The following is a 56,673-nucleotide window of genomic DNA, read 5'->3' as shown; positions in this document are numbered from 1 at the left end:
CCGCAGATGCCAAGGCGTTTTTCACGGCGCAGCCGGTGGCAGCACCTGCCGTGCAGTCGAATTAGTCGTGCTGCAGCTGAAACAGATGCCTGATACGGGAGGTCAAGGAACCGATCGGAGCGCCATTGACCAATATATCGCTGGTGCCGAAGAGATGGCGTTCGGCTTCGATGCGCTTCGACATGATGGTCCCCAGCTCGTCGGCCATGGACGGTCGGTCGTGCAAAAGCGGTGCCAGGCAAGCCTCGCCAATCTCGTAGGTTACGACAAAGGTGAGCGCCTGGACCGTGCCGACTTCCACGGCTCCCATCAGCAGACCGCCTTCGCCGAAATAGTCGCCGGGAGCAAGCCGCGTCAGTTCGATCTGCCGCTGTGCCTCCCTGCGGGTGATGCTGACGACACCTGAGCGTACGATGGTCAGTGCGCGCAACCGCGAATCCTGTTCGACGATGATAGCATCCTTGGGATAGGTGCGGCGCTGCATATGCGATGCCAGATGTTCCTTCTCGTCCTCGGTCAGTGACGAGAACAGAGGGACATTGTTGAGCAGCCGCCACGCTGTACCGGGATGTTGGGCGGCGGTTACCGTCTCTGTTTGCGTATCCGGCGGCGCTATGATCGCCTCGGGTGGACTTGCGAGTTTCAGCCCACCCGCTTTCGTGTGACGGTAGATGAGATCGTAGATCTCATTCTTGGCCGCCATCGTCTGCGATATGTCGGGGACGCGGAAGTATAGTTGCAATTCGACCGCCTGTCCGTCGATCGAATCGATCATCACGCTGGGCTCGGGCGTCTTCTGGATCGTGTTGCAACTGATCAGCACATCGCGCATCACCCCGACGATGACGTTCGGCTGCGTGGTCGGCTGGACGCGAACGGTGATGGTGACGCCGTGGCTTTCGTCCGGGCTTGACAGATTAGTGATCCGGGTCTTGGCAAGAGCGCTGTTCGGGATGACGACGAGGTCGTTTGTGCCGCTCAGCAGATGCGTGGCGCGCCAGTTGGTTTCGACGACACGGCCCTGGACGTCATTGTCGAGCACCACCCAATCGCCCACGGAATAGGGTCTGCCAAGGTTCAGCGCGATGCCGGAGAAGACATCGCTAAGCGTGCTTTGCAACGCGAGACCGAGGATGATCGCGAAGACGCCTGAGGTCGCAATCAGCGTGCCTATGGGTACGCTGAAGACATCGGCGACGACGGAGAGAGCCGCTCCTAGGTAGATGATGCCGACGACCAGATCTTGCAGCAGGCGGGCTTCGCGCGGCTTGCGCTCGAAGATCAGGAACAGGCGCACGAAGGCGATCAGCACCCAGGCGCCGTTGACCCACCAGACGATCTTGGCGAAACCGATGAAGATACGCAGCTGCACCGTGTCCTGTGGCTGCGACGGACTGGGCTCATAAGGCACGATGCCGTGATACAGCAACAGCGCGGTCAGGCTGATGAAAAAGGTAATCTGTCCAATCAATCGCCCGGCGCGCCGATGGCGAAGCACGAATCGGCTGATGAAAGTGCCTACCACCACCAGGATGCAGAACTGGACGATCGGATCGGCGAGGAGCGTAATGGACATAAGAACTTGGCCGCGTTCAGTCTTTCGGATGGGCGGTAAATTGGCATGAACTCGGCCGCAATACCATATGGCTAGGTTCGGGCTTTCTTGAGCGCATCCGAAATCTCGTCGCGGGCAACGCCGATCAGGCGCTCCATGGCACTGCGGGCCTCATCGGGGCGGCGCATGCGGATCGCTTCCAGCACGTCCTGGTGCATCGCGATCGCCTGTTCATGTGATTGGCTGGCGCGGTTGGTCAGTCGGAAGCTGGCGAGCAGCGCCGCGCGGATGGCGGTGGCGAATTGCAGATAGACCCAATTGCCACTGGCGCGGATGATCGCGGTGTGGAATTCGAGATCGGCACGGCTCCAGGCCTCGTTGTCGCGGGCATTGGCCTCTACCATCTCCTCGAAGGCCTTCGATATGCGGAAGAGATGATGAGCATTGGCGTTGGCGGCGGCCTGGGCAGCGGCGGCCGGCTCCAGCAATTGACGGGCCTCAATCAGCGAGGCGTGAAAGCGGTCGTCGTTGCCGAGCCGTAGGGTGGCGTCGAGAACGAGCGGATCGAGATAGTTCCAGTTTTCCCGCGGCAGCACTGTAGTGCCGGCCCGGGTGCGCGAACGGATCATGCCGAGCGCCGCCAGATATTGCATGGCCTCGCGCAGGCTGGTGCGGCTGACGCCGAATTGCTCCGTCAGTTCCGCCTCGTTTGGTAGCGTCGACCCTTCGACTATTTCGCCGGAGATGATCTTGTCGATGAGGCGTTGCAGCAGTGCTTCGCGGACGCTGCGCTTGCCCCTCTCCGTAAGCCCGGGCATCGCCGTGGTCAACTTATCCCCCGTATTGCCGCTGGCCATGCCGTCTCCCCGATCCATCGCGCGCCTCCTGCAATCGCCAAAGCGATCACCAGCGTAGCCATCCCCAAGCGACTGTATATAAATCCTACCTATATTGACAATAAATATGATGAAATCTACCGTCCCCCGCTCGGTTGGCCAATGTGAACGGAGGACAATGGCTGGTGACGGTGGTGGAGCTCAAGAGCAGCAGCCTGACCGCTAGGCTTTCCACGCGTGGCGGTATCGTGCTCGGCCTCTGGTGGGAGAGGGACGGCATGCGCGCACCATTGTTGCGAGAAGCACCCTCGGATGACGCCGACGCGCATTCCTGCGGTTGCTATCCGCTCGTTCCATTCGGCAACAGGGTCAAGGGCAATCGCTTTACCTTCCGCGGCAAGGACTATGCATTCGAGCCCAATACGCCTTGGGATCCTCATTATGTGCATGGCGAGGGCTGGCAATCGGAATGGGCTGTTCTGAGCCAATACGGCAACGAGGCGGAATTCAGCTTCTCGCATGAAGGCCGCGGCACACCTTACGCCTATGAAGCGCGGCAGCGCTTCATCATTTATGATGATCGTTTTGACATTAATCTCCAAGTCAGAAACCTTGGGCCGGAGGCACTTCCTTTCGGCTTGGGTTGGCATCCCTACTTTCCGATGACACCGACCACGACGCTCAACGCGCCGGCGAAGAGATACTGGACGGAAGTGGAGGGCTGGCTGGCGGGGGAGGCCGCGGACATCCCCAGCGACCTGGATTTCGCAACGGCACGCGTGTTGCCGCACCGCTGGATCAACAACGGCTTCGAAGGGTGGAACGGCTTTGCGGAAATCGCCTGGCCCGAACATCGGATGCGCCTTCGTCTGACGGCGGACGAGCGGCTCAGGCACTATTTCATCTTCGTCTCAGATAACGGTTTCGATCCGGATTTTCGGCGCGACTATTTCTGTTTCGAACCGATGTCGCATCTGGCTAACGGCCATAACCTGCCTGATCTCGGCAATCTCACTATACTGGAGCCAGGCGAGCGGATGACAGTCAGCCTGCAATTGCATCCGGAAGCGATCGCCTAGCGGCTCTTAAATTCAAGAAAGGACTCTCATGGCCGACCGTCTCTCCGGCAAGCGCATCCTGATCACCGGCGCGGCACAGGGCATCGGCCTGGCAATCGCCAAGGCCTGCGTCGCGGAAGGGGCGCGACTATTCCTTATCGACATGGATGGCCCGTTGTTGGCGCGGGAGGCCGAAGCGCTGAAGGCCGCGGGCGCGGTGCTCGGCTATACGGCTGCGGACATCGCCGATGCCGCAAAGATCGAGGCTGTCGTGGCGCAGGCAGGCGCCGAAATCGGCCGGCTCAATGCGCTGATCAATAATGCCGGGGTCAATGTTTTCTCCGAGCCGCTGGCAACGACCGACGAAGAGTGGCAGCGCTGTTTCGATATCAATCTCAAGGGCGCGTGGAATTGCAGCAAGGCGGTGCTACCGGGCATCGTCTCCGAGGGCGGCGGTGCGATCCTCAATATTGCCTCCACCCATGCTTTCACCATCATCCCGCATACTTTTCCCTATCCGCTTGCCAAACATGCGCTGCTCGGCATGACGAAATCGCTGGGGCTCGAATATGCGGCCAAGGGTGTCAGGGTGAATGCGTTGGCGCCGGGCTATGTCTCGACGCAGAAGGTGATCGATTATTGGAACAGCTTTGCCGATCCGGAAGCCGCCAAGGCCGAGACGATGAGGTTGCATCCGGGCCGCCGCATCGCGACGCCGGAAGAGATCGCGCTCGCCGCCGTCTTCATGATTTCCGATGAGTGCCCCTTTATGAATGCCGCCACCCTGACCATCGACGGAGGCTTAAGCGTTCAGCAGCATCCTTGATTTCGGAACGTTTCGGTGCAAAAGTTCGCAGCCGTCTTATCTCCCCGGATAAGCCTTGATATTTAGATGACGATTATCATCTTACATTTGTCATTCCATCTTGCTATCTGCTCCTGATGGGCGCACCTCCCAGCGTCCTGGCATCATCAAGGAATACTCATGACACAGTCTTTTGTGATTAGCGGCGATTTGCTGATCGGCGCGGATTCGGCCGGCGACAACAAATCTGTGCGCGCCATCAACCCGGCGACCGGCGCGAACCTGGAACCAGCCTTCGCCATCGCCAGCGAGGCGGACGTTGCCCGCGCTTGCGAGCTCGCGGGCCAGGCATTCGATACCTATCGCGCCACCAGCCCGGAAGCCCGCGCGACCTTCCTGGAGACGATCGCGACCAACATCCTGGGGATAGGCGATGCGCTGATCGAACGTGCGAGCGAAGAGACCGGCCTGCCGGCTGCCCGCCTGCAGGGCGAGCGCGCCCGCACCGTCGGCCAGCTCCGGTTGTTCGCGCAAGTCGTTCGCTCCGGCGAATGGCTCGACCTGCGTGTCGACCCGGCCTTGCCGGACCGCAAGCCGCTGCCGCGTCCGGATCTGCGCCTGCGCCAGATTCCGCTTGGCCCCGTCGCCGTCTTCGGCGCCAGCAACTTCCCACTCGCCTTCTCGGTTGCCGGTGGTGATACCGCCTCGGCATTGGCGGCCGGTTGCCCTGTTGTCGTCAAGGGTCATCTTGCGCATCCGGGTACTGGTGAACTGGTCGGGCGCGCCATTCGCGCCGCCGTCGTGGCCTGCGGCCTGCCGGAAGGAGCTTTCTCGCTCCTGACCGGCGCGAACGAGACCGGCGCCGCTCTGGTGCGCAATCCGCATATCAAGGCGGTCGGCTTCACCGGCTCGCGTGGCGGCGGCCTGGCGCTCGGCGCGATCGCGGCGGCCCGGCCGGAGCCGATTCCGGTCTATGCCGAAATGAGCAGCGTCAACCCAGTCTTCCTGTTCCCGGCAGCCCTTGAGGCCCGCGCGGAAGCAATCGGTACCGGTTTTGTCGGTTCGCTGACGATGGGTGCCGGTCAGTTCTGCACCAACCCCGGGCTGCTTTTTGCCATCGATAGTCCCGATCTCGATCGTTTCGTGGCTACGGCCAGTGCCGCGCTTACCGGCAGCGTGCCGGCGCCGATGCTGACGCCCGGCATCCATGCGGCCTTCGACAATGGCGTTGCAGCCCTTGCCGGCCATGATGCGGTGAAGACGATCGCACGCGGCGCTCCGGCTGAAGGCGTCAACCGCAGCCCCGGCGCCTTCTTCGAGACCGATGTCGAGGAATTCCTTGCCGACGAGCGGCTCGGCCATGAGGTTTTTGGTGCCAGCGGTCTGCTCGTGCGCTGCAAGGACATCGACCAGATGATTGCGGTTGCCGAAAAGCTCGAGGGCCAGCTCACCGCAACTCTGCAGGTCGATGCGGGCGATTATGCAATTGCCGCGAAGCTGCTGCCGGTGTTGGAGCGCAAAGTCGGCCGCATCCTTGCCAATGGTTGGCCGACCGGTGTTGAGGTCAGCCACGCCATGGTGCATGGCGGCCCGTTCCCGGCGACCTCGGACAGCCGCACCACGTCGGTCGGCACGCTCGCCATCCGCCGCTTCCTGCGTCCAGTGTCCTATCAGGACTTGCCCGAAGGCCTGCTGCCCGTGGAATTGCAGGACGAGGGTGTTAGGTCGCTGCCACATTTGATGGATGGTGTGCGCAAGGGCAATTGAGGGCTGAGAAGCCCCTCATCCGGCCTCCTGAGTTTTTATCGAACGGCGGCCCCCCTCTCCCCGCTCGCGGGAGAGGGGGTTAGTTAGACGCACCCACAGCCTTCCCTTCAATTGCGCAATTGGGAGTGAGCGCAGAATTCGTTCCCCCTCCCCGGCAAAAACGGGGAGAGGGCTAGGGTGGGGGGCAACCCTCGGCTAAAAACTCAAACCACCGCGTAGACGATTCCCGTAAACGAGCCGGCATGGTGCAGCAGCTCGCGCGCGCCGGCGCCGTCGAGGCTTGCCGAATAGAGATTGCCGCCGATGTCGGTGAAGAACATGCGGTTGTTTGGCAGGTCGAGCGAAAGGCCGATGCCTTCGTCGAGACCATCAAGGACGACCTCGGAGCTCGCGGCGATATTGTCCATGCTGGCGCGGTTGACGGTATTGCCGCGCGGAAGATTGCCGCGGTCCGTCCAGTAGATTGTGCGAGCGGCAAGATCGAGTTCGAGGTCGATCGGTTCCGGTAGCTTGTCGAGCAGGGTCTCGATATCACTGCGCTTCGTTGCCGTCTCGCCCGCGGGAATATTGATGCCGGCACGGAAGATGCGTCCAAGACCGGCATCCGGCGGCCCCTTCTGCGTCCAATAGACCTGCTTGCGCGGCAGGTCGAGTGCGATGCCGACGCACCAGCGTTCGATATCGGCGCTGTCGGCCGGGCTGTCGCCGTTCTGGACGAGGGTTTCGATGTCTGAGCCGTCGATATTGGCGCGCATTACGCGCATGCCTTCGCGGTCGCACCAGTAGAGCTTGCCACCATCGCTGTCGATCTGGATCTGCTTCGGCGTCACCAGCGTGCTGCCGGGCGCAATCAACGTCACATGATTGCTGCCATCGAGATCGATGCGCTCAATTGAACCGTCATGGGCATTGTAGTCGGTTCCCATTTCCGTCCAGTAAAGCCAGCCATTGTCGCTGTCGACGAGGATGCCGTCCGGACTGCGGTTCGGGCGCTGGATGATCAGCTTAAGGTCGCTTCCGTCGATGGCGGAAGAGATAATTCGCCCATCGTTGATATCGAGGAAAAAAAGCCGTTCGGTCTTTCCAGGAGAGGCGGCAGGCGTCCGTACTTCTGCTTCTGACATGAGAGCACCCTTTCAAAGGTCGGATCTGCGGGGTCGTCGCGGGAAGATGATGACATCGCTTGATGACAGCATCTTTCGTCATTCCTGCTGAGGATCTGCTGCAGTGCAGCAAAGAATCAAGAGCAAGACCTGTTCTTGCTGCGGTTCGGTCAAGGCCGAACTGGCGCTGTCGCAGCGAACATTCCATTGCAAGTCGTGGACTTGCGCGGGAAGCAGGAACCAGACAACAAGGCGGCTGCGTAGCTTTAATCAGCTATGCACTGGTTTGTTTAGGTTCTGGAGAGCGGTGAGTTGCGCCGAATCCACATGCAAGCTGTTGAAGGCGACGGACTCGGAACCAGCGAGTGTGGAGATCAGCGTCGGCGGATTGTTGATGCCATAACGCCGATCAAGCAAGGGCTCCTTGACGGTGGTCAGCATGGGTCCGCCTCTCCCATCGCGATCGGTTCGACATCGAAGGCGGCTGACATCTGCCAATCCCGCCATCGTCCCGGCGTGAGGCCGACGGATTGCGAGAAAACGCGTGTCAGGTGGCTTTGGTCGGAGAAACCACACATCAGCGCGATCTCGGCAAGAGGCGTCCCCTGCAGCATCAACTCTTTGGCGCGGTCGACGCGGCGCTGCGTCACCCAGCGATGCGGCGGGATGCCCATGCTGCGGGCGAAGGCCCGGGCGAAATGGCTGGTGGAAAGGCCGCAATTGCTAGCAAGCTGCGCGAGGGATAGATCCTGATCCAGCCGGGCATTGATCGTGTCGCGAGCACGGCGCAACTGCCAGGGCGTCAGGCCGCCAATCACAGCGGGTCGCGCCATCTGCATTCGGCCGTAGCGCTGAGCGATATGGGCATTGAAGGCTTTGCCGACGTGATCGATGAACAATGCACTCGTCTGGTCCGGTTGTTCGATGGCCGGGATCAGGCAGGAAAACAGGTTTTCGATGACGGTGTCGCCGGTGGCGATACCGGGCGCGAGCGGAAGGTCGGCGATGCGGTCGGTGCCGAGCGTATCGGCGATCTGGTCGAAGGTCCGGCGTGACAGATAAATGCTGGTCGTTTCCTCGCGATGCGCCTGACTGGGCGGATCGAGGATAAGGCTGGCGAGCCCGATCGTACCATGCGGGAAGGGAATGACGGGAACAAAGTATTCGCCGAGTTTCACCCGGTCCAAGGCTGGTTCCTGACGCTGCAGGCCGAGCACAAAACCGGCCTCGCGCGTGGGGCCCGTAACTGTCTCGGGACAGTCCAGGTTAATTCCGTTTTTGGAAAGGACGGCTTCGAACGCACACACCGGCGCGCTCAGCCTGAAATAGTCTTCGGACCCCACACCATGATGCATCGTTGCTACGCCCCAAGCCTCACAACAGCCGGCCCCCTCCAGAGACCGATGCCAGCGACGATTATCAATTTTTGGAACACTATCCTAGATAGTGTAGCGCGAAAACAGCGATTTGAATCCAGATATGATGTAAATACCCTATTGCTTATAGAAAGCATCTGCCAGCGCCTCACGCAAGGAAACGCTGACACATCTCATTTCATAAAGCGCGCTTTTTCAGCGCCTTAGGCGACTTTATAGCGTTCCGCTGGCTTGGTGCGCGACAGGTTGGGCATCATGGCCTGGCGGGCGCCTTCGTAAGCATTCCACTGAGCAATATCGGCAAGGGCAGGCACGGTCGCAAATTCGCCCTGGTCAAAACCGGCAAGCGCGGAGTCGACCAGATCTTCCGCCGACATGACGATTTCGTTCGGCAAATGCTCAACCGGCGTGCCGGCGATGCCCCAGAAGTCTGTGGCGGTGGCGCCCGGCAGTACGACCTGGACCTTGACGTTCTTGTCGGCCAGCTCGTGCTTCAGCGATTGGCTGAAGGCGAGGACGAAGGCCTTGCTGCCACCATAGACGCCGTTCAGAACTTCAGGCGCTACGGCAACGATTGAGGCGATGTTGATGATCGCGCCGCTGCCGCGGGCGACGAAGCCGGGAACGGCCGCATAGGTCAGCCGCGTCAGTGCCGTGACGTTGAGGTTGATCATCTGTTCCATCTTGTCGATGTCGGAGGCGAGCAGCGGGGCCGTGCCACCAACGCCGGCATTGTTGACCAGCAGAGTAATGCTGGCATCGCTGCGCAGGGTTTGTTCGATGCGAGCGAGATCGGCCCTTTCGTTGAGATCGGCCGCAATGATTTCGACCGTGCGGCCGGTTTCGGCGGCAAGGCGCTGGGCAAGCGTCGTCAGGCGATCGCGATTGCGGGCGACCAGGATCAGGTCATAGCCACGCTTGGCAAGACGGTGCGCGTAGAGTGCGCCGATGCCGGTGGATGCGCCGGTGACGAGTGCGGTGCCTTTGTCTTCGCTAAACATTGTCTGTCTCCATCGTTTCGGTTCGGAGCGTCGGCATCCGCCGTTCGCTTGAGGAGATTTATAGCCCGGCTTGTTCTCGTCTTAAATGTCATATATACCACCTTTTAGGACACTGTGGAGATTTCGGCTATGCAACGCGTCGCCTTTCTTTTGTTTCCCGGCTTTCAGGTCATGAGCCTGGCCGCGGCCTCGGTGTTTGAATTCGCCAATCTCGAAGTCAAGGAGCCGATCTACGAGACGCTCTATATCTCCGAGACCGGCGGAAAAATCATGAGTTCGCTCGGCTTGGCGGTGGAAACTCAGGCGTTTAATGATCCGACGTTCGACACGCTGATTGTCAGCGGCGCGCCTGGGGAAACTGTGCCGACCGCAGGGGAACGGCTGTTCATGAAAGAGGCATCGACGCGCTCGCGTCGCCTCGCCTCCATCTGTACCGGCGCCTATTTCCTCGCCCATGCCGGCCTACTCGATGGGCGGCGGGCGACGACTCATTGGATCGTGGCCCGCGATATCCAGAAGCGGTTTCCCAAGATCAAGATGGAGGAGGATCGCATATTCATCATCGACGGTTCGATCTGGACCTCTGCCGGCATGACGGCCGGCGTCGATCTGGCCTTGGCCATGGTTGAAAAGGATCATGGCATCGATCTGGCGCGTGCGGTGGCGAAGAAACTTGTCGTTTATCACCGCCGCGCCGGCGGCCAGTCGCAGTTTTCAGCACTTCTGGAGATGGACCCGAAATCCGACCGGATACAGAGTGCGCTCGGCTATGCCAAACGCAATCTGCGCACGCCGCTATCGGTGGAACAGCTCGCCGAAGCCGCACATTTGAGCCCTCGGCAGTTCAGCCGGGCTTTCCGTTCGGAGACGGGCCAGTCACCGGCCAAGGCGGTGGAAAACCTGCGCGTCGAGGCGGCGCGGCTGATGATGGAGGAGGGGCGGCACTCGATCGACGTTGTGGCGCGGGAAACTGGCTTCGCCGACCGCGAGCGCATGCGGCGGGCCTTTCTACGGGCTTTCGGACAGCCGCCACAGGCGATACGACGGAATGCGCAGCCTGTAGAGTTCTAGGATCGGTTAGTATTGGTGCTGATGGGTCGGCAGTGTGGAGGCTACCGCGCCCCTCAATCCCTGCCGACCTCCTCTCTTTGCAAATTGTAACACTTCGCTAAAGCTAAGATGCTGATTTTGCTTTCTCCCCCGCAAGGGGAGAGATTGATGCCAGCGCAAACAGCTCGATCTCTTCGTCAAATCCCTTGATGAACCGGCTGCCGATCGAAAAGCTCTCTTGACGGCTGAGCATCGTTGCAAAATCCCGCGACATCAGCAGCGGCTCGCCGCTATCGCTGCAAACACCCTGTATCCGGCTCACAAGATTGACGTCGGGGCCGATGACGGTAAAATCCAGGCGACGGCCGGAGCCGATATTGCCGTAACTGACCTCGCCGTAGTGCAGCGCGATGCCGGCCTGCAGCCGGGCATCGGAGAAATGCAGCTTCTCGAGGCGGGTGAGGATGGCTTTGGCGGAGGTGAGTGCGGCAGCGCTTGAGCGGGTTGCGTCATAGCTGGGAAAGACGGCGAGAACGGCATCGCCCATGAATTTGAGCACTTCGCCGCCTTCGCGAGCAATAGCCGGCACGACGGCGTCGAAATAGACGTTGAGCAGCTCTAGCACCCGCTCTCCGGGCAGGCGATTGGAAAGCTCGGTGAAGCGACGGAGGTCACAGAGCATGAGCGCGGCCTCCATGGTCTCGATCTCGCCCTTGCGGATCTGGCCGGCGAGGATGCGTTGCGCCGTCATCGGACCGATATAGGTGTCGAGCAGGCTGAGCTCGACCTGCCGCAGTGTCCGGATCTCGCAGGCATTGCGCAGCGACGGCATGATCCGTTCGATCACCTGCCGCTCCGAGACTGTGAAGCCACCCGGACGTTTGGTGCCGAAAGAAGCGGCGCTGACCGGCCCGTCGGCATTGCAGAGCGGGACGATCATCAGTTCCACCAGATCACGGCCGGCAAATACATCGAGCTGTTCCCATTGGTCGCCGACGTCGCCCCGGCCGGCGATGACGATATCGCGGATATTCATGGCCTTCCAAAGCGCGCTGTGAAGGAATGTCTGGGTAATGGTCCCGTGCTCGCGGTCCCGGATTTGTATTGGTTCGTTCGGCGACCAAGCGACGGAGCGGCCGACAATCTCCGGATGCAGGGTCATGAGATGCAAGGTCAGCTGGTCGACTGGAAGGCCGAGGCTTCTTAAACGGCGGCCCAGGCCGAAGGTCAGGCTGGCCTCATCCAGCGCGTGGGCCTCGTCGCCCGAGAGCCATTCGATGAGAGCGAGGATGGCCGCCGGGCTGATGGCCCCCGGTTCGGGGACGCGATGCTCGATATCGAGAAGATCTGACAATGAAGTTGCAGGCTGGCGGGTTTTGGCGATGGTCATGGTCATCTCCTGAGACGAGGGAGGGAGCGGCGCTTAGTGAGCGCCGCCGCCTTCGATATGGCCGGGTTTCTTGAGCAAGAGGCTGGCGATGAGCGCGGCGACGAGAGCGACGCCGAGGAGATAGAAGGTGTCGCTATAGGCCATGATATTGGCCTGTTGCCGCAAGCGCAGCGCGACGGCGACGATGGCCTTATGCTTGGCGGTCGCCATGTCGGAAACTCCATGGTTCATGAAGTAGGTTGTCAGTTGCGCGATCCGGATGCGGGTAGCTTCACCGAAGACCGAGACGGAATCTGTCAGGATGTTCGAATGGAACTGCTCACGCTTCTGGGCGAAAGTCTGCAGCATGGCGATGCCGACGGCGCCGCCGAGGTTGCGCATCATGTTGAAGAGCGACGAGGCGGAACCGGCGTTTTCCTTTTCGATGCCCGAGGTGGCGATGGCCGACAGCGGTGTGAAGACAAGGGCCTGGCCGATGGCGCGGACGATGTTCGGCCAGAACAGCTGGTCGCTAGCATAGTCTGCCGTCATGTAGATGTTCATGAAGTTCGAGGCGGCGAAGAGGGCGAAGCCGCCCATGATCATGACGCGAAGGTCGATGCGCTTCATCAGGCGTGGAACCAGCGGGATCAACAGTAGCTGCGGGATGCCGGTCCAAGCGAGCACCATGCCGATTTGCTCGGAATTATAGCCCTGAATGCGAGTGAGATAGATCGGCAGGATGAAGACCGAACCGTAGAGCGCGATGCCGAGCAGGAAATTGGCGACAATACCGAAGCCGAAGTTGCGGCGCGCTAGCAGGCGCAGGTTCAGGAGCGGATGGGCGGCGCGCAGCTCGATGATCAGAAACAGGGTCAGCGAAACGGCGGCGATGATCGACAGGCGGGTAATGAAGGGCGAGCCGAACCAATCGTCCTTATTGCCTTCTTCCAACACAGTCTGTAGCGAAGCGAGGCCGATCGCCATTGTAATGATGCCAGGCCAGTCGCCCTTGGCCAGTAAGCCGAGGTTCATTGGCGCGCGGTCGAGCGAAGCCCAGAGCATGCCGACCATAACCACGCCGGGTACGAGGTTGACGTAGAAGATATATTCCCAGCCCCAATTTTCGGTGAGATAGCCGCCGATCGTCGGGCCGATCGCCGGCGCGAAGGTGGCCGACAGTGCGAAGAGGGCGAGCCCGATCGGCTGCTTGGCCTTGGGCAATAGCGTGATGATGATGGTAAAGGCCATCGGGATCAGCACGCCGCCGGAGAAGCCTTGGATGGCGCGCAGGATGATCATCTGCTGCAGGTTCGCCGCGAAAGCGCAGGCAACCGAGAAGATGAGGAACAGGATGGCGTTGACCAGGAGATAGGTGCGCACCGAGAAGACGCGGGCGAGCCAGCCGGTTAGAGGAATGACGACGATCTCTGCGATCAGGTAGGAGGTGGAAATCCAGCCGCCATCGTCTGTGCCGGCACCGATCGCTCCCTGAATGTCGGCAAGGGAGGCGTTGACGATCTGGATGTTCAGGACCGCCATGAAGGCGCCAAGCGTGGAGCCGATGACGGCCGTCCACATCCTAAGCGGGCTCATGCTGACCGCGCCGCCGGCAGCGGCTGCGGGCTTTGCGGAGGAGTTGCTGTTTGCGGCGATCTGAAGCGTGGCCATGACGTTTCTCCTCTGGCTCTCTGGAAGAGACAGTCTCATGTGTAGGACCGAGTGATAATCGAGGAAGGAAGGGAAGGATCATCCAGTCTGGCTGGATAATCCTTCATGTCTTGATCTGATCCGAAAAGTGGATCAGATCATGCTTCAATGCTGGCCGTAAACGGCGGCCTTGGTGTCGATGTCGGGTTCGACCGACATGCCCGAGCGTAGCAGGCCGGCAAGGCTTGCATCATCGAGCGTGATCTTGACTGGAATGCGCTGGACGATCTTGGTGAAGTTGCCGGTTGCGTTGTCCGGGGGCAGCAAAGAGAATTCCAGGCCGCTCGCCGGCGATACGCTATTGACGTGGCCCTTGATCTCGGCGTCCGGGAAACTGTCGACCTTGATATCGACCGGTTGGCCGGGCCGAACATAAGTGAGTTGCGTTTCCTTGAAATTGGCGAGAACGTAGACTGCATTGAGCGGAACGACGGCCATAAGCTGCGTGCCTGCGGTGACGAATTGGCCGACGCGCAGCGTACGGGCGCCGACCGTGCCGTCGATCGGGGCGACAATCTCGGTGTAGGAAAGGTTCAACTCAGCCTGATGGGCGGCGGCGGCGCTGCGATCGCGCTGGGCGACGGCTTGGTCGTACTGGGTCTGAAGGACCGTGATCTTCTTCTGTTCGGCGATGAGAGCTGCCTGATTGCGCTGAAGGTTGGCTGCGGCCTGGTCTCGGGCGGACTGGCTCTGCTCGGCGCGCTGCGTCGTGCCGGCGCCATTGCGGATCAGGTTCTGCGAGCGCTGAGAGTCTTCTTCGGCGAAGGTCAGCGAAGCCTGTGAGGCAACGATGGTCGCCTTGGCCTGGTCGATGACGGATTGTTGCAGGGCGATCTGCGCATCGAGGTTGGTTATGGCGGCCCCGGCGGCTTTGACGTCGGCTTGGGCCTGGGTCAGCGCCGAGCGATAATCGCGGTCGTCGATGCGGGCAAGTGGCTGGCCCGCCTTGACGTGATCGTTATCGTTGACCAGCACCTCGGCGATGTAGCCCGAAACCTTCGGAGCAATGGTGGTGTAGTCGGCCTTCACATAGGCATCGTCGGTCGATTCGATGAAGCGGCCGGTCGTCCAGTAGTGATAGCCATAGTCGCCGATGAAGGCGGCGCCGGCGAGCATCGCTGCGGCGATGATCGTGCGCTTGACGATCTTGCGGCCCGACTTAGACTTCGGGGCTTCAGCGCTAGAGGTTCCCGTAGCAGGCGCCTCGGCGACGGCAGGGGTTTTCACGTCTGCTTCCAAGACGGTCTGAAACTGCTCCTTGCGCGGCAACTCAACCATTGTCTGTCTCCATGATCTCGACCTCTGTCCGGAGGTCCGTGTTTCGTTGGCTGGAGAATGCGCCGAGACGCGCCGCGTGATAATGTGCTTAAATTGGGAAGGATCATCAACTCAGAGCGGATAATCGAGGGACAATATGGACAGGCTGACGAGCCTCCAGGTGTTTGGGCGCGTGGTGGAATGCGGTGGGTTTTCGGCAGCCGCTAGACGTCTCAACATGTCGGTCACCATGGTCGGCAACCATATACAATCATTGGAGGATCGGCTCGGCGTCCGGCTGCTGAACCGCACCACGCGCAAGGTGAGCCTCACCGAAACCGGTAAGCTTTATTATGAGCGCTCGAGCCAGATTCTCGCCGATCTAGAGGAGGCCGACAGCGCCGCGGGTGCGGCGACCTCGACGCCGCGAGGTACGCTGAAATTCTATACCAGCACGCATATTACCCGCTTCCTGTCACCTGTTATCAGCGAGTATTTGAGCCTCTATCCGTCCGTGAGCGTTGACTTGAGCATCGGCGAGCGGATGATCGATCTAATCGAGGAGGGCTTCGATCTCGCCATCCGCACGACGATGCCGGCCGATTCGAGCCTCGTGGCGCGACGGCTGACGCCCTGGCGGCACGTGCTCGTCTGCTCGCCGAACTATATCCGGACACATCCGGCCGTGACGACGCCTGCCGATCTCGCAAGCCACAATTGCCTGCGCTACTCATACTATCCCTATGGCGACGACTGGCGCTTTTTCAACGAGGCAGGGGAACAGGTGAGCGTCAAGGTCGGAGGCAATATCGTCACGACGAGTGCCGACACCTTGCGCTATTTGGCGCAGAACGGTCAGGGGATTTTCCTCGCGCCTAGCTTTGTAATCATGGACGATGTGGTTTCCGGCGCTTTGGCGCGCCTGTTGCCGGACTATAAGCCTGCGGAATTCTCCATCAACGCGATCTATCCCAACCGCACCTATTTGCCGACGAAAACACGGATATTCATCGATCTGGTCGCGGAGCGCTTTGTCGAACATCGGAAATGGATGAGCTGAGGCGACAAGGTTCCTTCAAATAACTGTCACGGACCTCGGATAAATAGCCGGCTACCCTGGTGCTCGATCTGTTTTCGTTGCTGCCGGACCTGAAGCCGGAGGTGCGTGAGATCATGTCGACGCTCCAGCAAGTCGCCTTTCGTGCCGGCTGCTCGGTTGCGACTGCCAGCCGGGTGTTGAACCGCAATGGCCCGGTCAGCGACGAGATGGTGCGCCGCGTGCGTCGCGCCGCGGCCGAAATCGGCTACCGCACCAGCGGCCGCGCCAGCAATCGGCGGCCGGCGATCGGCGTGCTCATTCCCAGCATCACCAATCCGATCTTCGCGTCCTCGCTCTCAAGCATCCAGAGCCGGGCCATGCATGCGGGGCACAGCGTGCTGATCGCGCAATCGAATTATGATCCGGCGCAGGAGGCCGATGCCGTCGCATCGCTGCTCCAGCAACAGCCGACCGGTCTCATCCTCACGGTCTGCGACCCTGAACATAGCCCCGCTCTTTCTTCCGCTCTGCCGCCGACCGTGCTGCTCGGCAATCTGCCGACGGCACGCTTCACCGCCGCCGTTTCGACCGACAATTTCGGCGCCGGCCGGGATCTGACCGATTATCTGCTGCGCAAGGGTCATAGCCGTATCCTGTTCATCGCCGGTCATTTTGCGGCGTCGGATCGAGCCAGGCAGCGCTATTTCGGATACATCAGGGCGATGGAGGCGGCCGGCTATCCGCCTTTCGAGCCCTTGGAGATTTCCTTCGTCAACAGCCTGGACCAGCTCGACCTCTCGGATGTCGTGTCGCGCCTTAAACCGACAGCGGTCATAGCCTCCAACGATCTCCTGGCAATCGGTGTCATGGGGGCGCTGCGACGCCAGGGGCTCGCGATCCCCCGTGATATCTCCGTGGCCGGTTTCGACGGCATCTCCCTCGGCCTGCTCATGGAGGTTTCGTTGACGACGGTGGAGATACCGGAAGTGACGATGGGCGCGGCCGCGGCCTCTCTGTTGCTCGACATGGCAGAGAACGCCGCGCCGTCGCGTCACCTGACCGTACCCTATCGGCTGCGGCCCGGCGGAACGGTCCGCGATCTCTGAAATTGCTCCAGTGTGCCAGCAAACGGAAACGCCGCCTCTGCGAAGAGAAGCGGCGTCGCCTGCTTGATCAGATCAAATATCAGCTGCGCGGCAGCATGCCTTCGACGTCGGAAGCGGCGTCATCCAGTGCTTCCTTCGGCGTGGCCGAGCCGTCGACGATGCGCGACAGGTTGTCGACGATCGTCTGGGTGACCTTGACGCCGTTTGCGCCGGGGAAGGCGTACCACGGGATCATCAGCGGCATCTGGTTGAGGCTTGCCTGGAAGAGCGCGTTCTTCTTGTAGAAGTCGCCGAGATAGTCAGCCGATTTGGCGGCAAGCTCGTTATTCGGAACGTAACCGGTGCCGGGCACGACGACCGAAGCGCCGTAGGGGCCGGCGGCGAACTTGGCAAATTTCCAGGCGGCGTCTTCCTTGGCCGGATCGTGCGTCAGGATGACGACGGCGTTGCCGCCGGTCGGCAGGCGACCTTTGGTGGGGTCAATCAGCGGGATCGGGGCGGTGCGCAGGTCGAACTTTGTGCCGACGTTCTTGATCGTGTTGATCAGCGCGCCCGTGGTCTGGAATTCGAAGCCGACCTTACCGGCGGCGAAAGCCTGTTCGCCGGCAGGCTTGGTGAACACCGGCATACCGCCTTCCTTGACCATACGCTCGATCATGTCGACGGCCTTCTGGCCTTCCGGACCGTTGAAGGCGACCTTGGTTTCGTCGTCGCTCAGCATCTTGCCGCCGGCGCCGAAGAGAAGGGCGGAGAACATCCAGTCATCGCCCTGCCAACGGAAATCGATGCCGTCGACGCCGTTGCCGAGCGCCTTGATCTTGCCGCCAAGCGCGATGACTTCATCCCAGGTCTTCGGCGGGTTGTTCGGGTCGCCGCCGGCTGCCTTCACGAGGTCGGCGTTGTAGTACATGATCGGGTTCGACGTGGCGAAAGCAAGGCCAACTTGCTTGCCCTTGACCTGGGCGAGCTTGAGGATGGTGTCGGAGAAGCCCAGGGCCGCCATGTTGCCGTCCTTCTGGACGAGCGGTCCGAGATCGACGGCCACATTGCGCTCCTCCATCATGCGCAGACGGTTGAGGCCGACGAAGGTGACGTCGGGCATTTCATTCGTGCCGGCTTCACGCAGGATGGTCTGGATGCCTTCCTCGTAGGTGGCCGAAGGAGCAGCGAACTGGATCTTGATATCCGGATTTTCTTCCATGAACTTCTTCGAGATCGTGTCCATCACGTCCTTGAAGAAGCCGGGCATTGGATAGTGAACCGTCAAGGTCGTTTCGGCGTAGGCCGGGACCGACACAACCATTGAGATGGCCGTGGCGGCGAGAATCTGGGTGATATGCTTCATCGCTCGTTCTCCTGTTTCGAACCGGTCATCCCTTGAGACCGGTCATGGTGATGCCCTCGACGAAGCGCTTCTGCGCGAAAAGGAATGCGACGACGAGGGGAAGGGTGATAATAAGCGTGGCGGCCATCAGCGCGCCGTAGTCGTCGCCAGCCTCGGCTGCGCGGAAATACATCAGGCCGAGCGGCGGCGTGGCGTAGTCCTGCTTGCTGATGACGATCAGCGGCCAATAAAGGTCGTTCCAATGCGCCACGACCGAGAAGATCGCAAAGGCGGTCACCGCCGGCCAGGCGTTCGGCACGATGACGCGGGCGACGATACCGAGCTCCGACATGCCGTCGAGGCGGGCGGCGTGGATCAGGTCGTCGGGCATGGCGCGAAAGAACTGCAGGAACATGAAGATTGCGAAGACCGAGATCGAGAAGGGCGCCACCAGCGCGGTGTAGCTGTTCAGCAAGGAAAGATTGTTGAAGGCGACATAGAGCGGCAGGGCCGTGGCGTGGATCGGGATCAGCAGGCCGAGCATGATCAGCACCATCATCGTGCGCGCGGCGCGAAACTTCAACTTGGCCATGGCATAGGCGCAGGGGATTGCGATCAGCACCTGAAAGAAGAAGATCAGGCCGCATACGAGGACGCCGTTCCAAAGCAGCGTGCCCATCGGCACCTTGCTCAGCGCATGCGTGATGTTCTCGACGTAGAAGATATGCGTCGGGATCAGCTTCAGGGCGGAGGTGAAGATGTCGTCTTGCGCCTTGCCGGCGGTCGAGATCATGAAGATGTAGGGCGCGACGAAGACGATGGCGCCGAGGACCAGTAGCGAGAGTCGCAGGATGCGGCCGGGTGTGAAGCGAGTGGAGGTCATGTGTAGTGCACCTGCCGGTCGAGAACGCGATACTGCAGAAAGGTCAGCACCACCAGGATGGCAAGAAAGACAGTCGTCATCGCCGAGGCATAGCCGACCTGCAGATAGACGAAACCCTGCTGATAGATGGTGAAAAGAAGGACCTCCGAGGCGTGGTTCGGGCCGCCATCGGTCAGGGTCTTGACGGTATCGAAGACTTTAACGGCGTTGATGATGCTGATCGTCGTAACGAACAGTGTCGTCGGCCCGAGCATCGGCCAGGTGACCAGCCAGAAGCGATCGAGTGCCGATTTCGCGCTGTCCACCTCCGCGGCGGCGTAGAGCTCGCGCGGAATGGCGGTGAGGCCGGCGAGGAATAGCACCATATTGAAGCCGACGGTCTGCCAGACGCCGATGATCGACAGGCTGTAGAGAGCGGTCGCCGAAGAGCCAAGCCAGTTCGGGCGCGGCAGGCCGATTTCAGCCAGCATGGCATTGATCGGGCCGATGGTCGGATGGAAGAGATATTGCCAGACGGTCGCCATGGCGACGATCAGCGAGGCAACGGGCAGGAAATAGGCGGTGCGGAAAAAGCTGCGGCCGGTGCCTTCGCTTTCGATCAGCAGCGCCACACCGAGGCCGAGCACGATCGAGATAGGTGCGACGATGAGGGTATAGATCGTCGTGTTCCACAGGGACTTCTGGAATGTGCGGTCCCGGAGCAGGTGCGCGAAATTCTCGAAAGCGACGAAGCGGAAGCTTTTGTCGCCAAGCTGGAAATCGGTGAAGCCGAGAAAGACGACGGCGACGATCGGCAGGAGAACGAAAAGCACGATCAGGATGATGGCCGGCAGCGCCAGCAGCAGGGCCGTGCGAGCCTCGCTGCGCTCGCGCGCTGCCACCGACTGCATCGGCATGGCCGTGGCGGCGATGCTAGCCATGGGCCTTCTCCCTTGTCGCATCGGCGGCAACAGGCACGGCGCGCAGACGACGGCCGTCTTCGGCAAAGACCATCGCCTGTTCGGCCGCGAGAGTCAGCGCGACGGGCATGCCGGCGGAAAGGCCGGCAACTTCGGCTGGCGCGAGCTTGACGACCATGGTTTCGCCGATGGCGTCCAGCTTGGCGTAGAGAATAACTTCGGAGCCCAGGAACTCCAGGCGTTCGATATGGGCCGCGAGCGCATCCTGGCGGCCCTGGGTGAGGCGCACGAATTCCGGGCGGATGCCGAGCGTGACATTGTTGCCGGTGAGGCTACCGTCCTCCAGCGCCAGCCTGATCCCCCCGAAGGCGACGGTGCCGTTCTCGGCCAATGCCGGCAGGAGGTTGATGCGCGGCTGACCGACAAAGCGGGCAACTTCGATATGGGCCGGATCATCATAGATCGTCTGCGGCGCAGCCAGTTGCAGCAATTGGCCGCCGATCATCACGGCAACCCGGTCGGCCATGGAAAGCGCCTCGGCCTGATCGTGGGTGACATAAACTGTCGGCACGCCAGCTCGGCGATGCAGCTCGACGATTTCGCCGCGGGCGTGGACGCGCAGATTGGCGTCAAGATTGGAGAGCGGTTCGTCCATCAAGAAGACGCTGGGCTGGCGCACCATGGCGCGGGCAAGTGCCACGCGTTGCCGTTGGCCGCCGGACATCTGGCCGGGCTTGCGGTCGAGCAGATGGTCGATCTTCAGCGATGCCGCCATCTCGCGGACATCGCGGAGGATGCCGGTGCGGACGCTCTTCTGGCCGGGGATCACTGCGCCGACGAAGGGCAGGCGTTGCATGCGCGTCAGGCGGCGCATGGCGAGCGGCACGGCGATATTTTCCGATGCCGTCAGATGCGGATAGAGCGCGTAGGACTGGAAGACCATTGCGATGTTGCGGTCAGCCGCCGCTACGCCCGAGATGTCATTGCCAGAAACAAGGATCTCGCCGCTATCGGCGTGATCAAGCCCCGCGAGGATGCGCAGCAGCGTGCTCTTGCCACAGCCGGACGGGCCGACGAGGGCAATGAACTCGCCGGGCTCGACCTCGAGGCTGACGCCCTTCAGGATGTCGTTAGCGCCGAAAGACTTGGTAATGCCGCGAAGCGAGAGCGTGCTCATACGGTCGGCTCCCGCTGAACCTTATGGGCTTCGTGCGGATAGACCTCCTCGACGACATCATCAAGGAAATAGGTCTTCATGCCGGGAACGGCGACGATCTCGGTCGTAACGCCGTCGCCAAGGGTGTGGACGGCGGCGCCGATCAGGCGTTCGCCCGGCATCAGGCGCTCCATTTTGTCGAGGATGAAGGAGGCGGCCGGCGCCCAGACCAAGGCGGTGTTGTCTAACTGTCCCTTCCAGGCCCAATGCAGATGGCCGCTGCCGAAAAGCGCAACGTCGTGGGCTGATATCAGATCGTAGAAGCGGTGGCGCTGCGACGGGCGCACGCTCCAATAGCCGGTGTCGCCTTCATCGGGCTCATCGACGAATAGCGGCTTGTGGGCGAAGAGCGCCACGCGCCGGTCGCCGCGGCTCTCGAGCATGTCTTTCAGCCACTCGAATTGGGCCTTCTCTTCGGCATCCTCGAAGCCCATCAACAGACTGTCGAGGCCGATCAGCCGCCAGTTTTCCAAATCCTCCGCCCAATAGTCCGGGCCGACCAGCCGACGCCAGCGCTGCAGTCGTTCAGCATTGACGGGTTGAAGAGAGCCCGGCAGATGGCCAACATCATGATTGCCGGGTACGATCAGCATCGGCACGGAAATCTGCCGCATCAGGTCCATGGAAAAGGCGATATCCTCATCCTTGTCGGCGCCGTCGATGCTGAGATCGCCGGTATGAACGACGAGATCGGCACCGCTCGCTTCGATCCATTGGGCCAGGGGCTCCCAATTGCCGTTGAAATGCGGCTTGCTCGGGCTGAAATGCGTGTCGGTGATCTGGATGATCTTCAAGGCGCTTCTCCGAAAATCTTAAAATGAGAGCGCTTGTGAAGGGAATTTCCTTCAAAACCGGCGCTTCTCGCCGCTCTGTTTAGAAGGCCCTGATGTCAGTTAGGTAACGGGTCTTTTCACCTGTTTTTCAGTTTTGTCACATCATCGTCAAATGGCGCCAGTGCCTGTCATATGCCGAATTGAAACACTATACGCAGGTGGGGCAGGTGCTATAGATCGTTGCCGAAAGGGAACAGAAATGTCAGACGAACAAAGCCGTATCACCGCACTCGAAGAGCAGGTGGCCCATCAGGCCAAGACGATCGAAGAACTGTCCGATCAGGTGGCGGAGCAGTGGAAGGTGATCGATGAGACACGGCAGAAGCTGGTCCGGCTGTCCGAGCGCTTCCTGACCCTGGAGGAACAGTCCCTGGACGCGCCAGCCATCACCAAGCCGCCGCATTATTGAGCGGCTCTATCGGTAGAGTTGGGCCGGGCTCATTGTTGAGACCAAAGCGATTGCGCTCTGCCGGCTCGGACATGCGAACCCTGAGAAATCGATGATTATGCAGCCCACCTTTCGCCAACCCGTTCCCGGCGACGCAGCCTGTTGTTTCAAAATCGAGACCTCTGCCTATGAAGGCGATGAGGCAGCGACGTTGGAAAAGATCGCAACGCGCATTGCGGAGTGCCCGGAAGGCTTTCTGATCCTTGAGGCGGAGGGGCGGTGTGTCGGTTTCATCAACAGCGGGTGCGCAATTAACGTCGTGATGTCTGACGAGGAATTCAAGGAACTGATTGGACACGATCGGGCTGCGCGCCAAATGTCGTCATCATGTCGGTCGTCGTTGATCCCGCTGAGCAAGGCAAAGGCTACTCCAAACTCCTGATGAACGAGTTCATCCGTCGAATGACCGAGATGGGAAAGAAGACAATCCATCTTATGTGCAGGGATAACCACATCCCGCTCGACGAGAAAATGGGATATCGCTACACGAAGCCATCCGCGTCCGATCACGGCGGGAAAGTGTGGCACGAGATGATAATGGATCTCTGAGCGCTGATGACCGCCTGGGGCGGAAAGCCGAGGATCGTTGGGTCGCGACCTAGATCAACAAGCCCTGGCCGCCGTCGACATAGATCGGCGTACCTGTGATGTGTCGCGAGCGCTCGGAGGCGAGGAACAAAACGGTTTCGGCGATGTCGTCCGCGCTGCAGGGTAGGCCGTCGCTCAAGGGAATATTGCCTTTCGGCCAGACGACGGGAATGGCGGCTTCTTCCTGGTTGCGCTTGACGGTACTTTCGGAAATGTTGGTAACGACTCCGCCGGGGCAGATGGCGTTGATGCGGATACGGTATCTGGCAAGTTCGAGGGCAAGATGCTGTACGACAGCGACCTGCGCCGCCTTTGTGGCGCTGTAGGCGGTCGCGCCGGCATTGGTGAAGGTGCGTGTGCCGTTGATCGACGAGATGACGACGATGGAGCCGGCGCCTTGCGTTTTCAGATGCGGCACGGCGTAGTGCAGCGTCAGATAAGTGCCGCGCAGATTGACGGCGATGGTCCGGTCCCATTCCGCAGGCTTTAGATCGTCGATCGGCGCCCAGACGCCGTTGATGCCAGCATTGGCAAGCACGATGTCGAGCCTGCCGAATTGCGCAATCAGGGTGTTCACGGCGATTTCCATGGCAACTTCCTCGGCGACATCGGCAATCAGTCCCACCGTCTTGCTGCCGGCAGCGGTAAGCGCCGTTACGGTGTCGTTGACCTCATGCGCGTCGTGACCGAGAACGCCGATGGCCGCGCCTTCCGCGGCCAGTCGAAAGGCCGATGCTCGACCGATGCCCGATGTTGCGCCGGTAACCAATGCGACTTTTCCCGATAGCTCCATTCCATTCTCCCCTGCCTGCTGCCGGTGGCAAACCCGTCGGCGCGGCGATCGTTGCCAAGTTCTAATAGGTTTGCCGCCGATACCGGCTGCGGTGCATCATCACGTTTCGGTGTTTCACAGCCTGTGTGTAACAAAAAGACCTATCCTCCCGTATCCCCTGGTGACGAGAAATTTTATAATCGCTGCCAGGAGGTGATGATCATGAACGGTGCATCGAAAGATTTGATCCGCAGGACACTGTCGAGCGTTGCCCGTCCCGCCGCCTTTGCCGCCGGCGCGATCTTGCTTGCCGGCGTCGCACTGCAATTCGCCGGCCGTGCCTCGGCCGAAGACGCCCGAGTCATTCCGGCGCCGACCGTAGACGAAAAGCCGGGCGCCGGTAACGCGGAAACCACCGTTCTCGCGGGCGGTTGCTTCTGGGGCGTCCAGGGCGTGTTCCAGCATGTCAACGGCGTCATCAGCGCCACGTCGGGCTATACCGGCGGAAACAAGGACGCGGCTCATTACGAAATGGTGAGCACCGGCGATACGGGGCATGCCGAATCCGTGCGCATCGTCTTCGATCCGCACAAGATCAGCTACGGGCATCTCCTGCAGATCTACTTCTCCGTCGCCCATAATCCGACGGAGCTCAACTATCAGGGGCCGGATAGCGGCACGCAGTATCGTTCGGCGATCTTCCCGACCAACGCCGAACAGGCCACCGTCGCCAAGGCCTATATCGACCAGCTCAATCACGCCAAGGTTTTCGATGCGGTTATTGTGACCAAGATCGAGCCGGCACGACAATTCTATGCCGCCGAGGACTATCACCAGGACTTCCTGACGACGCATCCCAATTACCCCTACATCGTCATCAACGACCTGCCGAAGATCAAAAATCTGCAGCGCATTTTTCCGAGGGACTATCGCGTCGATCCGGTTCTGGTCGAAGCAAGCGCCTCGGCGAAGTAGCGCCGTTCAGCCTGCTTGAGCTGCTGGTGATGCTGGCCAAACACGGCAGCTTTGCAGGAAATGCTCGTTACTCTTTCGATGCCTGGTGTATTGCTCCATTCTCCAGGCATCAATTCGAGTGCTCTTCGTCATGATCGTCCGCGACCGGCCAGGTCTATTCCAGCTTTTCTTCATCGTTCGCGGTTCGATTATCCGCCGGATACTGCCGCAGATCATAGTGATCTTCCTGCTGTCGGCGCTGATCGTCTGGGGCCATCAGGAGCGACCGAACGTCATCCTCTCGTTCAGCGGCTCGCCGTTCGCGCTGCTCGGCATCGCTCTGTCCATCTTTCTCGGCTTTCGCAACAATGCGTGCTACGACCGCTGGTGGGAGGGACGGCGCAATTGGGGCCAGCTTGTCTATACAGCTCGCGGCTTCGCTCGTCAGACGTTGATATTGGAGGCGACAGGAGAGGCCGGTCGTGCGGCGCGACGGAACTTGCTAAATTTGACCATGGCCTTCTCGCAGGCGCTGGTTTGCGATCTGCGAGGGGGCGGAGACGTCAGCAAGGTTTTGCGTCATCTGACGCCGAGCGAAGTCGAGTTCTATCGCACGGCTCAAAATCGGCCGGATCTCCTTCTGCGCCTGATGTCGGCGCATCTCGCACAGCTCAAGGCTGCAGGTGACATTTCGGATATCCAATATCAGATGCTCGACGTCAGCATCGGCCAAATGGGGGCAGCGCACGCAGCCTGCGAACGCCTCCGCAATACGCCGCTGCCCTTCGGCTATACGCTGCTCTTGCATCGCACGGCCTATATCTTCTGCTTTCTGTTGCCCTTCGGTTTTGTGGATACACTCGGCTGGGGCTCGCCTTTTGTGGCGGCCCTCGTGGCCTATACCTTCTTCGGCCTCGACGCGCTGGGGGACGAGTTGGAGGATCCGTTCAGCAGCCACCCGAATGCGCTAGCGATCGGTGCTCTTGCCGATACCATCGAAATCAATCTGCGCGAAGCGCTTGGCGAAACCGATCTGCCGCCGCTGCCGCAACCGAAAGATTTCGTGCTGATGTAAGCAATCGGCAAAAAATCGCCGGTCCATGGAATAAGGTCGCCTCAGCTTCCGTATATTGAGGTATGGAACGCAAAGGACGCACATTCGATGTTTTGGGGCAGCTCGGCTCGCTGAGACGTTATGCCCGTTCGCTCGTCCGCAATACAGATGAGGCGGAAGACCTGGTGCATGACGCGCTGGTCAAGGCCTATGAACGGAGGTCGTCGTTCCGACGCGGCGCGAACCTGCGCACCTGGCTGCTCTCGATCCTCCACAACGCCCATATCGACCGGCTGCGACAGGCGCGCTCGCTCAATCGGCGCCATGAAGAGGCCGCCGCGGAATTCGATCGGTCGCTGCCGGCTTCGCAGGATCATGCCGTGCGCCTGAAACAGGTGCGCGATGCCTTCTTCAATCTGCCGGAAGAGCAGCGCGAGGCGCTGCATCTCGTGGCGATCGAGGATCTTTCCTATCAAGAGGCAGCGTCCGCGCTCGGCATTCCTGTCGGGACGCTGATGTCGCGCATCGCCCGCGCCCGCGCCAGCCTGAGGACTTTCGAGGACGCATCGCGCGCGGGCTCGCATCTTCGGCTTATCGATGGAGGAGGCAATGAAAACAACTGATCCCGTCATCGACGCCGATCTCGACGCCTATGTCGATGGTGAACTGACTGTCGCGCGCCGTGTCGAGGTGGAATCCTACCTTTCGGAACACCCGGCGATCGCCGCCAAGGTCATGGCCGATATGAGCATCCGCGGCGAGCTGCGCATGGCGCTGGCCGGCGAAGGACTGGCGGCGAAGGCGGAGACCCGCGAGGCCGCACGGCGACTGGAGCGCGGTCTGGCTTATGGCTGGGTTCTGAACTCGCTCCAGCGGGTTGCCGCCGTCGCCATGTTGATGGCGGCCGGCTGGGTCGCGCACACATCCTTCGGCGCCTTTAGCGCGAGCGAAGTCAATGCATCCGTTCCGGCGCCTGCTTTCGTCGACGACGCGGTGCGGGCCTACCGGGCAACGGCTGTTCGCGAAGCGATGAAATCGCAGCCGGCGCATGCGGCCTACAATGCGGACGAGATCCGCGCATCGACGGCAATCGTCCTGCCGACATTGCCGCAAGGCTGGCACGTCACCGACGCGCAGATTTATCCGTCCGACTTCGGCCCGAGCGTTGAATTGACGGTCAATGCCGGCGAGGGCGGGCAATTGTCCCTGTTTGCCGTCCGCCCAGGCAATTTCGCTGTCCAGAAGGTCAGTCATGTCAAGCGCGACGACGTCCAGGCTGCCTATTGGCAGATCGGCGAGGTTGCCTACGCACTCATCGGCGACGGCAGGGCGGCCGACCTTGATGGCAAGGCCGAAAAGCTCGCCCGTACCTTGTATTAGTTTGAATTAAAGGAGAACGACTATGAACCCGACCAATTCCCGATACGGCTATGGAGCCGCCAGCGGCTCGCGGGCGCTCTTCGACGAAGGTCTGCGCAAACATATGCTGCGCGTCTATAACTACATGGGCATCGGACTTGTGCTGACCGGCATTGTTGCGCTGATCGTCGGCACGACGCCGGCCCTTTATGTGCCGATCTTCCAGACGCCGCTGAAGTGGGTCGTCATGCTTGCGCCGATCGCCTTCGTGCTGTTCTTCTCGTTCCGCATCCAATCGATGTCGGCGAGCGCCGCGCAGACGATGTTCTGGGCTTTCTGCGCCGTCATGGGCCTGTCGCTCGCTTCGATTTTCCTGGTGTTCACAGGCACCAGCATCGCGCGGACCTTCTTCATCGCCGCGACCATGTTCGGCGCGACCAGCCTGTACGGCTACACGACAAAGCGTGACCTTTCCAACATCGGCTCGTTCCTCATGATGGGCCTGTTCGGTGTGATCATCGCCGGCGTCGTGAATATTTTCCTGGCTTCGAGCGCGCTGCAGTTCGCAATCTCGATCATCGGCATCGTCGTCTTCGTAGGACTGACCGCCTGGGATACGCAGAACATCAAGGAACAATATGCTGAGAACTACGACCAGGAGTCGTCGCAGAAGCTGGCCGTCTTCGGCGCCCTGTCGCTCTACCTGAACTTCGTCAACATCTTCCAGCTCCTGCTAAATTTCACCGGCGAGCGGGAGTAACCCCGATAAAAGATTGCGTCCCATTGGAGTTAGTAGGAACGCATGACGCGCCTGCGGTATCTGCGCCGATACCGCAGGCGCAACCTTTTTGAGATTAGGAGCGAGCGCGTTCGTCCAGCCTGTCGCGCAGTATGCTCCATGGGAGCAGCATGTTCGGCGCATGTTTCAGCAGGCCGTGAAATGGGATCGGCGCCGGTGTCGCGAAGGGGATCGGCAGATCGTCGGGCTTTGTGCCAGCAGCCCAATCGGCCAGCACCGGCCCCATGGCTGTCGTCATGGCGATGCCCCGGCCGTTGCAGGCAAAACCAGCGACAAGGCCTAGGCCGAGATCTACCAGATGCGGCAGGAAATCCGGCTCAACGGCGGCGATGCCGGACCAGTTATAGGCAAGCGGCGGAATATCCTCGAGATTCAGATGACGGGCGAGGCGACGGTGGATGGCACGGGGTACCCGCTCTTCCGCGCCGGGGCCGATGATATGCATGCCGCCGGTAATCAGCCGGTTTTCGGAATCGAAGCGGAAGGTAAAGAGATTGCGCCGCGTGTCCGACACGCATTGGCTGCCCGGCAATAAGCGTTGTCGTGCCGAAGCTGCCAGCGGCTCCGTCGCGATCTGGAAGACTTTGAGTGGGAAATAGGTGCGCGCCAGCGTCGGATTGAGGTGGCCGACATAGGCATTGGTGGCAATCAGGACTTTGCCAGCGCGGACTTTTCCGCCTGTGGTCACGAGCATGAAGCCGTCACCTTCATGCTGGATCGAAGCAACGGGAGAGTGTTCGAAGATGCGCGCGCCGGCTGCTTCGGCGGCCGCGGCAAGACCATGCGCATAGGAAACCGGGTTCAGCACCCCGCCGGACTTGTCCATCCAGCCGCCGAAATAACCATCCGCGCCCGTAGTATCTCGAACCGCCTGCCAATCGAGGATCACGGCCGGACGTCCGCGGCTTGCCCATTGTTCGGCGCGAGATTTGACCTTCTCGAACGCGGCTGGCGAATGGGCTGGCTGAATCCAGCCGCTTTGCAATGCATCGCAATCGATACCGTGGCGCCTGATCAGATCGAAGACAAGGTCGGCGCTGCCGGCCGCCATTTGGATCAGTCGCTCACCACCCTGGGGGCCGAGATGGGCGATGATGTCGTCCGGGTCCATCTTGGCGAAATTCGGCACCACGAAACCGGCATTGCGGCCGGTCGCTCCCCAGGCAACGATCTCGGCCTCGAGCACAACGACCGAAAGCCCCTTTTCTGCGGCATGCAATGCCGTCGAGAGGCCGGAAAAGCCACCGCCGATAATGGCGAGATCGGCATCGAAATCGGTTTCCAGCGGCGGTCTCGTTTTGCGGTTGCGGCTGGTGGCGTGCCACAGGGAGATCGGGGGATGGTCAGGCAAGTTTGCCAACGAGGAAGCTATGTGCATGGCCCCTCACTCCAGCCCTCTCCTCGCCAATGCGGGGAGAGGGGGCGCTGCTGTGTGGATGTGGCTATTTCACTTCGTCGTCCCCTCGCCCCGCGTTGCGGGGAGAGGGCTAGGGTGAGGGGCTGGTCGCGGGATTGCCGCAACGTCACACTCGTCTGACAAGAACCATGCCTCATGGCGTCGCACCGCTTTTATCGGCAATAACATTTTGTTTCCGTTTGCCAAAGCGCGGGCGGCGGGGCATGTCGCCGAGGAGGCCATTAGGGCGGACGAGTAGAATGACGCAGAGCATCACGCCGATGGCGACGATCTGCAGCGATGCGGCTCGGGCCTGTTGTTCCGGCGTGAAAAGCACGCTGGTCAGGGCGCCGGAGCCGGCCCAGATCGCCCAGACGAGGATGCTGCCGACGACCGCACCCTTGTTGCTGCCGGAGCCGCCGACGATCAGCATCACCCAGACCTGAAAGGTCAGCGTCGGCACGTAATTGTCGGGGGCAATGAAGCCAATGAAGTGCGCCTGTACGGCGCCCGCCAGCCCCATGATCGCTCCGCCGACTGCGAAGGCCTGCACGCGGTAGAAACGTGCGCTCTTGCCAAGCGAAATGGCGGCGCGTTCGTCTTCGCGTAGCGCTTTCAGAACACGTCCCCAGGGACTGCGCGACAGATGTTCGAGGGCGAGGAAGACAATCAGCGTCACCATGGCGGCGACTGCAAGATTGGAGAGATTAAACAGCAACGGCGTCTCAGCCAGGGCGGCGAAGGGGCGTGGAATGAAGCCGACGCCAAAGGGACCGCCGGTCAAGCCCTGCGCATTCAGCGCCACGAGCTGAACGACCACGGCGACGCCGAAGGTAGTGATGGCGAGGTAGTCAGACTTCAGTCTGAGTGTGGCGATGCCAGTGACAGCGGCGGCGGCGGCGGCGACCACCATGGCTGCGAGCCAGCCGATGAGGATCGGCATGTCGAAACCACCGAAGCGACCGACCGTGTCCGGCGTCGTCAGCAGTGCCGACGTATAGGCGCCGATCGCGACGAAGCCGGCGAGACCGACGTTGAAGAGGCCGGTCAGGCCCCATTGCAGGTTCAGCCCGAGGGTGATCAGCGAGAAGATCAGCGCCGAGGTCAGGAAAAATGCGCCGTAGCCGACAAGATCCATCATCGTTCCTTCACTCCAAAGAGGCCGATCGGCCGGACGAACAGCACCGCCATCAGGATGATGAAGGACACAGCGGCACGCCATTCCGCGCCGATCAATTGCACCGCGCCGGCTTCCGCCAGACCGATGATCAGTCCGCCGAGAACGGCGCCGGGCATGCTGCCGATGCCGCCGAGGATGGCGGCGGCGAACATCGGCAGCAGCATATCGAAGCCCATCAGCGGGCGTATCTGCACGAGAATGCCGATCATGACACCGGCGACACAAGCGAGCGCCCCGCCGACAAGCCAGGTGACGCGCACGACCTTGGCGACATCGATGCCGACGATGCGCGCGAGGGCCGGGTTCTGGCTCAGCGCCTGCATCGAGCGGCCGGTCTGCGTTCGCGTGATCAGAAGATGCACGCCGAGAACGAGGATCGCCGTCAGCAGCAGCAGCACGATCTGATCGGGGGTGATGCGGATACCGAAACCAATGGGCATGGCGATCTGTATGGCGCGGCTGAAATAGGTCGGCCGTGAGGTGAAGAGAAATTCCAAGAGACTGCGCAGCGCCATGGAGGCGCCGAAGCTCGCCATGACAACTATGATCGCCTGGCCCTTGGCCCGCAGGCGCGCGAAGAGAACCATGTCGAGGAGCAACGCCAGCAAGCCGGTCAACCCCATGGCGATGACGACCGCCACGATCAGCGGCCAGCCGAAGGAGAGCGGGCCGATCGGGGCGATTTTGCCGAACATGGCACCAATGGCGCTGACGACGGCAAGCGTCGCATAGGTGCCCCAGGCCATAAAGTCGCCATGGGCGAAGTTGGAGAAGCGCAGGATCGAGTAGGTGAGCGTTACGCCGATGGCGCCAAGACCGATCATCGAGCCGGTTAGCAAGCCATCGATTATGAATTGCAGGCTCATGCCGCGCCTCCCGACTTGGTGTGAGATGGGCGCTGGCCGAGATAGAGTTCGGCGACGACGGGGTCGTTCCAGAGTTCGGAGGCGACACCCTCATGCCGGTCCTTGCCCTCGACTAGCACATAGGCGCGGTCGCCGATCGCAAGCGCTGCCTTGGCATTCTGCTCGACCAGCAAGATGGTGACGCCTCCTTTGCGAATCTCGGTCAGCATCTCGAAAACCAAGGATACGAATTTCGGCGACAGGCCCGCGGACGGTTCGTCCAGCACCAGCACCTTCGGATGGACGATCAGGGCGCGAGCGACCGCCAGCATCTGGCGCTGACCACCCGACAGATTGCCGGCTGCAATACGGCGATGGCGGGCGAGATCGGGGAAGGTCGCATACATCTCCTCGATGCGGCCGGGAATCTCTCGCGGCTTTAAGATGCCGCCGGCTACTTTCAGATTGTCCTCGACCGACATCAGCGGGAAGACATTTTCCGTCTGCGGCACGAAGGCGAGGCCGAGACGGACCATGGTATGGGCGGGCGCAGCGGTAATGTCCTTGCCATCGAGCAAGACCGTGCCGCCGGTGACCGGCACGAGGCCGGCGATCGCCTTGATGAAACTCGATTTGCCGGCGCCGTTCGGACCGAGGACGACGACAATCTCGCCTTGATGGACAGTGATCGATGCGCCTCGGACGATCGGCACGCCGGGCTCGTAGCCGGCGACGAGGTCGCGGACAAGGAGGGCGGTTTCGCTCATGCCGCACCCCCGAGATAGGCTTCGATGACCCTTGAATCGCGTGCGACTTCGTCGGCCGTGCCTTCGCAGAGCAATTGACCAGCTGCCATAACGAGAACGCGATGGCAGAGGCGGGTCACCATGTCGATATTGTGCTCGATCAGCAGGAAGGTAATGCCGTGGGCATTGATGTCCCGGATGCGGTCGATGATGACTTCGAGCAGAGTGGCGTTAACGCCCGCTGCCGGCTCGTCGAGCAGAATAATGGCGGGATCGGCCATCATGACGCGGGCAAGCTCCAACAGCTTGCGCTGGCCGCCGGAGAGTACGCGAGCGGGCTCGTGCGCCAGCCGCGTCAGGTTGACGAGCTCCAGCAACTCCGCCGCCTTGTCGCGCGCGGCTTTCTCCTCGGCCTTGACGCGCCAGGGTTTTAGGAAGTTTGCCAACAACCCTTCGCCGGCCTGGGACTGCGCGGCCAGCATGACATTGTCGAGCAGCGTCAGATTGGGAAAGGGGCGTGGGATCTGAAAGGTGCGGCCGAGACCACGGCCGATGCGGCGGTGCGCTGCTTCGCCGGACACTGCTATGCCGTTCAGCACGATCTCGCCGCTGCTCGGCTGAACGCTGCCGGCGAGCAGATCGAACATGGTCGTCTTACCGGCTCCGTTCGGGCCGATCAGACCGAGGATTTCACCGCGGCGGACATCGAAGGACACGTCATTGACCGCGGTGACGCCGCCGAAGCGTCGCACCACGTTTTTCGCCGTTAAAACGGGTGGATGGGTGTCCTCTTCCCGCCGTTCGCTCAGTGCACTCATGGATCCCTCTGGCCGAAAACGGTCGTTGCCGCCTTCTGATTTTTGATTTGTGATCACACTTGTAATGATCACGCTAATCGGCTTTAATCGTCTCTGCAAGCCAAAAGCGGGGAGGACATGCAAAAGACCGCCGTCGTGAAAAGCAACGACCACATTGCCGCTCAGCTCGCGCCCGTCGGCCGCGAGACCGTGCAGGATCGCGTCTATCTCGAGCTACGCCGGGCACTGATCGGCGGCCTCTTCGAGCCGAGCCAGGTGCTCACTATTCGCGGACTTGCCGATGCACTGATGACCAGCACCATGCCAGTGCGTGAAGCGCTGGGCCGGCTCATCACCGAAAAGGCGCTGGAAGCGCTGCCGAACCGCTCCGTCCGCGTTCCGCCGATCACACTTGAGCGCATGGACGATCTCTTGCGTGCCCGCATCCTGATCGAGGGCGAGGCGATCGCGCTTGCGGCGACGCGGATGAGCCCGCGCCAAGTCTCCGTCATCGAGAGCATGCTCAGCGAGTGGGACGAAATGCGGGCGCTGAAGCTTAAGAAGGACGTCGACCGCGAGGTCACGCTCAATCAGAGCTTTCATTTCGAAATCTACCGCGCTTGCGGCTCGGCCGTACTTATCCCGATGATCGAAAGCCTGTGGCTGCAATCCGGCCCCTGCATCCGCGTAGCGATCTATGCCTTCTCCGAGGCCGGCGAGGTCGATACGGCGCATTTCCATCGCAGGATCGTGGGGGCGCTTGCGGTGCAGGATGCCGCGGCTGCCCGCGAAGCGCTGATCGCCGACATCAGCCGGCCTTTCAATTTCCTCCGCAACAAGCTGCAATCCGAAGCGGCAAGCAAAGGTACGTCATGAGCACGCGCGCCCTCCGCATTACCGAGCCCGGCTCCGCACTTTCCGTCACCGCCGTGCTGCTCGACGGCAAGGCGCCCGACAATGTAGAGTTCCTCTGGACCTATCTGGCCGAGCCGCGCATTGTGCCCGGTATCCATGCCATGTGGACGGGGCCGGAAATCTCCTGTCCGATCCCGCCGGATCATCTCGTCGGCCAGGAATGGGCAAACCCCTTGCCGGCGGAAAACGCGACGTTGACGCCCCAGCCAGGCGATATCGTGCTGAGCTATGTGCCGGCGCGTGTCTGGGGCGGCAGCCCCAACCCGATCTTCGATATCGGCCTGTTCTATGGGCAAGGCGCGCGATTGCTGTTCCCGATCGGCTGGCTGCCGGGCAGCGTCGTTGCGCAGGTGCGGCCCGAAGAGCGCGAGCATTTCGCGGCCGCTTGCGGTGAAATTCGCCGCAACGGCGCCTGCGACGTGACACTCGCGCGCATTACGGAGGTCTGAGATGAGCGCGGCAGACGATTCCTTCGAGCTGTTCGACCTGCGTGTCGAAGCCGTCATTCCCGAGGGCAAGCCGATCTATTGCGGCGCCAAAAAGGGTGATTATTTCGAACTCAAGGGCGAAATGTTGTCGCTGCCGCCGGGGCAGGGTTTCTCCATCTATTCCATTTCCGCCGTATTGCCGTTGCTCGCGGCCAAGCAGCGGCCCACTCATAAGAACGACTGGATGACATCGGACGCCGAGATCGCTTGTCCGGACCCGAACTGTGCGAGCCGCCTCAGGATCGTCAGGACAGGCAAGCGGCGCTTCAGCCATGCGGAGACGACGGCAGTGCCGTTGCCCGAGGAGAACAAATAGATGAATGCCAAGACCTTCGAACTCAGCCCTGGTTATTCGATCTCGCGCGTTATTCGCGGCGGCTGGCAATTGGCCGGGGGCCATGGGTCAATCGACCGCGTGCAGGCCGTAACCGACCTCATCGCCGCCTTCGACGCGGGCATCATCACCTACGACTGCGCCGATATCTATACCGGCGTCGAAGAGCTGATCGGCGCCGCCCGACTGAGGCTTGCCAAGGAGCGTGGGCTCGACGTCGCGGCCAAGATGAAGGTGCACACCAAGCTGGTGCCCGATCTCGAAGTGCTGTCGCGCATCAGCCGCGATTATATTAGAGGCATCGTCGAGCAATCGCTGCGGCGGCTGAAGGCCGAGCGGCTGGACCTCGTGCAGTTTCACTGGTGGGATTATACGTTGCCGGGTTATCTCGATGCGCTCGGCTGGCTGGACGAGATGCGGCGGGAAGGTAAGGTCCGCAATGTCGGCACGACGAACTTCGATACGCCGCACATTGCCGAAATCTTGAAAGCCGGCATTCCCCTGGTCAGCCAGCAACTGCAATATTCCGTACTTGACCAAAGGCCTGCGAACAGCCTGACAGCACTCTCGGCCGATAACAATGTCCGCTTTCTCTGCTACGGCTCCGTCGCGGGTGGGTTCCTCAGCGACAAATGGCTCGGGCAGCCGGAGCCGGAGATGCCGCTCGAAAACCGCTCGCTGATCAAATACAAGTTGATCATCGACGATTTCGGCGGTTGGGAACTGTTCCAGTCGCTGCTTCGGGCATTGAAGGCCGTCAGCAACCGCCATGGCGTCGACATCGCCACCATCGCCAGCGCCTGGGTGTTGGAGCAGCCGCAGGTGGCTGCCGTCATCGTCGGCGCCCGCAATCGGGCGCATGCGCTCGCCAATGCGAAGATCATGGATATTGCGCTCACAGCAGAGGATCGGTCTCAGATTGCCGCGATCATCGCGCAGAGCAACGGCCCACTCGGCGACGTCTATGCGCTGGAGCGCGACCGCACCGGGCGGCATGGCTCAATCATGCACTACAATCTGAACGCGGGGAAAAAATGAGCACGAGTCCATCGCTCTTCGAGCGCGCCAAGGCTGAAATCATCGACCTGCATCGCTATTTCGCCGACTGGTACAACGCAACGGACCACAACCAAACGGATTTCAGCCGGTTCGAAAAAGTCCTCGGCGAGGGCTTCCGCATCGTCACGCCCGACGACGGCCGTATTATCGAACGCGATTCCATCATCAACCATGTCCGGGCAAACCGTGGCTGCTTTCACGGTGAATTCGTGATCGAGATCGACGATGTGAGGCCTGGCTGGGAGGCCGCCGGCATCATCGTTGTGACCTATGTCGAGGCGCAATTTCGAGCTGGCGCCTGGACCCGGCGGCGGTCAAGCGCGCTTTTTACCGAGAGTTCATCGATGCCGAACGGCGTCGAATGGCGGCATCTGCATGAAACCTGGCTGCAGGCGCCGGAGACGAAACAGGCTCAACCACCGAAATAGAAGTCGTGTACCTAACAAGGGGAACAAAGATGAAAAAGACGATATTTCAAATCACCACCGCTCTGGCGCTCCTTGCCGCGGCGGGCGTTGCCAACGCTGCAGACTGCAAGATCACGGTCGGGCTGGTCATGGAGCTAACGGGGCCCGCCGGCGAATATGGTCAGGCGGGCGCGAAATCGGTCGAAATGGCCTTCCGCGACATCAACGCCGCCGGCGGCGTGCGCGGCTGCGATCTGGTGACCGATACACGTGACAGCCAGAGCCAGGGCAATGTCGCCGTCGACGCCGCGACCCAACTCGTGCAGGTGAAGAAGGTACCTGTCATTATCGGCGGCATCATCTCGTCGGTCTCGATTCCGATACTGACTTCGGTCACCGCACCGGCCAAGATCGTCCAGGTGTCACCGGCCTCGTCCTCGCCGACGTTGACGGCGCTCGGCCGTGACGGCAAGACCAACGGCATCTTCTTCCGCACCATCACCTCGGATGCGCTGCAGGGCGTAGCTGCTGCAAAATACGCGATCGACAAAGGCCTCAAGAAGCTGGCGGTCATTCACGTCAACAACGACTTCGGCGTCAACATGGTGAAGGAGTTTTCTCGTGCCTATAAAGCGCTCGGCGGCACTATCGTGTCCGACACGCCATATAACGAAAAGCAGTCGAGCTACGCCTCAGAAGTCACCGCCGCCATGGCGGGCAATCCGGACGGCCTTTATCTCGTCAGTACGCCGGTCGATGGTGCAACCATCGCCCGCACCTGGATTTCGCAGGGTGGCGTACAGAAATTCCTGCTTAACGACGGCATGAACAGCCCGGATTTCATCGACTCGGTCGGCGCCGACTACCTCAAGGATGCCTATGGCACGTCCTCCGGCACCAGCCCGACCGCTTCGACTGACTATTTCATGAAGAACTACAAGGATTTCTCGGGTATCGAACCGTCCAATCCGGCGGCGGATCGTTCCTATGATGCCGGTGCCATCGTCGGCCTCGCCATCGCGATTGCCGGGTCGGACGATCCGGCCAAGATCAAGGATGCGATGTACAAGGCAGTCGATCCACAAGGCACGCCGATCTACGCCGGCAAAGACGAATTTGCCAAGGCGCTTGGCTTGATCAAGGACGGCAAGCCGATCCGTTATGAAGGGGTCATCGGCCCGGTCGCCTTCGACAAATATGGCGACATCACCGGCCCGTTCCGTCTCTGGAAGATCGCCGACGGCAAGGTGACGACGGACGGCGAAATGTCGATCGATGATGTCAACAAGCTGCAGGCGCAGTTGAATAAATAGGCCTGCAATTCTCTTTCGTTTCCATGGGACGCCCGGTAACCCGCTCGGTTGCCGGGCGCTTTTGTACATGCCCGATTGAGTCGGAAATTTAGATCGTTCCAATTATCAACAGCAATAATTCTGGAAATCGAGATCTGGGCATAACGCCTATATGGCCAGCGAAATGCGGGGAAAACTGGACATTAGCGGCTGCTTTTAGCCTGCTGTCACTATACTTTCGAATTTGCCTATTGACAAAATTTGGAACGTTCCAAATAATCTCTTCCAATAGCGGGTGGAGACCCTGGAGGAGATTTATGAGCAAGGGACGTGTCACGGTCATCGATATTGCGCATGCCGCCGATGTGTCCAAGTCGACCGTGTCGCTCGTTTTGCAGGGCAGCCCGCTGGTCAATGAGGCGACGCGGGCCAAGGTCAATGCGGTGATCCGCGAGCTCGGATACGTCTACAATCGCGGCGCCGCCAACCTTCGGCAGGCGAAGTCGAAAATCGTCGGCATCGTGGTCAACGATCTCACCAATAGCTTCTTTGCCGAGCTCGCCGTCGGCGTCGACATGGTCGTGCAGTCGGCTGGCTATGTGCAGTTCCTGTCCAATACCGGCGAGAGTATAGACCGGCAACGTGAGGTTGTTGCCTCGATGCGCGAGCACGGCATTTCCGGCCTAATCGTCTCGCCGGCGCGCGGCACGGATGCGGCTGACTTCAAGCCGCTCACCAATGCCGGCATTCCGGTGGTGATTGTCGTGCGCAATATTCCCGGCGCAAAGGTGTCGTCGCTGGTGTCCGACAATTTTGCCGGCGCGTCGGCGGCGGTCGAGCATCTGGTCGGTCTCGGCCATCGCCGTATCTCTTTCATGGGCGGTTTTGCCAACACCGCCGTTTTTGCCGAACGGCTCGGCGGCTACCGCGATGCGCTGGCCAAGGCGGGGATCACTTTTGACGACGAGCTCGTCGTTGCAACCGCGCCGTCGCGGGCCGGCGGCGTCGAGGCAGTCGGCCGTGCCATGCTGCTTGCCGATAAGCCGACGGCGGCGGTGTGTTTCAACGATGCGGTCGCCTTCGGCGTCTGCGACGGCCTGAGGGCGCGGCGGCTGGAGCCCGGCGTTGATTTCGCAGTGGTCGGTTTCGACGACGTGATCGAGGCCGAGAGCGCGGTGCCGGCGCTGACGACGATTTCCGTCGATCCGCAGGGCATGGGTCGGCGGGCGGCGCAATTGCTCCTGAAGCAAATCAATTCCGGCAAGGTGGAGGCGGAGGCGATCGTCAGCGCTGTGAGGTTGGTAGTGCGCCAGAGTTCCGGATTAGCGCTGGACACAACGGCAAGGAGGGCCGTGTCATGACAAGCGGAGGTGTAAAATGGGGCCTGATCGGCGCTAGCACGATCGCCCATGAATGGATGATCAACGCCATTCGTGCAACCGGCGGCGACGTCGTCTCGGTCATGAGCAGGGACGTGGAGCGCGGCCGCGCCTATGCGGCAGAGAACGGTATTGCCCGATCGGTGACGGATATCGCGGATCTCGTCAGCGACCCGGATGTCGATGCCGTCTACATCTCGACGACCAACGAATTGCATCGCGACCAGACTTTGGCGGCGGTGAAGGCCGGCAAGCATGTGCTTTGCGAAAAGCCGCTGGCGCTGACGCTGGAAGACGCGCGGCTCATGGTGCAGGCTGCGAAGGGCGCCGGTGTGGTCATGGGCACCAACCATCACCTGCGCAATGCCGCAAGCCACCGCGCGATGCGCGAGGCAATCGCAGCCGGTCGTATCGGCAAGCCGCTCAGCGCCCGTGTTTTCCATGCCGTCTATTTGCCGCCGCATTTGCAGGGCTGGCGCCTGGACAAACCGCAAGCAGGCGGGGGTGTCATTCTCGATATCACTGTTCATGATGCCGATACGCTGCGCTTCGTGTTGAATGACGATCCGGTGGAAGCGATCGCCCTCGGCCAGCACGGCGGCATGAGCAAGGCCGGACTTGAGGATGCGGTGATGGGCGCCTTGCGGTTCAAATCGGGTGTCATCGCGCAGTTTCACGACGGCTTCACCACGAAATATGCGGAGACCGGCTTCGAGGTGCATGGCACGGATGGATCGCTGATCGGCCGCAATGTCATGACGCAACAGCCTATCGGTCATGTCTTCCTGCGCAACAGGGATGGAGAGACGGAGCTGCCGCTCCATCACCGAAATCTCTATGAGACGGCGCTTGCCGCCTTTCATGCCGCGATCGAGGGCCGGGGAAAACCGTCAGCCACCGGCGAAGACGGCGTATGGTCGTTGGCGGCGGGTCTTGCCGTGGTCAAATCGGCCGCAACCGGCGAAGCCGCCAAGATTGATCCAGGACTTTGAGCGTCGCGATGAATAAGCATATCACCCCTGCCGAGGCAGCAGCCCTGATCCCCGACGGTGCTACCGTCTCTGTCTCGTCCTCAAGCGGTCTCGGCTGCCCAGACCTGATGCTGAAGGCGATCGGCGAGCGTTTCGAGGCGACCGGCCATCCGCGTGATCTAACGACGCTGCATCCGATCGCCGCCGGCGACATGAGCGGCATCAAGGGTGTCGATCATATCGCCAAAAAAGGTCTGCTGAAGACAATCATCGGCGGTTCTTATCCCTCCGGCCCCTCGAGCGCCGAGCCGCCGCTGATCTGGCAGATGGTCGGCGCCAACGAAGTGGCGGCCTACAATATCCCCTCAGGCATCCTCTTCGACATGCATCGCGAAGCGGCCGCCAAGCGCCCGGGCGTGCTGACCAAGGTCGGTCTCGACACCTTCGTCGACCCTAGACGCGAGGGCTGCGCCATGAATGCAGCAGCCAAGGCAGAGCCGGTGGTGAAGCGGATCTCTTTCGAGGGTGAAGAGTGGCTTTACTTCAAAGCAATCGCGCCGCAGGTGGCGATCATCCGGGCGACGACCGCCGACGAGCGCGGCAATCTCACCTATGAGCACGAAGGCGCCTATCTTGGTGGGCTCGACCAAGCGCTCGCCGCCCGCAACAATGGCGGCATCGTCATCGCCCAGGTCAAGCGCCTTGCCAAGGAAGGCTCGCTGAAGCCGCATGACGTGCGCATCCCAGGTGTCCTGGTCGACCACATCATTGTCGACGCGGATCAGAAACAGACGACACAGACGCTTTACGATCCGGCCATTTCAGGCGAGATCTTTCGACCGCTCGAAAGCTTCCGCGTGCCGGAATTCAATATCCAGAAGGTCATTGCCCGGCGCGTGGCGCAGGAGCTGCAGTCCGGCAGCGCCGTCAATCTCGGCTTCGGTATTTCGGCCAACGTGCCGCGTATCCTTATGGAAGAAGGGTTGCATGGCGCGGTCACCTGGGTGATCGAGCAGGGGGCGGTCGGCGGCGTGCCGCTGCTCGATTTTGCCTTCGGCTGCGCGGCCAATGCCGATGCCTTCATGCCGTCGCCCTATCAATTCACCTATTTCCAGGGCGCCGGTTTCGACGCCTCGCTTCTTTCCTTCCTGGAGATCGGCCGCGACGGTTCGGTCAACGTCTCGAGGCTCAGCTTCCGGCCGCATGTGACGGCCGGCGCGGGCGGCTTCGTCGACATCACGGCGCGGGCGAAGAAGATCGTCTTCTCTGGCATGTTCAATGCTGGCGCGAAGCTCAGCGTTGAGGACGGCCGGCTCGTCATTGAAAAGGAAGGCAAGCTAAAGAAGCTGGTGAACGCGGTCGAACACGTCACCTTCTCCGGGCCACGCGGCATTGCACAGGGGCAGGATATCACCTACGTCACCGAGCGCTGCGTGATGAAGCTGACGCCCAATGGCTTGTTGCTGACAGAAATTGCGCCGGGCGTCGATCTGGAAGCGCATATTCTCGATCAGTCGGAATTCCCGGTGCTGGTATCCGACCGATTGACTGTGATGGACGCGGCTTTGTTCCATGAAGCACCTATCGGCCTGACGCTGCCTGCCAAGGCCAGGCGTGTTCTGGAAGGAGCGCGCAATGGGTGAGGTCAAGGTTTCCGCTGACGGTTCCGTCGCGACCATTACGATCTCGCGGCCGGAAAAGCTCAATGCCTTCAATATCGAGATGCTGAAGGCGCTGGCGGTGGCCTGTGACGAAGTCGAGGCGAACGGTTCCGTGCGTGTCGCGATCCTTATTGGCGAAGGCAAGGCCTTTTCGGCGGGGGGCGACATCAAGGCCTGGGGTGGTATGGCGGCCAATGAGTTCGGTCATGCCTGGGTGCGCTTCGGTCACCGCGTCTTCGAGCGGCTGGCAACGCTTCGTATGCCGGTGATCGCCGCATTGAATGGTCATGCGTTGGGCGGCGGGTTGGAGTTGGCGGCTGCTGCAGATGTCCGCATTGCGGAGAGTCAGATCAGGATCGGCCTGCCGGAAACCAGCCTCGGCATGGTGCCGGGCTGGTCGGGTACGCAGCGGCTTACTAAGCGGTTTGGCGCGCAGATCGTGCGTCGCATGGTGCTGGGGGGAGAGATGTTTTCCGCCGAGGAGGCACGCGGCTACGGTCTCGTGGATGCTGTCGTCGAGACGGGAACGGTGCTTGCCGCCGCCAGGGATTACGCGGCGCGGATCGTTGCGCGCGGACCGGCTGCGCTGGAGATCGCGAAGCTGATGATCGCTTCGGCCAATGGCGAGGATAACGGGTCCGCCGTCGAGGCGCTGGGATCGATCCTGGTCGCCAAGACGGGTGACCTCAAGGAGGGCGTTGCGGCCTTTGCCGGCAAACGCGCCGCCGAATTCAAAGGGGAGTGGTAATGACGATCCTTGTGAAGCCAGAGGTGCTTCCCGATGTGAAAGTGCGCGAATTCAGGATGTTGATCGACGGCAAATGGGTCGAAGGCATCGAGACCGGCACGATCGAGCGCGCGGCGCCAAGCCATGGTGTCACGGTCAGCCGCTATAAATCCGCAACCAAGGACGATGTGCACCTCGCCGTCGCGGCCGCGCGCAAGGCGTTTGACCAGGGCTCGTGGCCGGGCATGACGGCGGCGCAACGCTCCAACATCCTGCTGAAGGCCGCTGACCTAATCTCTGCGCGGGCCGAGGAGCTTGCCTATCTCGATGCGATCGAGGCCGGCAAGCCGATCACGCAGGTGCGTGGTGAGATCGCCGGCTCCGTCGATATCTGGCGCTACGCGGCTGCCCTTGCGAGGGACCTGCATGGTGAGAGCTACAATACGCTCGGCAACGGCTCGATGGGCGTCGTCCTTCGCGAAGCGATCGGGGTCATCTCGATCATCACGCCCTGGAACTTCCCGTTCCTGATTGTAAGTCAGAAATTACCGTTTGCGCTCGCCGCCGGCTGCACGGCGGTGGTCAAGCCGTCCGAGCTGACGTCGGGTTCGACGTTGGTGCTCGGCGAAATCCTGATGGAAGCAGGTGTGCCGGCCGGCGTCGTCAACATCCTCGTGGGCACGGGTACCGATGTCGGTGCGCCGATGACCAGCCATCCGGATGTCGACATGATATCCTTCACCGGTTCGACCGGCGTTGGGCGGCTGACCATGGCGAATGCGGCGCAGACGCTGAAGAAGGTTTCGCTCGAACTCGGCGGCAAGAACCCGCAGATCGTCTTTCCCGACGCCAATCTCGATGAGTTCGTCGATGCCGCAGTCTTCGGCGCCTATTTCAACGCCGGCGAATGCTGCAATGCCGGCTCGCGGCTGGTCGTCCATCGCGATATCGCCGGGGATGTCACCGCGCGGATTGCCAGGCTGTCGGAAAAAGTCAAAGTCGGCGACCCGCTCGATCCTTCTACGCAAATCGGCGCGATCATAACGCCGCAGCACCTGCAGAAGATTCAAGGATATGTCTCCGGCGCGGCAAAGAGCGGCGCAACGGTTGCCCATGGCGGCAGCCAGATCGATTTCGGCTTCGGTCAATATATGGCGCCGACCATTCTCGCCGATGTCAAACCGGAGATGGCGGTGGCAAAGGAGGAGGTATTCGGGCCCGTCCTTTCGGTGCTGACGTTTGAGACAATTGAGGATGCGATCCGTATCGCCAATTCCGTCGACTATGGCCTTTCCGCCGGCGTCTGGAGCAGCGATTTCGACACGTGCCTAACGATCGGAAGACGGGTTCGCGCCGGCACGATCTGGATGAACACCTTCATGGATGGCGCAGCCGAACTGCCCTTCGGTGGCTATCGCCAATCGGGACTCGGGCGCGAGCTCGGCCGACACGCAGTGGAAGACTATACCGAGACAAAAACGCTCAACATGCATATCGGCCAGCGCACCGGCTGGTGGATGCCGAGGTGAGATGAATACCCGTGGCTGAGAGGCCGTGGTGGATTTGTTCTTCGCAAAGAGCGCGGAACAGGGAGGGAAGCGGCGGGAGGAGTCTTGCTGCTTATGTGTCCAAACCGGGAGGAGAATATGCGTAAGTTGATGAAATCGGTGGCCGCGGCTGCCCTTTTGATGACGAGCACCATGACGATGGCGCATGCCACCGAAAGCGTCGAAGTTCTGCATTGGTGGACCTCAGGCGGCGAGGCGTCGGCGCTGGAAGTCCTGAAGAAGGACCTGGAATCGAAGGGCATAGGCTGGGTCGACATGCCGGTTGCCGGCGGTGGCGGTACCGAGGCCATGACTGTGCTGCGTGCCCGCGTCACTGGCGGCAACCCGCCGACCGCCGTCCAGATGCTCGGCTTCGACATTCTCGATTGGGCAAAGGAAGGTTCGCTCGGCAATCTCGATGAGGTCGCCAATAAGGAAGGCTGGGACAAGGTCATTCCGACCGCCCTGCAGCAGTTCTCCAAATATGATGGCCACTGGATCGCCGCGCCTGTGAACATCCACTCCACCAATTGGGTGTGGATCAACAAGGAGGCGCTGGATAAGGCCGGCGGCAAGGCGCCGACGAATTGGGATGAACTGATCGCGCTTCTCGACAATTTCAAGAAGCAGGGCATCACACCGATCGCCCATGGCGGCCAGGCCTGGCAGGATGCGACGATTTTCGACGCCGTCGTGCTCTCGCTCGGCAACGAGTTCTACAAGAAGGCTTTCATCGATCTCGATCCCGATACGCTCGGCAGCCCGAAGATGAAGGAAGCCTTCGACCGCATGACGAAGCTGCGCTCCTATGTCGACGATAATTTCTCCGGCCGCGACTGGAACCTTGCCTCCGGCATGGTCATCGAAGGTAAGGCTGGCCTGCAGTTTATGGGCGACTGGGCCAAGGGCGAGTTCCTGAAGGCGAAGAAGGTACCCGGCAAGGACTTCGTCTGCATCCGCTATCCGGGAACGCAGGGCTCGGTGACCTTCAACTCCGACCAGTTCGCGATGTTCAAGGTTTCCGCCGACAAGAGCCCGGCGCAGATGCAGATGGCGTCCTCGATCGAAAGCCCGACCTTCCAGTCGGCCTTTAACGTGGTCAAGGGATCGGTTCCGGCCCGCACCGACGTTCCGGACACCGCTTTCGACGATTGCGGCAAGAAGGCGATCAAGGACCTGGCCGAAGCCAACAAGAACGGCACGCTGATGGGCTCCATGGCTCATGGCCACGCCAATCCGGCTGCCGTCAAGAACGCGATCTACGATGTGGTGACCCGCGAATTCAACGGCGATCTGTCATCGGATGACGCGGTCAAGGAACTCGTCTCGGCGGTCGCGGCTGCGAAGTAAGGCTTTCGAGCAAGAAAAGCCCCTCAACCGGCCTATCGGCCACCTTCTCCCCGCTCGCGGGGAGAAGGGGATCGGAGAGAGAGAGCGGGGTTGTCCTCTCTCTCCGCTCGCGTGGGAGGGCTAGGGTGAGCGGCGTTGCTTGCTCCATACGCAGACAATCAAACCAGGTGTTCGACCATGAACAGTCGCAGCCGAATACAGGAGCTGTTACCCAAGCTGGTGCTAGCCCCGAGCTTCGTCATCATTCTGATCTTCGTATATGGCTTCATCGCCTATACCGGCTTTCTATCGCTGACCGACAGCAAGATGCTGCCGTCCTACAACTTCATCGGCTTTGCCAATTACAGCAAGCTCTGGGCACTGCCGCACTGGTGGCGGGCGATTACCAATCTCGGCATCTTCGCTTCGCTTTATGTCGTCATCTGCTCGACGCTCGGCCTCGCTTTGGCAATTCTGCTCGATCAGAAGATCCGCGCCGAAGGGCTACTGCGACCGATCTATCTTTATCCGATGGCACTGTCCTTCATCGTCACGGGGACGGCGTGGAAATGGTTTCTCGATCCCGGCATCGGGCTCGAGAACACCATGCGTCTCTGGGGATGGGATAATTTTTCCTTCACCTGGATCAAGGACTCGAAGATGGCGATCTATTGTGTCGTCATCGCCGCGGTCTGGCAGTCCTCTGGCTTCGTCATGGCGATGTTTCTCGCTGGCCTTCGTGGCATCGACAACGAGATCATCAAGGCGGCGCAAATCGACGGAGCCTCTGCGATCACCACCTATCGCCGCATCATCATTCCGCTGATGCGGCCGGTGTTCCTCTCGGCTTTCGTCGTGCTCGCGCATCTTGCCATCAAGGCCTATGACCTGATCATCGCGCTAACCGGCGGTGGACCGGGGCAGGCGACCGAGCTGCCGGCCACCTTCATGTATTCCTATACGTTCACCCGCAACCTGATGGGCATAGGCGCTTCGTCGGCGATCATCATGCTGGCGATGATCTTCGCCATCATCATTCCCTATCTCTATTCGGAAATCGGCAGAGGGAAACGCACATGAGCAATCCCAATCCGCAAAACGCCATGTCACACGGGAAGCTAACACGTGCGCTGATCTATGTAGCGCTGATCGTCTTTGCCGTCTATTACCTGCTGCCGCTTTACGTGATGCTGGTCAATTCCTTCAAGCCGCTCGAAGAGATCCGCCAGGGAGGCATGCTGAACTTGCCGCAGGCCTGGACGATCGAGCCGTGGATTTCCGCCTGGTCGACCGCCCAGATCGGTGTGCAGCCGACAGGGCTGAGGCCCTTTTTCATCAACTCGATCCTGATGGTCGTGCCGGCCGTCGCCATCTCCACCATGGTCGGCGCACTGAACGGCTATGTGCTTACGAAATGGCGTTTTCGTGGTGCGGAGATCTTCTTCGGCATGCTCCTGCTCTCCTGCTTCATCCCTTTCCAAATCGTGCTGATCCCGATGGCGCGCATCCTTGGTTTCTTCGGCATTGCTGGTACGATCTGGGGGCTGATCCTCGTCCATGTCATCTACGGCCTCGGTTTCACGACGCTTTATTTCCGTAATTATTACGAGGCGTTTCCGACCGAGCTGGTACGCGCCGCGCAGATCGACGGCGCGAGCTTCTTCCAGATTTTCCGGCGTATCCTGCTGCCGTCCTCCGGGCCGATTATCGTCGTCTCGGTCATCTGGCAGTTCACCAATATCTGGAATGACTTCCTGTTCGGCGCATCGTTTTCCGGCGTCAATTCGACGCCGATGACGGTTGCGCTCAACAATCTCGTGAGCTCGTCGACGGGCGTCAAAGAATACAATGTCCATTTCGCCGGCGCGATCCTCGCGGCCCTGCCAACCCTCATCGTCTACATCGTCTCCGGCCGCTATTTCGTCCGTGGCCTGATGTCCGGCGCCGTCAAGGGATAAGCCCATGTCCTTCCTGAAAATCACCAATCTGCGCAAGTCCTACGGATCGCTCGAGATCCTCAAGGACATCAATATCGAGATCGAAGAGGGCGGATTTCTCGTGCTGGTCGGCCCGTCGGGCTGCGGCAAGTCCACCCTGCTCAACACCATTGCCGGGCTGGAGCCGATCACCTCGGGCGACATCGCCATTGCCGGCCGATCGGTCAGGGGCTTGCCGCCGTCGCAACGCGATATCGCCATGGTGTTCCAGTCCTACGCGCTCTATCCGAACATGACGGTTGCCGGCAACATCGCCTTCGGCATGGAAATCCGCAAAGTTCCGAAGGAGGAACGCGACAAAGCGATCAAGCAGGTGGCCGACATGCTGCAGATCGGCCATCTGCTCGACCGCAAGCCGAGCCAGCTTTCCGGTGGCCAGCGCCAGCGCGTCGCCATGGGCCGGGCGCTGGTGCGCGATCCGCAGGTCTTTCTGTTCGATGAGCCGCTCTCCAACCTCGACGCCAAACTGCGCGTCGATATGCGCACCGAGATCAAGCGCCTGCACCAGCGCATGAAGACGACGATCGTATACGTCACCCATGACCAGATCGAGGCGATGACGCTGGCCACGAAGATCGCCGTCCTGAAGGACGGTGTGCTGCAGCAATTCGGGACGCCGGCGGAAATCTACAATCATCCCGCCAACACCTTCGTCGCAGACTTCATGGGCTCGCCGGCCATGAACCTCCTAACCGCCACCGTCGAAAGCGGGCCGCAGGGATTGCAGGTCTCGCTCGACCGGCCAAACGGCGCGGCCCCCCTGAAGCTGCCGGTCAACGGGAGTGGCGCCCGCCTCGCCGCCCATGCCGGCAGAGATGTGATCTTCGGCATTCGACCGGAGGCGCTGACCGATCCCGACGGTGCGGACCGCAACGCCCATTCGCTCGCCGAGGGTGACTGCCTGATCGAGGTGGTCGAGCCGGCGGGTTCGGACACCTTCGCGATCGTCCGCCTTGGCGGCAAATCCGTCGTGGCGCGTTTGCGCGCCGACGCTCGGATTGCCCCCGGCCAGACGGCGCGGCTTGCCTTCAACCTCGACAAGGCCGTGTTCTTCGATCCGCAGAGCCAAATTCGGATAGGGTGAGTGGCAGCATGGTAGAACCGGATATTGTCATCATCGGCTCGGGGATCGGCGGCTCGACCGTCGCTTCAGGCCTTGCCGCCTCGGGTGCCAACCTATTGATCCTCGAGGCTGGCGAACGGTTGCGGGACCGACCGGAAAACCGCGACCAGCGGGCGATCTTTGTGCACGGTCATTTTCGCCCGAAAGAGACCTGGTACGAAAAGGACGGCAAGGGGTTCAATCCCGGCAATTATTACAATGTCGGCGGCAATTCGAAATTCTACGGGGCGGTGCTGATCCGCTACCGACGGGAGGATTTCGAGGAGATGCGGCATCTGGACGGCGTGTCGCCGGCCTGGCCATTTCCCTATGAAGAGCTGGAGCCCTGGTACAGTGCCGCCGAGCAGCTCTATCAGGTGCGCGGCAACCTCGGCGACGACCCGTGGGAGCCTTCGCATTCGCAACCCTATCCCTTTCCGCCGGTGCCCGAGGAACCGGCGATTGCCAAGGTCCGCAAACGGCTGAAGGACAACGGCATGCATCCGCATTCGCTACCCTTGGGCGTGGACATCGACAAGTGGCTCGCCAAGGGTCGTACGCCTTGGGACGCCCATCCGAACAGCGCCGACGGGAAGATGGATGCCGAAACGGTGGCGCTCGCCAAGGCCCTGCAATATCCGAACGTCAAGCTGCAGACCGGCGCACGCGTCACGCGGCTGGAGACTGCCGGCGATGGCCGGGCGATTGCAGCAGTGCATTATTCCACCCATGGCGAGGCGCGTGTGGTGCGGCCGAAACTGGTGATCCTTTCGGCGGGTGCGGTGCAGTCGGCAGTGCTATTAATACGATCGGCCAACGATGCTAATCCGCGCGGGCTCGCCAACCGCTCCGATCAGGTCGGCCGCAACTTCATGAACCACAACTCCTCCGCCGTTCTGGCGATTTCTCCTTGGTACCGGAATGATTCCATCTATCAGAAGACATTCGGCTTCAACGACTTCTATCTCTCGGATGGCGAAGGCGGCCCGCCGCTTGGCAATGTGCAGCTTTTGGGGCGTGTTTCCGGCACCATCCTTAAGGCGAATATGCCGACCGTGCCGGAATGGCTGTTGAACAGCCTATCGGCCCACGCCATCGATTTCTACGCGATGAGCGAGGACCTGCCGTCGCAGGAAAGCCGGATCTTGGTCGACGGCGACCGCATCGTGCTGCAATGGGCGCGCACCAACTGGCAGGCGCATCTGGAGCTGGTGAAAAAGCTAAGGACCGTGCTGCGCAAGGCCGGCTTCCCGATTGTGCTGTCACGTCCCTTCGACAAGCGCACGCCATCGCATCAATGCGGCACGGTCAAGATCGGCAATGATGGCGCGAGCGCGCCGCTCGACATCTTCTGCCGGGCCTTCGATCATCCCAATCTTTTCGTTGTCGATGCCAGCTTCCTGCCGACTTCGGCGGCGGTGAATCCGGCGCTGACTGTGGCAGCGCAAGCGCTGCGCGTCGCCGACCATATCGTGCGCGAGGAGCTTCGGTCATGAAGGCAAGGCGCCAGATCGCCGTCGTCACCGGCGGCCGCAAGGGGATCGGTCTTGGCATTGCGCGGGCGTTGGCCAAGGGTGGTTTCGATCTGGCGATCACCGGCATCGAGAAAGAAGCCCCTACAGCGGTGCTTGAGGAACTGGAGGCGGCTGGCGGGCGGGCTATCTACCGGCAAAGCGATCTCGCGGTGCTTTCCGCCCATGCGGCGACGGTCGATGCGATCTCGGCGGCTTTGGGCGAGATCGATTGCCTAGTCAACAATGCCGGCATCGGCGCCGTGACGCGCGGCGATTTTCTCGATCTGGCGCCGGAGAATTTCGACCGGATCATCGACGTCAATCTGCGTGGCACAGTGTTTTTTACGCAGGCGGTAGTCCGTTCGATGCTCGCCGCGAAGACGTCGCTGGCGCCGCGTTCGGTGATCAACATCACTTCGGTCTCGGCAGCGCTGAGCTCGCCGGAGCGGCTGGACTACTGCATCAGCAAGGCCGGCCTTTCGGCCTTCTCGCAAGGGCTGGCGCTGCGGCTGGCGGAGACCGGCATCGCCGTCTTCGAAGTCCGTCCCGGCATCATCCGTACCGACATGACGGCGCAGGTCTCGGAGAAATACGACGCATTGATCGAACGCGGGCTGGTACCGATGAAGCGCTGGGGAGAGGCGGGCGATGTCGGCAGTATCGTTGCGGCGCTGGCCAAGGGGGGGTTCGGCTTTGCCACGGGGTCGGTGATCCCTGCGGATGGCGGACTGGGGATCGGGCGGCTCTAAGCAGGCGTCCATAATAAATCTGAGGACTGGAAATGACATATGACTACATCATTACCGGCGCCGGACCAGCGGGCAGCGTACTCGCCAACCGTCTGAGCGAGGACCCATCGGTGAAAGTCCTGCTGCTGGAAGCCGGCGGTGGTGATTGGAATCCCCTGTTCCACATGCCGGCCGGCTTTGCCAAGATGACCAAAGGCGTGGCCAGCTGGGGCTGGGAGACTGTGCCGCAGAGGCATATGAAAGGTCGCGTGCTGCGCTATACGCAGGCCAAGGTGATCGGCGGCGGCTCCTCGATCAATGCGCAGCTTTATACGCGTGGCAACGCCGCTGACTACGATCTCTGGGCAAGCGAACATGGCTGCGAGGGCTGGGACTATCGCAGCGTGCTTCCCTATTTCAAGCGTGCCGAGGACAATCAGCGCTTCGCCGATGACTATCATTCCTATGGCGGGCCGCTCGGTGTTTCCATGCCGGCGGCAACGCTGCCGATCTGCGATGCCTATATCCGCGCCGGCCAGGAGCTCGGCATTCCCTATAACCACGATTTCAATGGCAGACAGCAGGCGGGCGTTGGTTTCTATCAGTTGACGCAGCGCAACCGCCGCCGGTCGTCGGCCTCGCTTGCCTATCTTTCGCCGATCAAAGACCGGAAGAACCTGACGGTCCGTACCAGTGCGCGGGTGGCGCGCATCGTGATCGAAGGCCGCCGTGCTGTCGGCGTCGAGGTGGCGACGGACAAGGGCGTCGATATCATCCGGGCGGAGCGGGAGGTGTTGGTTTCCTCCGGCGCCATCGGTTCGCCGAAGCTGCTGCTGCAATCAGGCATCGGTCCGGCCGATCATCTGACATCGGTCGGCGTGCCCGTCGTGCATGATTTGCCGGGCGTCGGCGGCAATCTGCAGGACCACCTCGATCTCTTCGTCATCTCGGAATGCACCGGCGACCACACCTACGACAATGTCGCCAAGTTGCATCGTACGCTCTGGGCCGGACTGCAATATGTGCTGTTCCGCTCCGGTCCTGTTGCCTCGTCGCTCTTCGAGACCGGCGGCTTCTGGTATGCCGATCCCGATGCCCGCTCGCCGGATATCCAGTTCCATCTAGGCCTCGGCTCCGGCATCGAGGCCGGCGTTGCGCGATTGAAGAACGCCGGGGTGACGTTGAATTCCGCTTATTTGCATCCGCGCTCGCGCGGCACGGTGCGCCTCTCCTCGTGCGATCCATCGGCCGCGCCGCTGATCGATCCGAACTATTGGAGTGATCCGCATGATGTGAAGATGTCGCTCGAAGGTCTGCGGATCGCCCGCGAGATCATGCGCCAGGATGCGCTGAAGCCTTTCGTGCTCGCCGAACGCCTGCCGGGCGGCAATCTCAAGACGGAGGAACAGCTGTTCGACTATGGTTGCGCCAACGCCAAGACCGACCACCATCCCGTTGGCACCTGCAAGATGGGCACGGACCCCATGGCGGTCGTCGATCTCGAGCTGAGGGTGCGGGGGCTCGAAGGTCTGCGGGTCTGCGACAGTTCCGTCATGCCGCGTGTGCCCTCCTGCAATACCAACGGCCCGACGATCATGGTCGGCGAGAAAGGCGCGGATATTATCCGCGACCGCGATCCCCTTCCGCCGACAATTTTCTCCTGGGAGCGCAACGATACGCGGCCCCGAGCGCGGGCGGATGTTCATTAAGAGCAAAGCGCGCCCCGAAATTCGGGGCGCTTCGTTTACCGGATGGGAGCTCTTACCACTCAGCCACGCTGCCATCTTCATGACGCCAGACCGGGTTGCGCCAGCGGTGGCCTTCCTTGGCGCGTTCGATGACGTAGGCTTCATCCACTTCGATGCCGAGGCCGGGGCCTTGCGGAATGCTGACGAAGCCGTCGGCGTATTTGAATACTTCCTTGTTGGAGATGTAGTCGAGGATGTCGTTGCCCTTGTTGTAGTGGATGCCGAGGCTCTGCTCCTGGATGAAGGCATTGTAGCTGACAGCGTCGACCTGCAGGCAGGCGGCAAGCGCGATAGGCCCAAGCGGGCAATGCGGCGCGAGTGCCACGTCGTAGGCTTCGGCCATGGCCGCGATCTTGCGGCATTCGGTGATGCCGCCGGCATGGGAAAGATCGGGCTGCAGGATGTCGACATAGCCATCCGACAGAACCGACTTGAAGTCCCAGCGAGAATACAGCCGTTCGCCGAGTGCGATCGGGGTGGAGGCATGATTGGCGATTTCCTTAAGGGCTTCGCGATTTTCGGAGAGCACCGGCTCTTCGATGAAGAGCAGCTTGTAGGGCTCGAGCTCCTTGGCGAGAACCTTGGCCATTGGGCGATGGACGCGGCCATGGAAATCGACGCCGATGCCGATATAGGGGCCGATCGCCTCGCGGATGGTGGCGATGGTTTCAACAGCCTTTTCCACCTTGTCGTAGGTATCGACGATCTGCATTTCTTCGCAGCCGTTGAGCTTGATCGCCTTGAAGCCGCGGGCAACGACATCCTTTGCGTTGTTGGCGACGTCGGACGGGCGGTCGCCGCCGATCCAGGAATAGACCTTGATCTTGTCGCGCACCTGGCCGCCCAGCAGCGAATGGATGGGCTGGCCTAGCGCCTTGCCCTTGATGTCCCAGAGCGCCTGGTCGATGCCGGCGAGTGCGCTCATGTGGATAGCGCCGCCGCGATAGAAGCCGGCGCGGTACATGACGGTCCAGTGGTCCTCAATCAGGAAGGGGTCCTTTCCAATCAGATAGTCTTCCAACTCATGCACGGCCGCCTGGACGGTCAATGCACGGCCTTCGACCACCGGCTCGCCCCAACCCGTGATACCTTCGTCGGTTTCGATCTTCAGGAACATCCAGCGCGGCGGCACGATATAGGTCGTCAATTTGGTGATTTTCATGGGAAGCTTCCGTTTAGGCTTTGGGATCATATCAGCGGCGCCAGGCCGCGGATTTCGGGAATTCAGGTTTTGTTTTTCTCCGCCCGCCTGATCGCCTTTTCGGCGATGGCAAGGTCGCGGGCGGCAAGGTTGAGCATGCGATGGGCACAGTCTCGCGCGGCGGTGCGGTTGCGCAGGCGCAGCGCCTCCACCAGGTCACCATGAACGGCAATTGCCTCGTCACGGCTGTCGACGGCGACATTCGAAGCATGCAACGCATATTTCAGGCCGGCATGGATGGCGCTCGAAAGGCGGCGGAACACCTGGTTGTGGCTGGCGTTCAAGAGCACCGTGTGAAACATCACGTCGGCTTCGGTGAAGCTTTCGGGATCGTCGCCAGAATCTCGCATCTGCCGCCAGGCCCGGTCGAGATCGGCAATCTCCTGTGCCGTGGCGCGCTCGGCGGCATATTCGGCGGCAACCGGTTCGATCGTGCGCCTTGCCTCGAGGATACAGCCGAGAATATCGAATTCGGCGATATAGGGGCCCATCCACTCCAATACGTCCTGGTCGAGGATATTCCAGTCGTCCTTGTCGCAGACGGTGGTGCCGATGCGCGGCTTGCCGCGCACGAGCCCTTTTGATTCCAGGATCTTCAGTGATTCGCGGATGACGGTGCGGCTGACACCGTAAATGTCGCAGAGGTCGTTTTCGCGCGGCAGGGCCGAGCCAGCGGGATAGCGTTCGGAACAGATGTCCTCGGCGATCGCCGCAGTGACATTCTTGCGCACGCGCGGGCGGCGCTCCGGTGCCCCGTTCAGCCTGTGTTCTTGCCGTTCAAACGAATCCAATTTTCTTCTCCGCAGTCGCTCTCCCGCGCGGCCGAGGCTCTGCTTAGCGGAATTCATTCCGCATGGCGATAAGCCTCGGGGCGTTTGGCGGCCCATCCTTCCAAAAAGTCACATTATTCGAATCATCATACATTGGCAATTGACTGGTATGATGATTTATCATAGTTCAAGAACACTGCCTGGGAGGGCAGGTGCTCCACTTCGGATTTTTTGGGAGAGAATCATGCGCTTTTTCAAAGCAGCTATTCTGGCTGGTACGGTTGCGGTCATCGCCGCCACCTCGGCCTTCGCCGCAGACGTGAAAATCGGCTTCGTGGTCAAGCAGCCGGAAGAACCCTGGTTCCAGGACGAATGGAAGTTTGCCGACGCTGCCGCGAAAGAGAAGGGCTTCACGCTCGTCAAGATCGGCGCGGAAGACGGCGAAAAGGTTCAGGCCGCAATCGACAATCTCGGCGCCCAGGGAGCGCAAGGCTTCATCATCTGCACGCCCGATGTCAAGCTTGGCCCCGGCATCGTCGCCAAGGCGGCCGCCAATCAGCTCAAACTGATGACGGTTGACGACCGTCTGGTCAGTGCAGACGGCAAGCCGCTGGAAGACGTGCCGCATATGGGCATTTCCGCGACCAAGATCGGCGAGAGCGTCGGCCAGGCCATCGTCGATGAAATCAAGAAGCGCGGCTGGGACATGAAGAATGTCGGCGCAATTCGTGTTTCCTACGATCAGCTTCCGACCGCCGTCGATCGCGTCGAAGGCGCCATCTCGGTGCTGAAGGGCGCCGGCTTCCCGGCCGCTAACATCTATGACGCGCCTCAGGCCAAGACCGACACGGAAGCAGCGCTGAATGCAGCGACCACCGTGCTCAACAAACATGCCGACGTGAAATATTGGGTTGCTTTCGGTCTCAACGACGAAGCGGTGCTCGGCGCGGTGCGTGCAACGGAATCGGTCGGTATCCCCGCCGCCAATGTTATCGGCGTCGGTATCGGCGGTGCAGACTCGGCCATCAACGAGTTCAAAAAGCCGCAGCCGACTGGCTTCTTCGGCACGGTCATCATCTCGCCGAAGCGTCACGGCTACGAAACCGCGATCAACATGTACGACTGGATCGCCAACGGCAAGGAACCGCCGAAGCTGACGCTGACCTCCGGTTCGCTGGCGCTGCGCGGCGATTATCAGAAGGTCCGCAAGGATCTCGGCATCGAATAATCATCCTCCCCGGGTGATCACGGCCCGGTGGCAATCTTGCCGCCGGGTCCTTTTACCAGTGAGAGAAACATGGCCTTTCTCGAATTCAACGGTATTTCCAAGAACTATCCCGGCGTTCAGGCGCTGTCGAACATCATCTTCCCCGTCGTCAGGGGAGCTGTGCACGGATTGATGGGCGAAAACGGCGCTGGAAAGTCGACGCTGATCCGTATTCTTTCTGGCGATCAGTCCGCTGATGCGGGCACGATCACCATCGACGGCCAGGAACAGCACTACCATTCGGTACGTGATGCCTTTCAGGCCGGTGTCACGGTCATCCACCAGGAACTGCAACTGGTGCCCGAACTGACGGTCGCGGAAAACCTGTGGCTCGGCCGCTTTCCAGCCAAGGCCGGCGTCATCAACGGTAAGACGCTGATCGAAACCGTGCGCGCTAAGCTGCGAGAGATTGGCATCGATGTCGATCCGGCGGCCAAGGTGTCGTCGCTGTCGATCGGCGCGCGACAGATGGTGGAAATCGCCAAGGCCGTCATGGTCGACGCCCGCGTCATCGCGCTCGACGAGCCGACCTCGTCGCTGTCATCCCGCGAAAGCGAGATCCTGTTTTCCCTGATCGAGCGGTTGAAATCGAACGGCACGGTCATCCTCTATGTCTCGCACCGGCTCGATGAGATCTTCCGGCTCTGCGACAGCCTGACGGTGCTGCGCGACGGTAAGCTCGCAGCACACCATCCCGACATCAAGAAAGTAACGCGCGAGCAGATCATTGCCGAAATGGTCGGCCGCGAGATCAGCAATATTTGGGGCTGGCGCGAGCGGCCGCTCGGAGCTGTCCGGCTGGAGGTCAAGAATCTTTCGGGGCGGAAGCTGCCAACGCCGATCAATTTTTCCGTCCGCAAAGGTGAAATCCTCGGCTTCTTCGGCCTGATCGGCGCCGGCCGCAGCGAGATGGCGCGGCTGTTGTTCGGTGCGGACCATCGTCATCAGGGCAAGGTCGCCATCGATGGCATCACCGTCGCTCCGAACAACCCCAAGGCGGCGATCTATGCCGGCATGGTGCTTTGCCCGGAGGATCGCAAGCTCGATGGGATCATCCAGGGTCGCTCGATCCAGGAGAATATTACCATCTCCTCGCGGCGGCATTATTCGCC

The 56,673-nt window shown here is 61.0% G+C and carries 56 protein-coding genes (2 of these 56 cut by a window edge); 34 read left to right on the top strand and 22 right to left on the bottom strand.

Features of this window, described 5'->3' with window-relative positions; genetic code table 11:
- Window positions 1–65, top strand: the 3' portion of a protein-coding gene (locus PY650_RS16250) for a S10 family peptidase (protein ID WP_285880414.1). Its footprint begins 1,468 nt before the window's first position; the window shows 65 of its 1,533 coding nt (coding positions 1,469–1,533); its start codon lies off the left edge, out of view; it ends in the stop codon at window positions 63–65.
- On the opposite strand, the gene PY650_RS16245 is transcribed toward PY650_RS16250, so the two are convergent.
- Together PY650_RS16245 and PY650_RS16240 are read right to left on the bottom strand one after the other, a co-directional pair.
- A complete protein-coding gene (locus tag PY650_RS16245; RefSeq protein ID WP_285880413.1) occupies window positions 62–1,576 on the bottom strand; it encodes a mechanosensitive ion channel family protein in 1,515 nt (504 codons plus the stop codon). The genes PY650_RS16250 and PY650_RS16245 overlap by 4 nt on opposite strands.
- A 71-nt stretch (window positions 1,577–1,647) precedes the next feature.
- Window positions 1,648–2,412 (bottom strand): FadR/GntR family transcriptional regulator, encoded by a 765-nt coding sequence (locus PY650_RS16240; protein ID WP_285880422.1) that lies wholly within the window; start codon window positions 2,410–2,412, stop codon window positions 1,648–1,650.
- A gap of 143 nt (window positions 2,413–2,555) precedes the next feature.
- On the opposite strand from PY650_RS16240, the gene PY650_RS16235 reads away from it, so the two are divergent.
- From PY650_RS16235 to PY650_RS16225, 3 genes are all read left to right on the top strand, one after another.
- Window positions 2,556–3,470, top strand: coding sequence for an aldose 1-epimerase (locus tag PY650_RS16235; RefSeq protein ID WP_285880411.1), 915 nt, complete (start codon window positions 2,556–2,558; stop codon window positions 3,468–3,470).
- A gap of 28 nt (window positions 3,471–3,498) precedes the next feature.
- A complete protein-coding gene (locus PY650_RS16230) occupies window positions 3,499–4,275 on the top strand; it encodes an SDR family oxidoreductase (RefSeq protein WP_285880410.1) in 777 nt (258 codons plus the stop codon).
- A gap of 159 nt (window positions 4,276–4,434) precedes the next feature.
- A complete protein-coding gene (locus PY650_RS16225; RefSeq protein WP_285880409.1) occupies window positions 4,435–6,021 on the top strand; it encodes an aldehyde dehydrogenase (NADP(+)) in 1,587 nt (528 codons plus the stop codon).
- A gap of 203 nt (window positions 6,022–6,224) precedes the next feature.
- Here PY650_RS16225 and PY650_RS16220 read toward each other — a convergent pair whose 3' ends face one another.
- From PY650_RS16220 to PY650_RS16205, 4 genes are all read right to left on the bottom strand, one after another.
- On the bottom strand, window positions 6,225–7,145 hold the full coding sequence (locus PY650_RS16220; protein ID WP_285880407.1) for a 3-hydroxyacyl-CoA dehydrogenase: 921 nt from the start codon (window positions 7,143–7,145) through the stop codon (window positions 6,225–6,227).
- 249 nt (window positions 7,146–7,394) lie between these two features.
- Window positions 7,395–7,565, bottom strand: a complete 171-nt coding sequence (locus tag PY650_RS16215; protein WP_285880406.1) for a hypothetical protein — start codon at window positions 7,563–7,565, stop codon at window positions 7,395–7,397.
- Window positions 7,559–8,302, bottom strand: coding sequence for a helix-turn-helix domain-containing protein (locus PY650_RS16210; protein WP_285880421.1), 744 nt, complete (start codon window positions 8,300–8,302; stop codon window positions 7,559–7,561). The genes PY650_RS16215 and PY650_RS16210 overlap by 7 nt, the downstream gene beginning before the upstream one ends.
- A gap of 401 nt (window positions 8,303–8,703) precedes the next feature.
- Entirely contained in the window at window positions 8,704–9,501 is a 798-nt protein-coding gene (locus tag PY650_RS16205; protein ID WP_285880405.1) for an SDR family NAD(P)-dependent oxidoreductase, read from the bottom strand.
- A gap of 129 nt (window positions 9,502–9,630) precedes the next feature.
- On the opposite strand from PY650_RS16205, the gene PY650_RS16200 reads away from it, so the two are divergent.
- On the top strand, window positions 9,631–10,572 hold the full coding sequence (locus tag PY650_RS16200) for a GlxA family transcriptional regulator (protein ID WP_285880404.1): 942 nt from the start codon (window positions 9,631–9,633) through the stop codon (window positions 10,570–10,572).
- A gap of 103 nt (window positions 10,573–10,675) precedes the next feature.
- On the opposite strand, the gene PY650_RS16195 is transcribed toward PY650_RS16200, so the two are convergent.
- From PY650_RS16195 to PY650_RS16185, 3 genes are all read right to left on the bottom strand, one after another.
- On the bottom strand, window positions 10,676–11,941 hold the full coding sequence (locus PY650_RS16195) for an adenylate/guanylate cyclase domain-containing protein (protein WP_285880403.1): 1,266 nt from the start codon (window positions 11,939–11,941) through the stop codon (window positions 10,676–10,678).
- Window positions 11,942–11,974: 33 nt separating this feature from the next.
- Window positions 11,975–13,591, bottom strand: coding sequence for an MDR family MFS transporter (locus PY650_RS16190; protein ID WP_285880402.1), 1,617 nt, complete (start codon window positions 13,589–13,591; stop codon window positions 11,975–11,977).
- Between the two features lie 144 nt (window positions 13,592–13,735).
- Window positions 13,736–14,908, bottom strand: a complete 1,173-nt coding sequence (locus tag PY650_RS16185) for an HlyD family secretion protein (protein ID WP_285880401.1) — start codon at window positions 14,906–14,908, stop codon at window positions 13,736–13,738.
- A gap of 136 nt (window positions 14,909–15,044) precedes the next feature.
- On the opposite strand from PY650_RS16185, the gene PY650_RS16180 reads away from it, so the two are divergent.
- Both PY650_RS16180 and PY650_RS16175 read left to right on the top strand, forming a co-directional pair.
- Window positions 15,045–15,947, top strand: coding sequence for a LysR family transcriptional regulator (locus PY650_RS16180; protein ID WP_285880400.1), 903 nt, complete (start codon window positions 15,045–15,047; stop codon window positions 15,945–15,947).
- A 113-nt stretch (window positions 15,948–16,060) separates the two neighbouring features.
- Window positions 16,061–17,032, top strand: a complete 972-nt coding sequence (locus PY650_RS16175) for a substrate-binding domain-containing protein (RefSeq protein WP_285880420.1) — start codon at window positions 16,061–16,063, stop codon at window positions 17,030–17,032.
- 79 nt (window positions 17,033–17,111) lie between these two features.
- Here the strand turns inward: PY650_RS16175 and PY650_RS16170 are convergent, their stop codons facing one another.
- Genes PY650_RS16170 through PY650_RS16150 form a run of 5 tightly spaced genes read right to left on the bottom strand, consistent with a single transcriptional unit; the run spans window position 17,112 to window position 22,148 of the window.
- On the bottom strand, window positions 17,112–18,377 hold the full coding sequence (locus tag PY650_RS16170; RefSeq protein ID WP_285880399.1) for an ABC transporter substrate-binding protein: 1,266 nt from the start codon (window positions 18,375–18,377) through the stop codon (window positions 17,112–17,114).
- Window positions 18,378–18,402: 25 nt separating this feature from the next.
- Entirely contained in the window at window positions 18,403–19,239 is an 837-nt protein-coding gene (locus tag PY650_RS16165; RefSeq protein ID WP_285880398.1) for a carbohydrate ABC transporter permease, read from the bottom strand.
- Complete coding sequence (locus PY650_RS16160) at window positions 19,236–20,159, bottom strand: carbohydrate ABC transporter permease (RefSeq protein ID WP_432761538.1); 924 nt, start codon at window positions 20,157–20,159, stop codon at window positions 19,236–19,238. Before PY650_RS16160 ends, PY650_RS16165 begins: the two co-directional genes overlap by 4 nt.
- Window positions 20,152–21,315, bottom strand: coding sequence for an ABC transporter ATP-binding protein (locus tag PY650_RS16155; RefSeq protein WP_285880397.1), 1,164 nt, complete (start codon window positions 21,313–21,315; stop codon window positions 20,152–20,154). The genes PY650_RS16160 and PY650_RS16155 overlap by 8 nt, the downstream gene beginning before the upstream one ends.
- Window positions 21,312–22,148, bottom strand: a complete 837-nt coding sequence (locus PY650_RS16150) for a metallophosphoesterase family protein (RefSeq protein ID WP_285880395.1) — start codon at window positions 22,146–22,148, stop codon at window positions 21,312–21,314. The genes PY650_RS16155 and PY650_RS16150 overlap by 4 nt, the downstream gene beginning before the upstream one ends.
- A 238-nt stretch (window positions 22,149–22,386) precedes the next feature.
- Here PY650_RS16150 and PY650_RS16145 point away from each other — a divergent pair, with 238 nt between their 5' ends.
- Window positions 22,387–22,596, top strand: coding sequence for a SlyX family protein (locus PY650_RS16145; RefSeq protein ID WP_285880394.1), 210 nt, complete (start codon window positions 22,387–22,389; stop codon window positions 22,594–22,596).
- 366 nt (window positions 22,597–22,962) lie between these two features.
- Window positions 22,963–23,184, top strand: coding sequence for a GNAT family N-acetyltransferase (locus tag PY650_RS16140; RefSeq protein ID WP_285880393.1), 222 nt, complete (start codon window positions 22,963–22,965; stop codon window positions 23,182–23,184).
- 49 nt (window positions 23,185–23,233) lie between these two features.
- Here the strand turns inward: PY650_RS16140 and PY650_RS16135 are convergent, their stop codons facing one another.
- Window positions 23,234–24,016 (bottom strand): SDR family oxidoreductase, encoded by a 783-nt coding sequence (locus PY650_RS16135; protein WP_285880392.1) that lies wholly within the window; start codon window positions 24,014–24,016, stop codon window positions 23,234–23,236.
- A 201-nt stretch (window positions 24,017–24,217) separates the two neighbouring features.
- Between PY650_RS16135 and msrA the strand changes: the two genes are divergently transcribed.
- From msrA to PY650_RS16110, 5 genes are all read left to right on the top strand, one after another.
- Window positions 24,218–24,970, top strand: a complete 753-nt coding sequence (gene msrA, locus PY650_RS16130; RefSeq protein WP_285880391.1) for a peptide-methionine (S)-S-oxide reductase MsrA — start codon at window positions 24,218–24,220, stop codon at window positions 24,968–24,970.
- A 130-nt stretch (window positions 24,971–25,100) separates the two neighbouring features.
- The gene (locus tag PY650_RS16125; protein ID WP_285880417.1) at window positions 25,101–26,024 is read left to right on the top strand and encodes a bestrophin family protein; all 924 of its coding nucleotides are present in this window, start codon (window positions 25,101–25,103) and stop codon (window positions 26,022–26,024) included.
- 62 nt (window positions 26,025–26,086) lie between these two features.
- The gene (locus PY650_RS16120; RefSeq protein WP_285880390.1) at window positions 26,087–26,626 is read left to right on the top strand and encodes a sigma-70 family RNA polymerase sigma factor; all 540 of its coding nucleotides are present in this window, start codon (window positions 26,087–26,089) and stop codon (window positions 26,624–26,626) included.
- Window positions 26,613–27,383, top strand: a complete 771-nt coding sequence (locus PY650_RS16115; protein ID WP_285880389.1) for an anti-sigma factor family protein — start codon at window positions 26,613–26,615, stop codon at window positions 27,381–27,383. The genes PY650_RS16120 and PY650_RS16115 overlap by 14 nt, the downstream gene beginning before the upstream one ends.
- A gap of 22 nt (window positions 27,384–27,405) precedes the next feature.
- Complete coding sequence (locus tag PY650_RS16110; RefSeq protein ID WP_285880388.1) at window positions 27,406–28,122, top strand: Bax inhibitor-1/YccA family protein; 717 nt, start codon at window positions 27,406–27,408, stop codon at window positions 28,120–28,122.
- 94 nt (window positions 28,123–28,216) lie between these two features.
- Here the strand turns inward: PY650_RS16110 and PY650_RS16105 are convergent, their stop codons facing one another.
- From PY650_RS16105 to PY650_RS16085, 5 genes are all read right to left on the bottom strand, one after another.
- A complete protein-coding gene (locus PY650_RS16105) occupies window positions 28,217–29,539 on the bottom strand; it encodes an NAD(P)/FAD-dependent oxidoreductase (RefSeq protein ID WP_285880386.1) in 1,323 nt (440 codons plus the stop codon).
- A 172-nt stretch (window positions 29,540–29,711) separates the two neighbouring features.
- Window positions 29,712–30,698 (bottom strand): branched-chain amino acid ABC transporter permease, encoded by a 987-nt coding sequence (locus PY650_RS16100; RefSeq protein ID WP_285880385.1) that lies wholly within the window; start codon window positions 30,696–30,698, stop codon window positions 29,712–29,714.
- Window positions 30,695–31,603: a branched-chain amino acid ABC transporter permease gene (locus tag PY650_RS16095; protein ID WP_285880384.1), complete on the bottom strand. Its 909-nt coding sequence runs from the start codon at window positions 31,601–31,603 to the stop codon at window positions 30,695–30,697. Before PY650_RS16095 ends, PY650_RS16100 begins: the two co-directional genes overlap by 4 nt.
- A complete protein-coding gene (locus PY650_RS16090) occupies window positions 31,600–32,349 on the bottom strand; it encodes an ABC transporter ATP-binding protein (RefSeq protein WP_285880383.1) in 750 nt (249 codons plus the stop codon). Before PY650_RS16090 ends, PY650_RS16095 begins: the two co-directional genes overlap by 4 nt.
- Window positions 32,346–33,146, bottom strand: coding sequence for an ABC transporter ATP-binding protein (locus tag PY650_RS16085; protein WP_285880382.1), 801 nt, complete (start codon window positions 33,144–33,146; stop codon window positions 32,346–32,348). The genes PY650_RS16090 and PY650_RS16085 overlap by 4 nt, the downstream gene beginning before the upstream one ends.
- Window positions 33,147–33,263: 117 nt before the next feature.
- Between PY650_RS16085 and PY650_RS16080 the strand changes: the two genes are divergently transcribed.
- The 18 genes from PY650_RS16080 (at window position 33,264) to PY650_RS15995 (ending at window position 52,284) form a co-directional block, all read left to right on the top strand.
- Window positions 33,264–34,001 (top strand): GntR family transcriptional regulator, encoded by a 738-nt coding sequence (locus PY650_RS16080; RefSeq protein ID WP_285880381.1) that lies wholly within the window; start codon window positions 33,264–33,266, stop codon window positions 33,999–34,001.
- Window positions 33,998–34,489: a DUF3830 family protein gene (locus tag PY650_RS16075; protein WP_285880380.1), complete on the top strand. Its 492-nt coding sequence runs from the start codon at window positions 33,998–34,000 to the stop codon at window positions 34,487–34,489. Before PY650_RS16080 ends, PY650_RS16075 begins: the two co-directional genes overlap by 4 nt.
- A gap of 1 nt (window position 34,490) precedes the next feature.
- Window positions 34,491–34,844 (top strand): TIGR04076 family protein, encoded by a 354-nt coding sequence (locus PY650_RS16070; RefSeq protein ID WP_285880379.1) that lies wholly within the window; start codon window positions 34,491–34,493, stop codon window positions 34,842–34,844.
- Window positions 34,845–35,900, top strand: a complete 1,056-nt coding sequence (locus tag PY650_RS16065; protein WP_285880378.1) for an aldo/keto reductase — start codon at window positions 34,845–34,847, stop codon at window positions 35,898–35,900. It abuts the gene before it with no gap.
- On the top strand, window positions 35,897–36,349 hold the full coding sequence (locus PY650_RS16060; RefSeq protein ID WP_285880377.1) for a hypothetical protein: 453 nt from the start codon (window positions 35,897–35,899) through the stop codon (window positions 36,347–36,349). Before PY650_RS16065 ends, PY650_RS16060 begins: the two co-directional genes overlap by 4 nt.
- A 29-nt stretch (window positions 36,350–36,378) precedes the next feature.
- Window positions 36,379–37,641, top strand: a complete 1,263-nt coding sequence (locus tag PY650_RS16055) for an ABC transporter substrate-binding protein (protein ID WP_285880376.1) — start codon at window positions 36,379–36,381, stop codon at window positions 37,639–37,641.
- Window positions 37,642–37,937: 296 nt separating this feature from the next.
- Complete coding sequence (locus PY650_RS16050) at window positions 37,938–38,981, top strand: LacI family DNA-binding transcriptional regulator (RefSeq protein ID WP_285880375.1); 1,044 nt, start codon at window positions 37,938–37,940, stop codon at window positions 38,979–38,981.
- Entirely contained in the window at window positions 38,978–39,991 is a 1,014-nt protein-coding gene (locus PY650_RS16045; protein WP_285880374.1) for a Gfo/Idh/MocA family protein, read from the top strand. The genes PY650_RS16050 and PY650_RS16045 overlap by 4 nt, the downstream gene beginning before the upstream one ends.
- Before the next feature lie 8 nt (window positions 39,992–39,999).
- Window positions 40,000–41,613: an acyl CoA:acetate/3-ketoacid CoA transferase gene (locus tag PY650_RS16040; RefSeq protein WP_285880373.1), complete on the top strand. Its 1,614-nt coding sequence runs from the start codon at window positions 40,000–40,002 to the stop codon at window positions 41,611–41,613.
- Window positions 41,606–42,379, top strand: coding sequence for an enoyl-CoA hydratase/isomerase family protein (locus PY650_RS16035; protein WP_285880372.1), 774 nt, complete (start codon window positions 41,606–41,608; stop codon window positions 42,377–42,379). Before PY650_RS16040 ends, PY650_RS16035 begins: the two co-directional genes overlap by 8 nt.
- On the top strand, window positions 42,379–43,887 hold the full coding sequence (locus PY650_RS16030) for an aldehyde dehydrogenase family protein (protein ID WP_285880371.1): 1,509 nt from the start codon (window positions 42,379–42,381) through the stop codon (window positions 43,885–43,887). The genes PY650_RS16035 and PY650_RS16030 overlap by 1 nt, the downstream gene beginning before the upstream one ends.
- Before the next feature lie 117 nt (window positions 43,888–44,004).
- Window positions 44,005–45,255, top strand: coding sequence for an ABC transporter substrate-binding protein (locus PY650_RS16025; protein ID WP_285880370.1), 1,251 nt, complete (start codon window positions 44,005–44,007; stop codon window positions 45,253–45,255).
- A 177-nt stretch (window positions 45,256–45,432) separates the two neighbouring features.
- The gene (locus PY650_RS16020) at window positions 45,433–46,314 is read left to right on the top strand and encodes a carbohydrate ABC transporter permease (RefSeq protein WP_285880369.1); all 882 of its coding nucleotides are present in this window, start codon (window positions 45,433–45,435) and stop codon (window positions 46,312–46,314) included.
- Window positions 46,311–47,192, top strand: coding sequence for a carbohydrate ABC transporter permease (locus tag PY650_RS16015; RefSeq protein ID WP_285880368.1), 882 nt, complete (start codon window positions 46,311–46,313; stop codon window positions 47,190–47,192). The genes PY650_RS16020 and PY650_RS16015 overlap by 4 nt, the downstream gene beginning before the upstream one ends.
- Before the next feature lie 4 nt (window positions 47,193–47,196).
- Complete coding sequence (locus tag PY650_RS16010; RefSeq protein WP_285880366.1) at window positions 47,197–48,315, top strand: ABC transporter ATP-binding protein; 1,119 nt, start codon at window positions 47,197–47,199, stop codon at window positions 48,313–48,315.
- 8 nt (window positions 48,316–48,323) lie between these two features.
- Complete coding sequence (locus tag PY650_RS16005) at window positions 48,324–49,829, top strand: GMC oxidoreductase (protein ID WP_432761537.1); 1,506 nt, start codon at window positions 48,324–48,326, stop codon at window positions 49,827–49,829.
- Entirely contained in the window at window positions 49,826–50,596 is a 771-nt protein-coding gene (locus tag PY650_RS16000; protein ID WP_285880364.1) for a 3-ketoacyl-ACP reductase, read from the top strand. The genes PY650_RS16005 and PY650_RS16000 overlap by 4 nt, the downstream gene beginning before the upstream one ends.
- Before the next feature lie 32 nt (window positions 50,597–50,628).
- Entirely contained in the window at window positions 50,629–52,284 is a 1,656-nt protein-coding gene (locus PY650_RS15995; RefSeq protein ID WP_285880362.1) for a GMC family oxidoreductase, read from the top strand.
- A 52-nt stretch (window positions 52,285–52,336) separates the two neighbouring features.
- Here the strand turns inward: PY650_RS15995 and dgoD are convergent, their stop codons facing one another.
- Complete coding sequence (gene dgoD, locus PY650_RS15990) at window positions 52,337–53,515, bottom strand: galactonate dehydratase (RefSeq protein ID WP_285880361.1); 1,179 nt, start codon at window positions 53,513–53,515, stop codon at window positions 52,337–52,339.
- A gap of 32 nt (window positions 53,516–53,547) precedes the next feature.
- On the bottom strand, window positions 53,548–54,315 hold the full coding sequence (locus tag PY650_RS15985; RefSeq protein WP_285880360.1) for a FadR/GntR family transcriptional regulator: 768 nt from the start codon (window positions 54,313–54,315) through the stop codon (window positions 53,548–53,550).
- 223 nt (window positions 54,316–54,538) lie between these two features.
- Here PY650_RS15985 and PY650_RS15980 point away from each other — a divergent pair, with 223 nt between their 5' ends.
- Both PY650_RS15980 and araG read left to right on the top strand, forming a co-directional pair.
- Window positions 54,539–55,522, top strand: a complete 984-nt coding sequence (locus PY650_RS15980; protein WP_285880358.1) for an arabinose ABC transporter substrate-binding protein — start codon at window positions 54,539–54,541, stop codon at window positions 55,520–55,522.
- A 69-nt stretch (window positions 55,523–55,591) separates the two neighbouring features.
- On the top strand, window positions 55,592–56,673 hold the 5' portion of the coding sequence (gene araG / locus PY650_RS15975; RefSeq protein ID WP_285880357.1) for an L-arabinose ABC transporter ATP-binding protein AraG. 424 nt of this gene lie beyond the right edge of the window; 1,082 of the gene's 1,506 nt are visible here — the first part of the coding sequence; its start codon is at window positions 55,592–55,594; the stop codon falls past the right edge of the window.

The organism is Martinezella calliandrae, from assembly GCF_030272695.1.
In the GTDB taxonomy this organism is placed as follows: Bacteria; Pseudomonadota; Alphaproteobacteria; order Rhizobiales; family Rhizobiaceae; genus Rhizobium; species Rhizobium calliandrae.
Note: the sequence above shows the minus strand (reverse complement) of the source record. Positions and strands in the feature narration are given on the sequence as shown.

Coding starts and splice junctions, on each gene's coding strand:
- PY650_RS16090 (WP_285880383.1), bottom strand. CDS start 32,349: ATGAGCGAAACCGCCCTCCTTGTCCGCGACCTCGTCGCCGGCTACGAG.
- PY650_RS15980 (WP_285880358.1), top strand. CDS start 54,539: ATGCGCTTTTTCAAAGCAGCTATTCTGGCTGGTACGGTTGCGGTCATC.
- PY650_RS16105 (WP_285880386.1), bottom strand. CDS start 29,539: ATGCACATAGCTTCCTCGTTGGCAAACTTGCCTGACCATCCCCCGATC.
- PY650_RS16155 (WP_285880397.1), bottom strand. CDS start 21,315: ATGAGCACGCTCTCGCTTCGCGGCATTACCAAGTCTTTCGGCGCTAAC.
- PY650_RS16045 (WP_285880374.1), top strand. CDS start 38,978: ATGACAAGCGGAGGTGTAAAATGGGGCCTGATCGGCGCTAGCACGATC.
- PY650_RS16240 (WP_285880422.1), bottom strand. CDS start 2,412: ATGGCCAGCGGCAATACGGGGGATAAGTTGACCACGGCGATGCCCGGG.
- PY650_RS16100 (WP_285880385.1), bottom strand. CDS start 30,698: ATGATGGATCTTGTCGGCTACGGCGCATTTTTCCTGACCTCGGCGCTG.
- PY650_RS16010 (WP_285880366.1), top strand. CDS start 47,197: ATGTCCTTCCTGAAAATCACCAATCTGCGCAAGTCCTACGGATCGCTC.
- PY650_RS16135 (WP_285880392.1), bottom strand. CDS start 24,016: ATGGAGCTATCGGGAAAAGTCGCATTGGTTACCGGCGCAACATCGGGC.
- PY650_RS16025 (WP_285880370.1), top strand. CDS start 44,005: ATGCGTAAGTTGATGAAATCGGTGGCCGCGGCTGCCCTTTTGATGACG.
- PY650_RS16060 (WP_285880377.1), top strand. CDS start 35,897: ATGAGCACGAGTCCATCGCTCTTCGAGCGCGCCAAGGCTGAAATCATC.
- PY650_RS16125 (WP_285880417.1), top strand. CDS start 25,101: ATGATCGTCCGCGACCGGCCAGGTCTATTCCAGCTTTTCTTCATCGTT.
- PY650_RS16080 (WP_285880381.1), top strand. CDS start 33,264: ATGCAAAAGACCGCCGTCGTGAAAAGCAACGACCACATTGCCGCTCAG.
- PY650_RS16190 (WP_285880402.1), bottom strand. CDS start 13,591: ATGGCCACGCTTCAGATCGCCGCAAACAGCAACTCCTCCGCAAAGCCC.
- PY650_RS16205 (WP_285880405.1), bottom strand. CDS start 9,501: ATGTTTAGCGAAGACAAAGGCACCGCACTCGTCACCGGCGCATCCACC.
- PY650_RS16200 (WP_285880404.1), top strand. CDS start 9,631: ATGCAACGCGTCGCCTTTCTTTTGTTTCCCGGCTTTCAGGTCATGAGC.
- PY650_RS16065 (WP_285880378.1), top strand. CDS start 34,845: ATGAATGCCAAGACCTTCGAACTCAGCCCTGGTTATTCGATCTCGCGC.
- PY650_RS16030 (WP_285880371.1), top strand. CDS start 42,379: ATGACGATCCTTGTGAAGCCAGAGGTGCTTCCCGATGTGAAAGTGCGC.
- PY650_RS16070 (WP_285880379.1), top strand. CDS start 34,491: ATGAGCGCGGCAGACGATTCCTTCGAGCTGTTCGACCTGCGTGTCGAA.
- PY650_RS16075 (WP_285880380.1), top strand. CDS start 33,998: ATGAGCACGCGCGCCCTCCGCATTACCGAGCCCGGCTCCGCACTTTCC.
- PY650_RS16225 (WP_285880409.1), top strand. CDS start 4,435: ATGACACAGTCTTTTGTGATTAGCGGCGATTTGCTGATCGGCGCGGAT.
- dgoD (WP_285880361.1), bottom strand. CDS start 53,515: ATGATCCCAAAGCCTAAACGGAAGCTTCCCATGAAAATCACCAAATTG.
- PY650_RS16095 (WP_285880384.1), bottom strand. CDS start 31,603: ATGAGCCTGCAATTCATAATCGATGGCTTGCTAACCGGCTCGATGATC.
- PY650_RS16035 (WP_285880372.1), top strand. CDS start 41,606: ATGGGTGAGGTCAAGGTTTCCGCTGACGGTTCCGTCGCGACCATTACG.
- PY650_RS16000 (WP_285880364.1), top strand. CDS start 49,826: ATGAAGGCAAGGCGCCAGATCGCCGTCGTCACCGGCGGCCGCAAGGGG.
- PY650_RS16120 (WP_285880390.1), top strand. CDS start 26,087: ATGGAACGCAAAGGACGCACATTCGATGTTTTGGGGCAGCTCGGCTCG.
- PY650_RS16020 (WP_285880369.1), top strand. CDS start 45,433: ATGAACAGTCGCAGCCGAATACAGGAGCTGTTACCCAAGCTGGTGCTA.
- PY650_RS16215 (WP_285880406.1), bottom strand. CDS start 7,565: ATGCTGACCACCGTCAAGGAGCCCTTGCTTGATCGGCGTTATGGCATC.
- PY650_RS16220 (WP_285880407.1), bottom strand. CDS start 7,145: ATGTCAGAAGCAGAAGTACGGACGCCTGCCGCCTCTCCTGGAAAGACC.
- PY650_RS16165 (WP_285880398.1), bottom strand. CDS start 19,239: ATGACCTCCACTCGCTTCACACCCGGCCGCATCCTGCGACTCTCGCTA.
- PY650_RS16160 (WP_432761538.1), bottom strand. CDS start 20,159: ATGGCTAGCATCGCCGCCACGGCCATGCCGATGCAGTCGGTGGCAGCG.
- PY650_RS16145 (WP_285880394.1), top strand. CDS start 22,387: ATGTCAGACGAACAAAGCCGTATCACCGCACTCGAAGAGCAGGTGGCC.
- PY650_RS16140 (WP_285880393.1), top strand. CDS start 22,963: ATGTCGGTCGTCGTTGATCCCGCTGAGCAAGGCAAAGGCTACTCCAAA.
- PY650_RS16015 (WP_285880368.1), top strand. CDS start 46,311: ATGAGCAATCCCAATCCGCAAAACGCCATGTCACACGGGAAGCTAACA.
- PY650_RS16245 (WP_285880413.1), bottom strand. CDS start 1,576: ATGTCCATTACGCTCCTCGCCGATCCGATCGTCCAGTTCTGCATCCTG.
- PY650_RS16055 (WP_285880376.1), top strand. CDS start 36,379: ATGAAAAAGACGATATTTCAAATCACCACCGCTCTGGCGCTCCTTGCC.
- PY650_RS16175 (WP_285880420.1), top strand. CDS start 16,061: ATGTCGACGCTCCAGCAAGTCGCCTTTCGTGCCGGCTGCTCGGTTGCG.
- PY650_RS16005 (WP_432761537.1), top strand. CDS start 48,324: ATGGTAGAACCGGATATTGTCATCATCGGCTCGGGGATCGGCGGCTCG.
- PY650_RS16230 (WP_285880410.1), top strand. CDS start 3,499: ATGGCCGACCGTCTCTCCGGCAAGCGCATCCTGATCACCGGCGCGGCA.
- PY650_RS16185 (WP_285880401.1), bottom strand. CDS start 14,908: ATGGTTGAGTTGCCGCGCAAGGAGCAGTTTCAGACCGTCTTGGAAGCA.
- PY650_RS16050 (WP_285880375.1), top strand. CDS start 37,938: ATGAGCAAGGGACGTGTCACGGTCATCGATATTGCGCATGCCGCCGAT.
- PY650_RS16085 (WP_285880382.1), bottom strand. CDS start 33,146: ATGAGTGCACTGAGCGAACGGCGGGAAGAGGACACCCATCCACCCGTT.
- msrA (WP_285880391.1), top strand. CDS start 24,218: ATGAACGGTGCATCGAAAGATTTGATCCGCAGGACACTGTCGAGCGTT.
- PY650_RS16170 (WP_285880399.1), bottom strand. CDS start 18,377: ATGAAGCATATCACCCAGATTCTCGCCGCCACGGCCATCTCAATGGTT.
- PY650_RS16110 (WP_285880388.1), top strand. CDS start 27,406: ATGAACCCGACCAATTCCCGATACGGCTATGGAGCCGCCAGCGGCTCG.
- PY650_RS16040 (WP_285880373.1), top strand. CDS start 40,000: ATGAATAAGCATATCACCCCTGCCGAGGCAGCAGCCCTGATCCCCGAC.
- PY650_RS16180 (WP_285880400.1), top strand. CDS start 15,045: ATGGACAGGCTGACGAGCCTCCAGGTGTTTGGGCGCGTGGTGGAATGC.
- PY650_RS16195 (WP_285880403.1), bottom strand. CDS start 11,941: ATGACCATCGCCAAAACCCGCCAGCCTGCAACTTCATTGTCAGATCTT.
- PY650_RS16115 (WP_285880389.1), top strand. CDS start 26,613: ATGAAAACAACTGATCCCGTCATCGACGCCGATCTCGACGCCTATGTC.
- PY650_RS15995 (WP_285880362.1), top strand. CDS start 50,629: ATGACATATGACTACATCATTACCGGCGCCGGACCAGCGGGCAGCGTA.